Here is a 56,543-nt window from a genome sequence, read left to right on the forward strand (position 1 = left end):
CTGGTTCCCGGATACGCAGATACCGTACATGCCGGGACAAATCAACCAGCGGACATGGGCGACTTCAGCTCACGAGACGCACCAAAACGCCCTCTAAGGGCGTTGTCCAGCCTTGTCGACGAGGTGGGTCTCCAACTGGGCGCTGAGCACGAGAGGGGTGCCCGCCGGTACGAAGACCGGGCCCGAGTCCGTGTACCTGATCGTGTGGTCCGTGACAGTGACCCCGTACGTTCCCAGGTAGCGGAAATCGTCCGGGCTCAGGATGAGCTCGTAGCGTGTCCAGTCGTTGGTGTAGCTGAAAGCCACCCCATGCCGGCCCTCGGCGTCCACGGTATCCGGCCGCACGGCCACTCCCTCGATCAGGGGCAGCGCGCGGAACAGGGCGGCGCGTACCTCCGGGTTGAGCGCCTGCTCGCCCATGAGCTGGTAGATCGCCTGGAAGAGCCGTTGCTCCCTGGACTCCTCATGAGGGCTGCCGTCGCTGTTGAACCACCCGGCCATGGACTCCGTCGTGACCTTGTCGATCCGGCCGAGCAGCTCCTGCGGGGTGACGGGAGGCTCGGCCAGGTCGGCTGCGGAGATTCCGGGATGGGTGCCCTGAACGAGCAGTTCGCCGCTGGGCTGATACCAGGCAGTCTGCTTGCCGTCCACGCTGGTCCACTGCTCACTGGTGGTGCGTTCGTCGAGATTCACGCCGAACCCGTCGCCGGGAGCGGCCAGCTTCTCCCTCACGTACAGCCACTGGCCCGGCGAGGGCTTCATCCCCCCGCGAGCTTCGGCCGCCTCGGCCGCGCGCTCGCTGAGCTCTTGGACGCTCGCCACAGGCGCCATCGGAGGCGCCTGCAACCGGACCGCACCGACACCGATCACCACCGAGAACGCACCGACGAGCGCGACCCGCCAGGCCAGCCGGGGCAGGCGTCGCCGCGCGGGCGCGGGCGGGGTATGGATCTCGTGCAGGAGGCGGGCACGGGCCGACTCCTCTGCCTCGCGGGTGATCGCCGGAGTGGACGCGCGGAACTGCTTGATCTCCTTCACTGCTTCTCCTCTTGGGTCGGGTTGCCACCGAGGGTGGCCCTTGCCTTCTTGCGCGCGCGATGCAGCCGGGAGCGCACTGTCCCCACCGGGATGCCGAGCGCCTGCGCGACCTCCTCGTAGGACAGGTCACCCCATGCGACCAGCAGCAGCACGTCACGGTCACCACGCGACAGCCCCGCCAGCGCCTTCGCGATCCGCCGCTCCTCCTCCTGCGCGGCGACGCGGCTGATCACCGTGTCGGCCATCGGTTCCGGCGGCAGGTCCGCCCCCGTACGGCTCAGCGCCCGCAGGAGCCGCTCCTCGCCGCGTCGGTGTCTGGCGACCAGGGTGGTCGCGATGCCGTACAGCCAGGGCCTGGCCAACGTGCGGGCCAGGTCGTAGGAGTCGCGACGGCGGAAAGCCGTCAGGAACGTCTCCGCTGTGATGTCGTCGGCCACCTGGGGGCCCAGCCGCCGGGCGGCGTAGTGGTGGATCTGGTGGACGTAGCGGTCGAACAGCGCGGCGAACTGCTCAGGATCATCACGCGAGCGGCGGATCAGCTCGGCGTCATCCATCTCGACCGCCTCCACTGGCTGTGCGGTCATTTCGGTCCTCTTGATTCCATGCCTGCTGTCTCCCGAAGGGTCGGAACGGGTTCTCGCCCGAGGAAGACGGGATGCTCACCCGCGAATGCGGCGGCAACCCGCGCAGCGACCCCCGTCTCGTCCGTTTCGCTTTCCTTCTGGTGGGAGACCAGGAGACGGCTGAGGACGTCGTGCAGGACGCCTTCGCCGCCGTCCATCGTCGATGGCGGCGCTTGGCCGATCACGATGATCTGCTGCCCTATCTGCGTACGGCGGTGCTCAACGGCTGCCGCGCGGTTCACCGTCGCCGGGCGATCGCCCGGTGGACTCTGATCCGCTACGACGCCATGGGACGGCATCTCCTGATCATGGGCAATATGTACCCATTGAGCAGGTGGGAGGACGGTCAGGTGACCGTCCTCGTTCGCCCGGAGGCCGCCGGCGCGCATTCTCCGGCCCCCGACTCTCCCGACGCGTCGCCGCAGGAGATGCTCGCGGCCTGGTAGCCGAGGCCGGGAAATTGGGATGCCCACCTGTGAAACCGGCCGGTACCCTGCGCGAGAAGCGAGAGAGGGAAACGCCGTGGGACACGTCGAGATCGGGCATCTGACCTATGTGCTGCCCGACGGAAGGCCGTTGCTCGACGACGTGTCGTTCCGGATCGGAGAGGGCGCCAAGGCCGCGCTCGTCGGGCCCAACGGGGCGGGTAAGACGACGCTGATGCGGCTCATCTCCGGTGACCTCCAACCGGTCGAGGGCACCGTCGCCCATTCAGGCGGGCTCGGTGTGATGCGGCAGTTCATCGGCAGCATCCGTGACGGCCGGTCCGTCCACGACCTGCTGCTCAGCGTCGCGCCGACGCGGATCAGGGAGGCGGCGGCCCGGCTAAACGCCGCCGAGCTCGTGATGATGGAGCGTGACGACGAGAAGACCCAGATGCGCTACGCCCAGGCGATCACGGACTACACGGACGCCGGCGGCTACGACATCGAGGTCCTGTGGGACACCTGCACCATGGCCGCCCTCGGCACGCCGTACGACAGGTGCAAATACCGCGAGGTCAACACGCTGTCCGGCGGCGAGCAGAAGCGGCTCGTGCTGGAGGCGCTGCTTCGCGGCCCCGACCAGACCCTGCTGCTCGACGAGCCCGACAACTACCTCGACGTGCCGGGCAAGCTCTGGCTGGAACAGGCGCTGAGAGAGACGCAGAAGACGGTTCTCCTGGTGTCCCACGACCGGCAGTTGCTGGCCAACGCGGCGGACCGGATCGTCACGGTCGAATCCGGGAACATCTGGGTCCACGGCGGCGGTTTCGCCACGTACGCCGAGGCCCGAAGAGAGCGCAACGAGCGCCTGGACGAGCTCCGCCGCCGCTGGGACGAGGAGCACGCCAAGCTCAAGCGCCTGGTCAACATGTTGAAGAACAAGGCGACCTACAACGACGGCATGGCCAGCGCCTACCACGCGGCGCAGACCCGGCTGCGGAAGTTCGAGGAGGCCGGGCCGCCGGAGGTCGCCCCGAAGGACCAGCTCATCAACATGCGCCTGCGCGGCGGCCGCACCGGCAAGCGCGCCGTGATCTGCGAGACCCTCGAACTGACCGGCCTGATGAAGCCGTTCGACCTGGAGATCTGGTACGGCGAGCGCGTCGCGGTGCTCGGCTCGAACGGCTCGGGCAAGTCACACTTCCTGCGGCTGGTCGCCGGGGAGGCGGTCCGGCACACGGGGGTGGCGCGGCTCGGCGCGCGGGTCGTCCCCGGGCACTTCGCCCAGACGCACTCCAGGCCCGAGCTGATGAAGCGCACACCCTGCGAGATCGTCATGACCGAGCACGCCAGGCTCAAGAACGAGGCGATGAAGGTGCTCGCGCGTTACGAACTCGCCGGCGGCATCGCCGAGCAGCGCTTCGAGACGCTCTCCGGCGGGCAGCAGGCGCGGTTGCAGATCCTGCTGCTCGAACTGTCCGGCGCCACGCTGCTGCTGCTCGACGAGCCGACGGACAACCTCGACCTGGCCAGCGCCGAGGCGTTGCAGGACGGTCTGAACGCCTTCGACGGCACAGTGCTCGCGGTGACCCACGACCGGTGGTTCGCGGCGGACTTCGATCGCTTCCTGGTCTTCGGCTCGGACGGGCGGGTGTACGAGGCGCCCGAGCCCGTTTGGGACGAGACCCGGGTGGTCCGCCCGAGATAGGAGAAGATCCTAAAGAGTTCGTACGGCTCGCGCGTGTCCGTTGGGTGGCGTCCCATTCACCGGGTTATGACGGCTAAGTGACTCAGCGCAGCCGCATGGCAGCAGCATTGGCCCTCGTCGTCATGGTCGTGGCGGCGGGGTGCAGCACGAGCGAGGAGAAGACGAAGCAGCTCTCCCCGCTCGCGCTGAAGGAGCAGGCCTCCTCGATCGGGAAGTCGAACAACGGCTACGTCGTGAGCTGGGCGGGTGTGCTCGGCAACGCCAACCGGTGGCACTTCGGGGAGAACGCCGTCGCTCTGATCAGCGCGCGCGACGCCGCCGGCAAGGAGGTCGTGCGCATGGAGCAGCCGCTGGACGCGATCCCGCCGGGCGGCTCCCTGTCGTTCACGGGCGAGGCGGTGTCCAAGGTCAAACCCGAGCGGGTGAAGATCGAGTACCGCCCGGCCTCGTGGCGGCCGGTGGCGCGGATACCGTCGGCGTTCCGGCCGTTCCCGGTGTCCGACGTGGCGACGGAGAAGCTGGAGGCCGGGTCCTACCTCGTCACCGGGTACATCTCCGATCCCTTCCGCAAGGCCGCGAGCAGCCTGGTCGTCACCGCGCTGCTCCGTGACGACGCGGGCACCCTGCTCGGCGGCGGCACGACCTTCGTCGACGACGTCCGGGCCGAGCGCGACCGGCGGTTCGTCATCACCGCGAACGGTATCAAGGGGAAGGTCGCCGACACCGACGTGTCGGTCAGGACCTGGGGCGCCACGGCCAAGCCGTACGAGGAACTGGTGGCGGCCGGGACGGTCCCCGTCAACGCGACCAAGCCCACGACCAAGCCGTTCGCCAAGGATCGCGGCTATCCGCCGATCGGCGACCGACGGCCATGAACGGCATGGTGGCGGTCCCGGAGCCCAGAATAGGAGCGGACCCACTATGGATCTTGAATTCGGAGGCGGGTTACCGTAACGGCATGACCACCTCCCGGATCGTGCTGTTCGGGGCCACCGGATTCACCGGCAGGCTCACCGCGCAGGCACTGCTCATGATGGGCGCCCGGCCGCTCCTGGTGGGGCGTGACCAGTCCAGGCTGGACGCGTTCGCCGCGTCGCTGCCGGTGGCGCTCCCCACGGCGGTCGCCGACGCCGGCCGTTCCGAGACGCTGGAGCGGATGCTCAACGCCGGCGACGTCCTGATCTCCACGGTCGGACCCTTCACCCGGTGGGGCGAGGGGGCGGTCATCGCGGCGAGCGAGACGGGAGCGATCTACCTCGACTCCGCGGGCGAGCCGACGTTCATCAAGCGGATCTTCCAGCGGTACGGCCCGGCCGCCGCGACCAGGCAGGCCGCTCTGATCACGGCGTTCGGGTACGACTACGTGCCGGGCAACGTCGCCGCCGCTCTCGCGCTGCGCAAGGCCGGCGGCGAGGCGGTCCGGGTGGACGTCGGCTACTTCGTCCGGGGGAACATGGCCAAGCGCGCCAGCGCCGGCACCAGGGCCTCCGCGCTCGGCGTCGTCCTTGAGCCCATGTACGGCTTCCGCGAGGGGCGCATCGTCCGCGAGCACGGCCGTACCCGCCTGTTCAACGTGGGCGGGCGCCGCCGCCACGGCATCTCGATGGGTGCCTCCGAGCACTTCGCACTGCCCAGGGCGTTCCCGGGGCTCCGCGAGGTGAACGTGTACCTGGGCTGGCTCGGCGGCCTCACCCGGGCGGCGGGCGTGCTGGCCAGGGCGACCCCGGTGCTGGCGGCGCTGCCCGGTGCCAAGCGGGTGACCGAGGCGATGGCCGACCGGGTGATCCGCCTGGGCAATCGGGGGAAGGCGGCCGATCCCGACATCTCCTCGCAGACCGTGGCGGAGGCGTACGACAAGGAAGGCCGGTTGCTGGCTTCGGTCCAGCTCGACGGGGGTGACCCGTACGACTTCACCGCCCGGATCCTGGCATGGGCGGCGACCACCGCCCTGGCCGACGGCGTGAAGGGGGCGGGGGCGCTCGGTCCCGTGGAGGCGTTCGGGCTGGACGCGCTGCTCGACGGTTGCACCGGTGCGGGGCTGCACCTTTCTCCCGCCTAATCCCCCTTATCGAGACAAGTCACGAAATATCCAAAGCGTCAGATAAATCGGTTCCCGTCCGGCGCAAGTCGTACAAAACGCAAATCCCATTGTATAAGCCGGGCGCGTCAATATCATTTGCGTCCGTTCAGTGGAATCAGTAGAACTGCTAGTTATTAATCATTTACTCTCGGTCATATGAATGACCGCGTACTGGTCGAGGCGTTGCGGGCTCGGGACCCGGGCGCCCTGGCCGCGCTGTACGACTCGTATGCCCAAGCGATTTACCGATACTGCCTGGTCATGCTCGGCGGGCCGGACAGCGCGCAGGTCGCCCTGCGCGACACGCTGATCGCCGCCGAGGCGCTGGTCGGCTCGCTGGCGGATCCGGACCGGTTCCGCGTCTGGCTGTACACGCTGGCCAGAGGGGAGTGCCTGCGCCGCCGCATGCCGCAGGGCGCCGAGCAGCCGGACACCGACCTTTCCACCGTGCTCGTGCCCCAGCTGTCCGACCCCGCCGACGCGGAGTTGCGGGTCGTCGCCTGGCACGCCACGCGCGGCCTGAGCCCGGAGGACCGGGAGGTCCTCGAACTCGCCAGCAGGCACGGCCTTACCGGCCCCGATCTCGCGACGGTCCTCGGCACGGGCCAGCGTTACGCCGACGGCCTCCAGGAGGCCGCGACGGAACGCCTCAGCGACGCGGTCACCGTGGAGATCCTCGCGAGGAAAGGGCCCTACGACTGCCCTCGCAGGGCGAGGATCCTCGCCGGGTTCGACGGCGAACTGGACGCCGAGACCCGTGAGCGGATCGCCCGCCATCTCCCGCGCTGCGAGACGTGTTCGGCCCATCGCGTGCGACATGTCTCCCTGGCCAAGGTCTTCGGCCTGCTCCCCGAGGCGAGCCTGCCGGACACCGTACGCGTGCGGGTGATGAGTTGCTTCGCCGATCCCGAGCTGGTCGCCTACCGCAGGTACGTCGCCAAGCGGGTGGGACGGCTCACCTCCTCAGGGTTCCCCTCGGGAGGCGGCGGCCGCGGCTGGTCCCGCGCGCTGGGCGGCACGCTGGCCACGGTGGCGGCGGTCGGCCTCGTCCTCCTGTCGTTCAACCAGTTCGCCGACCGGCCGGAGGACCGGATCGTCGGCATCGCGTCGGACGCCTTCCCCGCCGCGGGCGACCCTCCCGGCCTCAAGGTGCCGTGGAAGGCCACGCCGCAGGACCGGCCGCTGATCCTCACCCCGATCCTCGACCGGGATTCGACGCGTCCGGCCGGGTCGCACGACGAGTCCGCGGGGCCGGGCGTACGCACGAGCCCGGATTCGGAGCCGGGCACGAGGGCCACCCCGTCTCCCTCAGCTTCCCCGGCCACGCCGACGCCCCGCCCGTCGAGAGTGGAGTCCTCTCCGACGGAGCCGGCGCCGAGCCCGTCCGGGGAGACGTCTCCGGTGCCGAGCCCCTCGGACTCCCCGAGCGGCAAGCCCGAACCCACCGATCCCACCGTCTCGCCGGTTCCGGGGGTTGACCACCAGCACCATCCCCGCCCGCAGCGGCGGCGCTGTCCACCCGAACGCTCGCCGTCGCCCACCCCCGGCAGTACCGCGACGGCGAGCCCCTCCCCTGTGACGGCGCCCCGCGCACGGCCTGCGCGGTCCGAGCGGCCGGCGAGACACCCGCGACCCGCCCGGTCCGATCGGCCCGCACGACCGGACCGGTCCGAGCGGCCGGGCCGGCCCGAGCGGCCGGAGCGCCGGGACCCGGCGGGGCCGTCCCCGGCGGCTACCGCGCCCGCCGCGCCGTCCCCGGCCGCGCCGCCCACGGTGGCCGCACCGTCTCCGCCGCCCGCGTCGCCTCCGCCGCCCGCACCGCCTGCGGCGGCGCCCTCACCGGCGGGTCCGCTCGTCGCCTGACCGGCCGGCGCTCGGCCCCTGGCGGGTGAGAATTTCCGCTCAATACGGATACGCGGACGGGTAATCCCGTCCGCGTTTGTTATCCCACTACGGAGACAAAGCGACCCTTATTCCGTACCGCACGGCCCTGGCCGGAATTGCCCGAGAATGGCGTTGGAAATTTCAGGTTCCCAAAGATTACGTTCGGTGAGCCTAGTGTGTACGCAGAGTTATTCTCGGGGAGTCTGGGAGTGGAGAAACGGAAGGGGGCAGCATGCCACTCCGCATGGCATCCGGGCATATCGCCGGGCTCGCTTGCGGGCTCATTCTCACCTTGGCCACCCCGGCGGGTGCCGATCCGGGGCAACCGGCGGGAAAAGTCGCCGACGCGCGTGAACAAGTGCGTGTCCGTGCCCAGGAACTCGGCCGGGTCCAGGCCCGGTTCGCCGCTGCCAAGGCACGGCTGAGCGAGCTCAACTCCGACGTCGAGCGCCTCGTCGAGGCGTACAACGGCCAGCTCGTCATGCTGCGGTCGGCCGAGGAGGCGTACGACCAGGTGTCGGAGCGGGTGGAGCGGGCGCGAACCGAGGTCGAGGAGGCGCGAAAACCGGTCGCCGCGGTGGCCGCGCAGCGCTACGCGAACCTGAGCATCGACCAGATGGGCCTCGCCATGGTCACCGGAGCCGAGGGCTTCGAGGGATTCATCCAGCAGGCCGGCATGCTGAACCAGCTCGGCAGCGAGCAGACGGCGAGCATGCAGAACCTGGAGGACACCCAGACCGTGCTCAAGATCGTGCGCGCCCAGGCCGAGCGGGCGTACACCGAGCAGGCCGCGAGCGCCGAGCAGGCGAGGCTGGCCAAGGAGGCCGCGGCGACGGCGGTGGCCGAGCAGGAACAGCAGATGGCGGAACTCAAGCAGGCGACGGAGGAGATCTCACAGCGCCTCGACGCCGCCCGCTCGCGGGTCGAGCGGCTACGGCAGGCCAGGCTGGCCCGTCAGGCGCGGCGAGAGTCCCAGTTACGGACCATGACCACGCGGGCCGCGCTCAAGGCCCCGGGATGGGCGGCCACCGAAGTGACCGGGCCGGGCGGTGTCGCGGCGACCTGGGCGCTCCAGCAGCTCGGAAAGCCGTACGTCTGGGCCGCGGCGGGTCCGGCGAGCTATGACTGCTCGGGGTTGACCATGCGGGCGTGGGAGCGCGCGGGGGTTGACCTCGACCACTGGACCGGCACGCAGTGGCAGTCGGGCCCGCACGTCCCCATCGACCAACTCCAGCCGGGTGACCTGGTCTTCTTCGGGCGGGTGACGCGAGACCCCGGCTCCATCCACCATGTGGGCCTCTACATCGGGCGGGGGCTGATGGTCCACGCCCCCCAGACGGGGGACGTGGTCCGCATCGCGCCCATCTGGCGTCCCGACCTCGTCGGGGCCACCCGGCCGGACTGATCAGGCGTGCTCGTGGCCCTGCTCCTGGAAGCGCTTCACGGAGTTGACGATCTCGGCCTCGGCCTCGGTCCGGCCCACCCAGTTGGCGCCCTCGACTGACTTGCCGGGCTCCAGGTCCTTGTAGACCTCGAAGAAGTGCTGGATCTCCAGCCGGTCGAACTCCGCGACGTGGTGGATGTCGCGGATGTGCTCCATGCGCGGGTCCGTGGCGGGCACGCACAGGACCTTGTCGTCGCCGCCCTTCTCGTCGGTCATGCGGAACATGCCGACGGCGCGGCACTTGATCAGGCAGCCGGGGAAGGTCGGCTCCTGGAGCAGCACGAGCGCGTCCAGCGGGTCGCCGTCCTCGCCCAGCGTGTTCTCGATGAACCCGTAGTCGGCGGGGTACTGAGTGGACGTGAAAAGCAGACGATCCAGTCGGATGCGGCCGGTCTCGTGGTCCACCTCGTACTTGTTCCGTTGCCCCTTGGGAATCTCAACGACAACGTCGAACTCCACTACGGTTCCTCCACTCAAGCTCTCCCGGCATCCCGGGGGGCGTTAATGTCTCGTAGGCGTACATCCATTTGGCGCGACAAGAGGTGACATGGTGCGACGCGAGCGATGGGTGCTGTTAGTCACCCTCGCCCTATTGCAGGTGTTCGCCGTCGCCGTAGGCGTCTATGTGATCACCCATGACATCCGCCGCCCGTCGGCTCCGATCGCCTCACCGGAACCGACCCCCACCCCCATCATCACCGCGGGTGCGGTTCTGGCCGCGGTTGGGGACGCGCCTCTCCCCGCTAAGGGTACTTTGACCACGCGGCTCGCCCACGCGCTGGGTGACCCCGCCCTCGGGCGCAGCTCGGGCGGGGTCGTACTGGACGCGGCGAGCGGCGCCACGCTCTTCAACGGCCGCGCGGAGATCGCGCTCACGCCCGCCTCGACCACCAAGGTCGTCACCGGCGTGGCCGCCCTCGCGTCGCTCGGCCCGGACGCCAAGATCGCGACCAGGGTCGTCACAGGAGCCGGCGCGAACACGATCGTCCTCGTCGGCGGTGGTGATCCCACCCTCACCGGGGCGAAGAAGCCGCGCGGCGTCTATCCCGAGCCCGCCTCCCTCGCCGTCCTGGCCTCCCGCACGGCCAAGGCGCTGAAAGCCGCCAAGATCACTTCGGTCACGCTCGGATACGACACCTCGCTCTTCACCGGACCGGTGACCGCGCCCGGATGGAAGCCCACCTACGTGCCCGAGGGCAGCGCCGCGCCGGTGACCGCGCTCACGATCGACGAGGGGCGGGTCGCGCCCGGCCAGGGGGCCCGCGTCCCGGACCCGCCGCGTACGGCCGCGGACGCCTTCGCCTCGCTCCTCGGCACGTACGGCGTCAAGGTCGGCAAGGACGTGAAGCCCGTCACCGCCGGGCAGACGGCCAAGGAACTCGCCCGCGTCGAGTCGCCTCCCGTCTACGCCCTGGTGGAGCGCATGCTGACGCAGAGCGACAACGACCTCGCCGAGGCACTGGCCCGCCAGGTCGCCATCGAGGAGGGACTGCCGCACACGTTCGCCGGGCAGGCGGCGGCCGTCCACCGCGTACTCGGACGGCTCGGTCTCGACAAGGAGATCAAGGTCACCGACGGCAGCGGCCTGTCCATCAGGAACCGCATCACCCCCACCGCGCTGGCCCGGCTGCTCGCCGCCGCGGTGTCACCGGCCAACCCCGACCTTCATTCACTGATCAGCGGGCTGCCCATCGCCGGATACACCGGCACCCTGCACAACCGGTACGACACATCGGGATCGGAGGCGGGCGCCGGGCTGGTCCGCGCCAAGACCGGCACGCTCAACGGTGTGAACACCCTCGCCGGAGTCGCGTACACCACCGACGGGCGGCTGCTCGCCTTCGCCTTCATGGCCGACGACGTGCCCGACCCCGGAGCGGCGGTCGCCGCGCTCGACCGCCTGGCCACGATCGTCTCCCAGAGTTGACCGGTTTCGCCGCGCCCGCGGCGCGACCGCCGCGCTCCCCGCTCACTCCTCCTCAGCACACCGCCGCGCCCCTCGCGCGCGCGGCGAGGGGGGAGAACGTACGGTGGTGAGTATGCAGGTGATCGACTGGGATCTGGCCGTCGCGACCGGAGTGCGCTTCGTGCGCCCGGGGCCACAGGTGAGCCGGGAAGAGGCCAGACAGGCGGTCGCCGAGCTGAGGCGGCTGTCCCGCGAGGCCGAAGGACACGTACGGGAGTTCACCCGCATCGACTCGGCGCCGCCGGAGGCCGCGACCGTCGTCGACCGGCCCGGGTGGATCCGCGCCAACGTCGACGGGTTCAGGGTGGTCTTCGAGCCGCTCACCCAGAAGATGTCGAGCGTGCCCGCGATCGTCGGCGCGGTCGGTTCCCGCATCACCGGAGTGGAAGTGGGCGCCGTGCTGGCGTTCCTCGCGTCCCGGGTGCTGGGGCAGTACGAGCTCTTCCTCCCGCCGGACCCCGAGGGCAACGCGCCCGCGGGGAGGCTGACCCTCGTGGCGCCCAACATCGTGCACACCGAGCGCGAGATGGGAGTCAACGCGCGTGACTTCCGTCTCTGGGTCTGCCTCCACGAGGAGACTCACCGCGTGCAGTTCACCGGCGTGCCCTGGCTCCGGGAATACGTGCGCACCCAGATGACCGACTTCCTGCTCGCCTCCGACATGGACCTGACGACCCTGCTCGAACGGTTGCGCGCCGCCTCCGACGCGGTCGCCGACGCCATCAGGGGAGGCGACGGCAACCTCATCGAGGCCATCCAGACCCCGGAGCAGAAGGCCGTGCTCGACCGGGTCACCGCGGTGATGACCCTGGTCGAGGGGCACGGCGACTACGTCATGGACGCCGTCGGCCCGTCCGTCGTGCCGTCGGTGGCTGAGATCAGGTCCAGGTTCCAGCGCCGCAGGGAGGGCGGGTCGCGCACCGACCAGCTCATCCGGCGCCTGCTCGGCATCGAGCTCAAGATGAAGCAGTACGCCGAGGGGTCCCACTTCGTGCGCACCGTCGTCGAGCAGGCCGGGATGGACGGCTTCAACCGGGTCTGGACGTCTCCCGACACGCTGCCGAGCCGGGAGGAGATCGCGGATCCCCAGGTGTGGATGGGCCGCGTCCTCGGCAACCGCTCGCTGGAGCAGGGAACGGCCGCGCCGGAGTCCTGACCGTCGCGCGTTCTCCGCGTCGGCCGATCCGGGCGGACACGGTTCCCACGTCCGGCCGGCCTGCGGACAGAATGGCCTCATGGGTCCCCATCCCGCTGTCGCCGACGTGCGCCGTGCCGTACGGCAGTCGCTCGCGGACCTGCCCCAGGGGGCGCTCGTCCTGGTCGCGTGCAGCGGCGGCGCCGACTCGCTCGCGCTCGCCGCGGCCCTCGGCTTCTCCGCCCCTCGCATGGGCCTGCGCGCCGGGCTGCTGACCGTCGACCACGGCCTGCAACAGGGCTCGGCGTCCCGCGCGCACGACCTCGTACGGCTCGCGCCCGCGCTCGGCCTCGACCCCGCGCTGGTCCTGCCCGTCACCGTGGGCACCGAGGGCGGGCCGGAGGCGGCCGCGCGCGACGCCCGCTACGCGGCGCTCTCGGAGGCGGCCCGGAGGCTGGAGGCCGCGGCCGTGCTGCTGGGGCACACGCTGAACGACCAGGCGGAGACCGTGTTGTTGCGGCTGGCGCGCGGCAGCGGCACCCGGTCGCTCGCCGGCATGCCGGGGATCTCCGGCGTCTATCGTCGGCCGTTGCTCGGCCTGAGCCGGGCGCGGACCGAGGAGGCGTGCGCGGCTCTGGGGCTCCAACCGTGGCACGACCCGCACAACATCGACCCCGCCTACACCAGGGTTCGGGTCCGCCATGACGTCGTGCCCGTCCTTACGGCCGCGCTCGGGCCGGGTGTGGCGGAGGCGCTCGCCCGTACCGCGCGCCTGTGCCGGGACGACGCCGACGCCCTGGACGAGTGGGCCGACGCCGTACTCGCCGAGTCGCGTACGGGATCCGGCGTCGAGCTGGCCGTCGCCGTACTGGAGAAGGTCCCCGGAGCCGTGCGGCGGCGGGTCATCCAGCGGGCGGCGGTGGAGGCGGGCGCGCCCGCGTCCGCGCTCGCGGCGGTGCACATCGACGAGGTGGAGCGGCTGATCAGCGCATGGCGGGGGCAGAGGCGGGTCGATCTACCCGGGGGGGTGGGAGCGGTCCGGCGCTGTGGCACCCTGATATTCGCTACAGCGAACAACCTCGCGTAAGGATTCCGCAGGTGGATGCAGCCGACATGGGCAAGGACCTCTTGAGCGTCCTCATTCCGGAACACGAGCTCCAAGACAAGATCAAGGAACTCTCCGGCCAGATCGATGCCGACTACGACGGTAAGGACCTGCTGATCGTCGGCGTCCTCAAGGGCGCGGTCATGGTCATGGCCGACCTGGCCCGGGCTTTGCACGTCCCGGTGCAGATGGACTGGATGGCGGTGTCCTCATACGGGGCGGGCACCAGATCGTCCGGGGTGGTGCGGGTGCTGAAGGACCTCGACACCGACATCGCGGACCGTCACGTGCTCGTGGTCGAGGACATCATCGACTCCGGTCTCACGCTCTCCTGGCTGATGAACAATTTGAAGTCGCGCAACCCGGCCTCGCTGGAGATCTGCGCGCTGCTCCGTAAGCCGGACGCGGTCAAGGTGCCAATTGATGTGAAGTATGTCGGGTTCGACATTCCGAACGAGTTCGTGATCGGTTACGGGCTCGACTATGCGGAGCGGTATCGCAACCTGCCGTTCATCGGCACGCTCGCTCCACATGTCTACGGCGGCGAGTAAGCCCTGAGCGAAGTCCTCTTGTGCGGGCCGCGGTCCGCTCCCTGGTAGGGAACACGGATTGCGTCACGTACGTTGGAAAGGTAAAGCCGGAGCCGCTCATGCAGTTACCGCATGCGGCGGCCCGGTGTACCTTCTGATATCTGCGGGTGCCATTCGGTTACCTGCGGGTAGTCAGTAGGAGCGGCGAGGGATGCCGCGACCCGGGTTCCGCCCGGGGCCAGGCCTTGGTCAGGAAGGGACGGGCCCGCCGGGGTTCCGCAACGGATGGATCTCAAGCGATTTACACGTGGGCCACTACTGTGGATCCTGGGCATCGTCGTGCTTCTCCTGCTCGTCACCACGATGTTCAACGGGGACGGCAACTACACCACCGCCGACACCTCTACCGTCGTCCAGCAGATCCAGCAGGGCAACGTGAAGAGCGCCAAAGTCGTCGACAAGGACCAGCGCGCCGAGCTGACGCTGCTGAAGCCGATCGACGTCGGTGGCAAGTCCGTGGACCGCATCCAGGCCCCCTGGGTGCAGGGCCAGGGCGTCCAGCTGACTGAGGCGCTGGCGAAGGCCAACCCCTCCAAGGGCTGGACCGTCGAGGTCCCCAGGGAGAACTTCCTGGTCAGCCTGCTGGTCAGCTTCCTGCCGATCATCATCATCGTCCTGATCTTCCTGTTCATCATGAACCAGATGCAGGGCGGCGGCTCCCGCGTCATGAACTTCGGGAAGTCGCGGGCGAAGCTGATCACCAAGGACACTCCCAAGACGACGTTCGCCGACGTCGCGGGTGCCGACGAGGCCATCGAGGAGCTCCAGGAGATCAAGGAGTTCCTGCAGGCCCCGGCCAAGTTCCAGGCGATCGGCGCCAAGATCCCCAAGGGCGTCCTGCTGTACGGCCCGCCCGGAACCGGCAAGACCCTGCTCGCCAGGGCGGTGGCCGGTGAGGCCGGCGTGCCGTTCTACTCGATCTCGGGTTCCGACTTCGTCGAGATGTTCGTGGGTGTCGGCGCCTCGCGTGTCCGCGACCTGTTCGAGCAGGCGAAGGCCAACGCTCCGGCGATCATCTTCATCGACGAGATCGACGCGGTGGGCCGTCACCGCGGCGCGGGTCTCGGCGGTGGCCACGACGAGCGCGAGCAGACGCTGAACCAGCTCCTCGTCGAGATGGACGGCTTCGACGTGAAGGGCGGCGTGATCCTCATCGCCGCCACCAACCGGCCCGACATCCTCGACCCGGCGCTGCTGCGCCCCGGCCGCTTCGACCGTCAGGTCGTCATCGACCGTCCGGACCTGGAGGGTCGCAAGGGCATCCTGCGCGTCCACGGCCGCGGCAAGCCGTTCGCCCAGGACGTCGACCTCGACGTCATCGCGCGGCGTACGCCCGGCTTCACCGGAGCCGACCTGGCCAACGTGATCAACGAGGCGGCGCTGCTGACCGCCCGGCAGGACCAGAAGCTCATCTCGATGAACACCCTCGAGGAGTCCATCGACCGCGTGATGGCCGGTCCTGAGCGCAAGTCCCGCGTGATGTCCGACGAGGAAAAGAAGATCATCGCGTACCACGAGGGTGGTCACGCCCTGGTCGCGCACGCGCTGCCCAACTCCGACCCGGTCCACAAGATCACGATCCTGTCCCGCGGCCGCGCCCTCGGTTACACGATGACGCTGCCGATGGAGGACAAGTTCCTCGCGACCAGGTCAGAGATGATGGACCAGCTCGCCATGCTGCTGGGTGGCCGCACCGCGGAGGAGCTCGTCTTCCACGAGCCCACCACGGGTGCCTCCAACGACATCGAGAAGGCCACCTCCATCGCCCGCCGCATGGTCACCGAGTACGGCATGAGCGAGAAGCTCGGCGCCCGCAAGTTCGGCAGCGGCAACGGCGAGGTCTTCCTCGGGCGTGAGATGGGCCACGAGCGCGACTACTCCGAGCAGATCGCCTCCACGATCGACGAGGAGGTCCGCCGGCTCATCGAGTCCGCGCACGACCAGGCGTGGGAGATCCTCGTCCAGTACCGCGACGTGCTCGACAACCTCGTGCTGGAGCTCATGGAGAAGGAGACCCTCTCCCGCGAGCAGGTGCTCCAGGTCTTCGCTCCGGTCGAGACGAAGGAAAAGCGTCCCTCGTACGCCGGGTACGGCAAGCGGCTCCCGTCCGACCGCCCGCCGGTGATCACTCCGAAGGAGCGGGCCAACGGCAACGGGCAGGCTCTGCCCGCCGGCAACCCGGCTCCGTGGATGAACGACCAGGCGCCGCAGAAGGACGAGGCCTGACCGTGACGGTCGAGCCGCATTACGTGGACCAGGGCCGGATCGAGAAGGCCGTCCGGGAGATCCTCTTCGCCATCGGCGAGGATCCCGACAGGGACGGCCTGCGCGACACCCCGGCCCGGGTCGCACGTGCCTACACGGAGCAGTTCGCGGGACTCGGTCAGCGGCCGGAGGACGCGCTGACCACGATGTTCGACGCCGACCACGACGAGATGGTGCTGGTGAAGGACATCGAGGTCATGTCGACCTGCGAGCATCACCTGCTGCCCTTCCACGGCGTGGCCCACGTCGGGTACACGCCGAACGCCAAGGGCCAGATCACCGGTCTGTCCAAGCTGGCCCGGCTGGTGGACGTCTACGCCCGCCGGCCGCAGGTTCAGGAGCGGATGACCTCGCAGATCGCCGACGGGCTGATGCGGGTGCTCGAACCACGCGGTGTGATCGTGGTCATCGAGGCCGAGCACATGTGCATGAGCATGCGCGGTGTGCGCAAGCCGGGCGCGAAGACCATCACCTCCGCGGTCAGGGGCGACTTCCGCACCTGCGAGAGCACGCGGGCCGAGGCGATGTCGCTCATCCTCGGGCGCAACTGATCCGGATACAGTTCCCGACCTCCGAGCGCCTAGGCTTGGCTGCGAGCGAGAAGCGAGCGAACCAGTAGACACAGTGACGAATGGTCATCGCCGGCTCGCGGACGAGGAGGCAGCATGACCACACACCACGTGCCCGGGATGCCCGATCCCGGGCGATGCCTGGTCATGGGCGTGGTCAACGTGACGCCCGACTCCTTTTCCGACGGCGGCCAGTGGTTCGACGCGGACGCCGCGATCGCCCACGGGCTGGAACTGGTCGCCCAGGGCGCGGACATCGTCGACGTCGGTGGCGAGTCCACCCGCCCCGGTTCCGCCCGGGTCTCCCTCGGAGAGGAACTGCGCAGGGTCGAGCCCGTGATCCGCGTCCTCCGCCAGGAGGGCGTGACGGTCAGCGTGGACACCATGCGCGCGGAGGTCGCCGAGGCGGCCGTGGAAGCCGGTGCCATGCTCGTCAACGACGTGAGCGGCGGGCTGGCCGATCCGGCGATGCCCAGGGTCGTCGCGGCGACCGGCGTGCCGTACGTCGTGATGCACTGGCGCGGCCACAGCCACGACATGGACAGCCGCGCGATGTACGGAGACGTCGTCACCGAGGTGACCGAGGAACTACGCAAGCGGGTCGACTCGGTGCTCGGCGAGGGCGTGCGCGAGGAGCAGATCGTCATCGACCCCGGGCTCGGGTTCTCCAAGCATCCCGAGCACAACTGGGCGCTGCTGGCCGGGACCCGCAAGCTGGTCGAGATGGGCCATCCCGTGCTGATCGGCGCGTCGAGGAAACGGTTCCTCGGGCGCCTGCTGCCGGACGCCGAGGGCAGGCCCCGCCCCTTCGACCGCAGTGACGACGCCACGCTGGCGGTCACCGCGCTCGCCGCGCGGGAGGGCGCCTGGTGCGTCCGGGTACACCAGGTCGGACCCAACGCGGACGCCGTACGCGTCGCGGCGGCGTGGAAGGCAGCCGATGAAGGACGTTGAGGAGCTCAACCAGGAGTTCTACGACGCGATCGAGAGCGCGGACCTGGATCGGATGTCCGAGATCTGGGCGGAGGACGCGGGCGACCGGGTGGCGATGTGCGTCCACCCCGGTTGGCCCATGCTCAGCGGCCGGTCCGAGGTGCTCCGCTCGTGGGCACTGATCATGGCCAACACCCCGTACATCCAGTTCGTGCTGACCGACGTGCGGACCATGGTGCTGGGCGACGTCGCCGTGCTCACCTGCGCGGAGAACATCCTGACCGCCGCGGACACCGACGAGGCGGGGTTCGCCGCGGGCCGGGTGGTCGCGACCAGCACGTACGTCCGCACCCCGGACGGCTGGCGCCTGTGGTTGTACCACGGGTCCCCCGTCCTGCAGAGCGAGGACGAGGAGGAGGAAGAGTGAGCGGCCGGAGTGACAGCGTTCGCCTGGTGGGGCTGCGCGCGCGGGGGCGGCACGGCTGCCTGCCCGCGGAGCGGGAGCTCGGCCAGGAGTTCGTGGTCGACGTGACGTTGTTCCTCGACACCGCGCCCGCCGCCGGGGGAGACGACCTGACCAAGACCGTCGACTACGGCGCGCTGGCCGTGCGCCTGGTGGAGACGGTCGGGGGCGAGCCGGTCAACCTCATCGAGACGCTCGCCGACCGGCTCGCCTCCGTCTGCCTGGCGTACGACCTGGTAGACGAGGTGGAGGTCAGCGTGCACAAGCCGGCCGCGCCCATTCCGCTGCCGTTCGACGACGTGGTGGTGACCATCAGAAGGGGTCGCGAATGAGGGTCGTGCTCGCGCTCGGCAGCAATCTCGGTCGCCGGATGGAGAATCTCCAGGGCGCGATCGACGCCCTCTTCGACGCTCCGGGACTGACGTTCGTCGCCGTCTCCCCCGTGTACGAGACCGACCCCGTGGGCGGGCCTGAGCAGGACCCCTACCTCAACGCCGTCGTCGTGGCCGAGTCCATGCTGGACGCGTGGGCGCTCCTCGAACGCGCCCAGAGCATCGAGAACGCCTTCGGCCGGGTGCGCGTGGAGCGCTGGGGGCCGCGGACTCTCGACGTGGATCTGATCATGGTGGACGACGTCGTGTCGGCCGATCCCGAGCTCACGCTCCCGCACCCCCGGGCGCATGAGCGGGCGTTCGTGCTGGTCCCGTGGCTGCGGGCCGATCCGGAGGCGACGCTCACCGGGCACGGCGCCGTGGCCGACCTGCTCGCCGGGCTGGACCAGGCCGGTGTACGGCTGCGCGACGACCTGTCCCTGGAGCCCCCCGCCTGATGTCGCAAGAGGAGCCTGCGTGAAGCCCAGCAACCCCGGCGTGCTGGTCGGCCTGGTGGTGGTGTTCGCGCTGCTCACCTGGGGCCTGCTGCAGAAGACCTATTCCCAGCTGCCGACCGTGCCGTGGAGCGCGATCCCGACCCTGCTGCTGCTGGCCATCGGTGAGGCGTACACCGGGTGGCTGACCCGGGCCAGGATCCGCCGCAAGCCGGGCACCAAGCCGGCCGAGCCGCTGGCGGTCGCCCGGCTCGCCGCCCTGGCGAAGGCCACGGCGCACGCGGGCGCGGTGTTCGGGGGCGTCTTCGCGGGTTTCGTGCTCCACGTGCTCAACCTGCTCGACCTGCCCCAGCCGCGGCAGGACGCGTTCGTCGCGGGCGGCTCGTTCGCCTCGTGCGTCGTGCTGATCTGCGCGGCGCTTTTCCTTGAGCACTGCTGCCGGGTGCCGGGCAAGCCGGAGGAGCGCAAGTAACCGCTATTTGTCGATGTCCCCGACGACGAAGAACATCGAACCGAGAATGGCGATCATGTCGGCGACCAGATGCCCCGGCAGGATCTCCCGTAGCACCTGGACGTTGTTGAACGACGCGCTGCGCAGCTTCAACCGCCAGGGGGTCTTCTCGCCCCGGGACACGAGGTAGTACCCGTTGATGCCGAGCGGGCTCTCCGTCCAGGCGTACGTGTGGCCCTCGGGGGCCTTGAGGATCTTCGGCAGTCGCTGGTTGATCGGTCCCGGGGGGAGCTCCCGCAGCCGGTCAAGGCAGGCGTCCGCCAGGTCGAGGGAGGCCTTGACCTGGTCGAGCAGCACCTCGAACCGGGCGTGGCAGTCGCCTTCTGTCCGGGTCACCACCCTCACCGGCAGCTCGCCGTATGCGAGGTAGGGCTCGTCCCTGCGCAGATCGAAGTCGACTCCGGAGGCGCGGGCGATCGGGCCGCTCACGCCGTACTGCATGATCGTCTCGCGGGGCAGCACCCCGACGCCCCTGGTCCGGGCGAGGAAGATCTCGTTGCCGGAGACAAGGTTCTCGATGTCGGGGAGGCGGCGCCGTACGTCGGCGACGGCCTGCCCCACGCGGTCGAGCCAGCCGAGCGGCAGATCCTCCTTGAGGCCGCCGACGCGGTTGAACATGTAGTGCATCCGGCCGCCGGAGATCTCCTCCATGACGTGCTGCAGGGTCTCCCGCTCGCGGAACGCGTAGAAGACCGGGGTGATCGCGCCCAGCTCCAGGGGGTAGGACCCGAGGAACATCAGATGGTTGAGCACCCGGTTGAGCTCGGCCAGCAGCGTGCGCGCCCACACCGCACGTCGCGGGACCTCCATGCCGAGCATCCGCTCGACCGCGATCACGACGCCCAGCTCGTTGGCGAAGGCCGACAGCCAGTCGTGCCGGTTCGCCAGGACGATGATCTGGCGGTAGTCGCGCACCTCGAACAGCTTCTCGGCGCCCCGGTGCATGTAGCCGATGATCGGCTCGGCGCTGACGATGCGCTCGGCGTCCAGGGTGAGTCGCAGCCGCAGCACGCCGTGCGTCGACGGGTGCTGCGGTCCGATGTTGAGGACCATGTCCTCGGTGGCCAGTTCCCGGGGCGCCACCGCTCCCGCGCCCGACCCGATGCCCACGACGCGTTCCCGGAACGCCCCCTCGGCCCGAGGCTCTCCTGTCATACGGCCATGCTCCCACGCCGGTGGGTGGTTCAGGACGAAATGCCCGCCCCGGTTGTGGCCAGGTCCCGCAGAGCGCCGATCAGCCGGTCCACGTGCTCCTCGGTCGTGCCGATCCCGATCGACGCGCGTACGGCGCTGGCCGTGCCGTCCTGGCAGCCGCCGTCGGACGTCCCGAGCAGGTGCCGTACGAACGGGTGCGCGCAGAACTTGCCGTCCCGGACGCCGATGCCGTGGTCCGCCGACAGGGATTCGGCGACCTCACGGGCCGTCAGGCCGTCCACGGTGAACGACACGATGCCGACCCTGGGGTGGTCCGGCCCCCAGAGGGACAGCTCGCGCACGCCCTCGATCCCGGCGATCCCCGCGCGCAGGCGGGCCACCAGCCGCTCCTCCTCGCGGACCAGGGCCGTCCAGCCGGTCGCGGCCAGCGCGTCGCAGGCCGCGGCGAGGGCGATCGCCCCCAGCACGTTCGGGGTCCCGGCCTCGTGGCGCACCTCGGGGTCGTCGCTCCACGACGTCTCCTCGCCGTCCGCGCCGACCGAGGTCACCGCGCCGCCGCCCAGCAGGTACGGCGCGGCCCCCGCGAGCCAGTCGGCCCGCCCGACGAGGGCTCCGGCGCCGAACGGCGCGTACAGCTTGTGCCCGGAGAACGCCACGTAGTCGAGGTCGAGCGCGGCCAGGTTGAGCCGCCGGTGCGGGACGAGCTGGGCGGCGTCCACGACGACGCGGGCGCCATGCCGGTGCGCCACGTGCGCGAGCCCCGCGATCGGCCACAGCTCGCCGGTCACGTTGGAGGCGGCCGTGACGACCAGGAGGGCCGGTCCCTCGATCCCGGCCAGCGTCTCGTCCACGGCCCTGATCGCCTCGCCGGGGAAGGCCGGGGGCGCGAGCCGTACGGCGTCGGGCCAGGGCAGCAGCGAGGCGTGGTGCTCGGTGTCGAACACGACGGTGGTGGTGCCCTCGGGCAGGCTGCGGGCCAGCAGGTTCATCGCGTCGGTCGTGTTGCGGGTGAAGACCACCGCGTCGTCCGTGCGGGCGCCCACGAACGCCCGGACGGTGTGCCTCGCCTGCTCGTACCGGGCCGTCGTGAGCTGGGAGGCGTATCCGGCGCCGCGGTGCACGCTGGAGTAGGCCGGCAGCGCCGCGGTGACGGCGGCGCTCACCGGCTCCAGACAGGGCGCGCTCGCCGCGTAGTCCAGGTTCGCGTACGGCACCAGCCGCCCGCCCTTGACCGGCACCTCGAGGTCGGCGCCCAGGACGGCGGGGATCGGCCGTTCGTGGGCGGCGGCGGGGGAGAGGGTGGACAGCGAGAGAACGGACACGACGGCCTCCTGAGGTCAGGGACCCCGGCCATGGCGTCATACCGGCGGAGCCCGCGCTTGCCCGGCGCGCCTCGCGCCGGACCTGGTCCTCACCCGGGGCACCCCGCCGCGGACGCGAGGGTTGCCGGCCAGCAAGCCGGGGCTGTGCGCTGGCACTCATGACCTGTGCGGCACTATAGCCCACTCCCTCCCCGGCGCCGCAAGCCGTCAGTTGCCCGAAATGTGATGTCCGTACTGGTGGTTCAGGTGATGCGACCAGGCAAAATGCTTCGTATGGTTGGTTTGTGAAGTTTGATCCTTGGAATCCCGAGTTCGTGGCCCACCCGTACGGCGTCTACGCCGATCTGCGGGAGAACGACCCGGTCAGTTTCTTCGAGCCGACCGGCCAGTGGCTGATCGCCCGTCACGCCGACGTGAACGCGCTGCTGCGCGATCGGCGGCTGGGCCGCTCCTACCTCCACACGGCCTCGCACGAGGCATTCGGCAGGGAACCCGAGCCGGAGTTCCAGGAACCCTTCTGGAGGGTGGTCAGGGCCGGCATGCTCGACGTCGAGCCGCCCGTCCACACCCGCCTGCGCCGCCTGGTGTCCAAGGCGTTCACGCCTCGGATGGTGGAGTCGCTCCGCCCCCGCGTGCGCAGGATCGCCAGGGAGCTGGCCGACGGGCTGGTCGAGCGCGGCGGCGGCGACCTGCTCGCCGAGGTGGCCGAGCCGCTCCCGGTGACCGTGATCGCCGAAATGTTGGGCGTGCCCGAGGCCGACCGGCACCTGCTGCGCCCGTGGTCCGCCGACATCTGCGGCATGTACGAGCTCAACCCCTCGCTCGATGCGCAGCACACGGCCGTGCGGGCGGCGGCGGAGTTCGCCGAATACCTACGCGAGCTGGCCAGATCTCGTAAGGACCAGCCGGGAGACGACCTCATCTCCGCCCTCGCGCAGGTCGTGGACGACGGTGACCGGCTGACCGAGGACGAGCTGATCGGCACCTGCGTGCTGCTGCTCAACGCCGGCCACGAGGCCACCGTGAACGTCACCGGCAACGGCTGGTGGTCGCTGTTCCGCAACCCGGCCGAGCTGGAGCGGCTCAGGAACGACCGCACGCTGATGCCCACGGCCATCGAGGAACTGCTGCGGTGGGACACCCCGCTGCAGATGTTCGAGCGCTGGGTCCTCGAGGACATCGAGGTCGGCGGGGTGACGATCCCCCGCGGTGTGGAGATCGGGCTGCTCTTCGGCTCGGCCAACCGCGATCCGGAGGTCTTCCCCGACCCGGACCGCCTGGACATCGGGCGTGTGGACAACCCGCACATCTCCTTCGGCGCGGGCATCCACTTCTGCCTCGGTGCCCCGCTCGCGCGGGTCGAGCTGGTGGAGTCCTTCACCGCGCTGCTCGACGCCGCCCCGAAGCTGGAACTCGTCGAGGAGCCCGTCTGGAAGCCGGGTTACATCATCCGCGGCCTGGAGTCGCTGCGGGTCACCGTGACTGGCTGAGCCAGCCGAACCTCCCGAGCCCGGCCGGATCGATCAGCTCGGCCTCCTCCGAGGCACGCCCCAGGGCCCTGAGGTAGCCGCGCGGGTCGGCGTGCGCGAGAGCGAGCGGCGGCCGGGCTCCGCCGACGCCCAGCCGCCGCAGAGCCTCCCGCTGCGTCGTCAGCGTCGTGTCCCGCGCGCCCGCCCGCTCGCCCGCCGCGGCGCAGGCGTCCAGGGCCACGTGCGCCGTGATGTCGCACGACCCGTCCGGCACGGGAGGTACGGCCGCGCCGTTCCGGTAGCCCACGAGGCTCCCGGCGCCCGGCCGGTCGTCCACAGGGTGTGCATAATCCACGGCGACCGCGGTGCCGCGCGCGAGCCGTACGATCAGCGACGCCCAGGCCTCGTCGCGGGGACGGCCGATCTCGGCGCGGTCGCCCACGGCCCGCAGCGGCCACCACCGCTCCAGCCAGGCGAGATCCCGCTCGTCCGGGGCCGGTCCCGGACGTTCCTCGCCGGTCGCGGGGTCCACCAGGAGCAGCCGCGGCCCGCTGGGAGTCCGCTCCACGACGTCCACCGGCACGTTGTCGAGCCACTCGTTGGCGAAGATCAGCCCATGGACCTCGTCCGGTACGGCCGGCACCCATGCCACGCGCTCGTCCACATCTTCCGGCCGCGACGACAGATCGACCGCGGTGACGCGCAGCCGGTCCGCGAGCTCGGGCGGGGCGAGTTCCAGCACGGACACGGCGAGCACGCCGTCCCCCGCGCCCATGTCGACCAGGTCGAGGACCGGAGGCCGCCCGAGCGCGGCGTCGACCTCGCCGAGGAGGCGCAGCACCGCCTCGGCGAAGGCCGGTGACGCGTGCACCGACGTGCGGAAGTGCCGGACCGGCCGTTCTCTCAGGTAGAAGCCGCCGTCGCCGTACAGTGCCCGCCGTGTCGCTTCCCGCCAGGTGACCCACACATCGACCGACGTTACCGAGGAACGGCGGCGGTATTAGACGGCCTCCGATCAGGGCAAGATCCCGCCTGTCGAGTAGCGGCGGCGGAGCGATGCCCGCCGCCGTTACGCTGGGCCGAAGGGAGGCGTCATGGATACAGGTGACCGCCCCGCGCGGCTAGCCGTGGGGGTGCTCGGCGCGGGTCGCGTCGGCTCGGTTCTCGGAGCGGCGCTCGCCCAGGCCGGCCACAGGGTGGTGGCCGCCAGCGGGGTCTCCGACTCGTCCAGGCGGCGGGCGATCGAGCGGCTCGGCGTCGAGCTGAGCCGGCCGGAAGACGTGATCGGGAAGTCCGACCTGGTGCTGCTCACCGTGCCGGACGACGTGCTGCCCGGCCTGGTCTCCGGCCTGGCCGCGACCGGGGCCGACCTGCGCGGCAAGCTCCTGGTCCACGCCAGCGGCGCGTACGGCCTCGCCGTGCTCGAACCGGCGGCGGAGGCCGGGGCGCTGCCTCTGGCGCTGCACCCGGTCATGACGTTCACCGGCAGGGAGGACGACCTGTCCCGGCTCACCGGCGCGTCGTTCGGCGTGACCGCCCCGGTGATGCTGCGCCCGGTCGCCGAGGCGCTCGTCATCGAGATGGGGGCGGAGCCGGTCTGGATCGCCGACCAGGACCGCGCGCTCTACCACGCCGCCATCGCCGGGGCCGCCAACCACATGGTCACCCTGATCGCCGAGTCGCAGGAGCTGCTGAGCAAGATCGGCGTCGAGCAGCCCGGCCGGATGCTGGGCCCGCTGCTCGGGGCCGCGCTGGACAACGTGCTGCGCCTCGGCATCTCCGGGTTGACCGGTCCTGTCGTCCGCGGCGACGCCGGCACCGTGCGCAAACACGTGGACGCCTTGATCCTCGCGGCACCCGAAGCGGCGGACGCCTACGTCGCCCTCGCTAGGCTCACCGCGGACCGGGCGCTCGCCGCCGGGCTGCTCAAGCCCGAGACCGCGGAGCGCCTCCTGGACGCGCTGGGAGGGAACATATGGACGTGATCGTCGCGGGTGACCGCACCGAGCTCGCCAAGGCGAGGGAAGCGATCGGCCCCGGCAGGCTCGCGCTGGTCCCCACGATGGGGGCCCTGCACCCCGGGCACCGCTCGTTGATCAGGCTGGCCCACGAGCACGCCGAGCACGTGGCGGTGAGCATCTTCGTCAACCCCCTGCAGTTCGGCCCGGCCGAGGACTTCTCGCGCTATCCGCGTACGCTCGACGCCGACCTCGAGGTGTGCGCGGAAGAGGGCGTCCGGGTCGTCTTCGCGCCGTCGGTCGAGGAGATGTACCCCGAAGGCCACCAGGTGGGGGTGTCCGCCGGGGCGATGGGCGCCACGGTCGAGGGCGCGTTCCGCCCCGGCCACTTCGACGGCATGCTGACCGTCGTGCTGAAGCTGTTCAACCTGGTCCAGCCCGATGTGGCGATCTTCGGGCAGAAGGACGCGCAGCAGCTCGCGCTCATCCGCCGCATGGCGCGCGACCTCAACGTGCCCGTCTCGATCGTCGGCGCGCCGACGGTCCGGGAAGCGGACGGGCTGGCCCTGTCCAGCCGCAACCGCTACCTCTCGCACGCCGACCGGGGCACCGCGCTCCACCTGTCCAGGGCGTTGCGCGCCGGCGCCGCCCAGACGACCCCGGCCCGGGTGTTGGACGCGGCGAGAGCCGTACTGGACGAAGCGGCGCGGTTGTCCCCGCCGCTGCTGCTGGACTACCTGGCTCTGGTGGACCCGGCCACGTTCGCCTCCGTGGGCGAGGAGCACCACGGCGACGCGATCCTGGCCGTGGCGGCCAAGGTGGGGAACACCCGGTTGATCGACAACATCGCCGTACAACTCCCATGATCTGGTAGATCATCCCCTCCGGGGGTTTTGTGGGGGGTCCGTGGGGCCGCGTATCCTTGGGGCCGTTATCGTCATCTTGACGAAAGGGGAACCCCCGATGGTGGCGATTCCGAGAAGGCTCACGGCGCCCGCCCCCGGCTGGACGGCCCACGCCGACGTCGTCGTGATCGGCTCCGGCATCGCCGGGCTGACCGTGGCGCTCCGCTACACAGAGCTCTCCCCCCAGGGGAAGGTGCTGGTCGTCACCAAGGACACCCTGTCGGCCGGGTCCACCCGCTGGGCCCAGGGCGGCATCGCGGCCGTGCTCGACCCCGAGGACACCCCCGGGGAGCACCTCAGGGACACGCTCATCGCCGGTGTCGGCCTGTGCGACGAGGAGGCCGTACGCGTCCTCGTCACCGAGGGGCCGGACGCGCTGCGACGGCTGATGGACCACGGCGCCCGCTTCGACCGTGACGCGGGCGGCGAGCTCCAGCTCACCCGCGAGGGCGGCCACCGCCGCAACCGCATCGTCCACGCGGGAGGTGACGCCACCGGCGCCGAGGTCCAGCGCGCCCTCGTCGCGGCCGCCGTGGCGGAACCCCGCATCGAGGTCATCGAGCACGCACTCGCGCTCGACCTGCTCAGGGACGGCGACGGCCGGGCCTGCGGCGTGACGCTGCACGTCATGGGCGAGGGAGCGCGGGACGGCGTCGGCGCCGCGCGGGCGAGCGCCGTCGTCCTGGCGAGCGGCGGCATGGGCCAGGTCTACGCCTCCACCACCAACCCGGTCGTGTCCACCGGCGACGGCGTCGCCCTCGCGCTGCGCGCCGGGGCCGTCGTCAGGGACATCGAGTTCGTCCAGTTCCACCCCACGGTCCTGTGGCTCGGCGAGGACTCGACCGGCCAGCAGCCGCTGGTCTCCGAGGCCGTACGCGGTGAGGGGGCCGTGCTGATCGACGCGGCCGGCGAGCGTTTCATGCGCGGCGTGCACGAGCTCGCCGACCTCGCGCCGCGGGACGTCGTGGCCAAGGCCATCACCGGGAAGATGCGGGAGACCGGCGCCGACCACGTCCACCTGGACGCCCGGCACTTCGGCGAGGAGAAGTGGCGGGCGCGGTTCCCGACGATCCTGGCCGTCTGCCGCGAGCACGGCATCGACCCGGTCACCGAGCCGATCCCGGTCGCACCCGCGGCCCACTACGCGAGCGGCGGCGTCCGCACCGACCTGCGCGGCCGTACCAGCGTCCCCGGCCTGTACGCCTGCGGAGAGGTCGCGTGCACCGGCGTCCACGGGGCCAACCGCCTCGCGTCCAACTCCCTCCTCGAAGGGCTGGTCTTCGCCGAGCGGATCGCGGCCGATCTGGTGTCGTCCCGGGCGGAACAGGGCGAGCCCGGCGAGCCGGTCGACGACGGACGGCCGGTGGGGCTGGTCGACCCGCGTACCCGGCCCAGGATCCAGAACCACATGAGCCGCGGCGCCGGCGTGCTGCGCAGCCGGCAGAGCCTGATCGACGTGTCGCGGGCGCTGTCGGGCGCCATGTGGACCCCGATCGCGGTGGAGCCGTGCACGGAGTCCTGGGAGGCCACGAACCTGCTGACCGTCGCGTGCGCCCTGACCGGCGCGGCCGCCGAGCGGCTGGAGACCCGGGGATCGCACTGGCGTGAGGACCATCCCGCCCGCGACGACCGGAACTGGCGGCTGCACATCGACATCACCCTGGAAGAGGAAGGACTGCTCATGGAGCACGCGGCCCACGAGGAGCGGCCGGGGCACCGGCCGACGGAGCTCCCGGAAGAGCTGTCCGCCGAGCTCGCCGGGCTCGGCATCGACCCGCCGCGCCTCCTCGCACTGGTGACCGAGGCGCTCGACGAGGACCTCGCCGGACTGCGGGACGTCACCTCCTCCGCCACCATCCCCGCCGACCAGACGGCCGTCGCCGACGTGGTCGCGCGCGCCGACGGCGTCGTGGCGGGCCTGGCCGTCGCCGAGGCGGTGTTCCGCCAGGCGCCCGGGATGGTCGCCGTCGAGCGGCGCGCCAAGGACGGCGACAGGGTCGCCCGCGGCGACGTCCTCATGACCGTGCGCGGCCTGACGACGGACCTGCTCACACTCGAACGCACCGCCCTCAACTTCCTCACCCACCTCTCCGGCGTCGCCACCCTGACCCGGCGGTGGGTGGACGCCGTCGCCGGGACGAAGGCGCGGATCCGCGACAGCCGCAAGACGCTCCCCGGGCTGCGCGCCCTGGAGAAGTACGCCGTGCGCTGCGGCGGCGGGGTCAACCACCGCATGGGCCTGCACGACGCCGCGCTGATCAAGGACAACCACGTCGTGGCCGCGGGCGGGGTCGCCGAAGCGTTCCGCGCCGTACGGCAGGCGCACCCCGACCTGCCCATCGAGGTCGAGGTGGACCGGATCGACCAGATCGAGCCCGTGCTGGCCGAGGGGGCCGAGGAGATCCTCCTCGACAACTTCACGGTCGAGCGGCTGGCCGAGGCCGTACGCCTGGTGGACGGCCGGGCCCGGCTGGAGTCCAGCGGCGGGCTGACCCTGGACACCGCCGCCGCGGTGGCGGAGACCGGTGTGGACTACCTCGCCGTGGGTGGCCTGACCCACTCCGCGCCCGCGTTGGACATCGCCCTGGACCTCCGCGAGGCGGACCGGGCCGGCGGCCTCTGACCGTGGCCATGATGAGGGATTGATCGACAGAGTGCATAATCAGGGCATGCTGCTCACCATCGATGTCAGCAACACCCACACGGTGCTTGGCCTGTTCGAGGGTGAAGAGGTCATCGAGCACTGGCGGATCGCCACCGACCCCCGGCGCACCGCGGACGAGATCGCCGTGATCCTTCAGGGACTCCTCGGCCAGTCGCCCCTGCTCAAGGACGCCGACATCAGCGGCATCGCCATCTGCTCGACCGTGCCGTCGGTGCTGAACGAGATGCGCGACATGTCCCGCCGCTACTACGGGGACGTCACCGCCGTGGTCGTCGAGCCGGGCGTGCGCACCGGCGTGCCGGTCCGGATGGACAACCCCAAGGAGGTCGGCAGCGACCGCATCGTCAACGCGCTCGCCGCCACCACCCTGTACGGCGGGCCGTGCGTGATCGTCGACTTCGGCACCGCGACGTCGTTCGACGCGGTGTCCGCCCGCGGAGAGTACATCGGCGCGGTGACCGCGCCCGGTGTGGAGATCTCCGTGGACGCCCTCGCGTCGGCGGGAGCCCAGCTGCACAAGGTCGAGCTGATCCGGCCCCGGTCCGTCATCGCCAAGAACGCGGTCGAGGCGCTCCAGTCCGGCATCGTGTACGGCTTCGCCGGGCTGGTCGACGGCATCGTGGAGCGGATGGCGGCGGAGCTCGCCGACGACCGGGAGGAGGTCACCGTCGTCGCCACCGGCACCGGTGCCCCGCTCGTCGTCAGTGAGGCGCGCACGATCGACGTGCACGAGCCGTGGCTCACGCTGATCGGCCTGCGGCTGATCTACGCGCGGAACACCGGCTGACGGACGAGGCTGGGATAGATCAGGCGCCGCAGGGCGTGATCGATGACCTCTTCGGTGGACATCTCAGGCAGTTGGCGCATGACGTCGGCGAGTAGCTCGTCGTCCACATCGATCGACATTCGTATCACCCGCCACACTTTAGAGGATTCGTTACTTTACGCGCATGTGTTTTCGCATGGCGTAGCCGTACCGGATGGGGCGGGACGCGGTCGCTAGCCTTTTCATTGTGAGCGACGACCTCCACGGGCTGCCCGAGCAGATGCGGGTCCGGCGGGACAAGCTCGACCGGCTCCGGGCCGAGGGCGTCGACCCCTATCCGGTGAGTTTCCCGCGCACCGCGACCGTCGCGGAGGTCCGGGAGAGGTACGCGGGTCTCGGGCCGGGCGCCGTGACCGGTGACCGGGTGGGCGTCGTGGGCCGGGTGATGCTGTCACGGAACAGCGGCAAGCTGTGCTTCGCCACGATCAGGGACGGCTCCGGCGACCTGCAGATCATGCTGTCGCTCGACCGGCTCGGCGAGGAGTCGCTGGCCGCCTGGAAGCGCGACGTCGATCTCGGCGACCACGTCGGGATCGAGGGTGAGGTCGTCACCTCGCGCAGGGGCGAGCTGTCCGTCATGGCGGAACGCTGGCAGATCACCTCCAAGTGCCTCCGCCCGCTGCCCGAGAAGCACGCCGGCCTCACCGACCCGGAGTCGCGGGTGAGGTTCCGCTACGTCGATCTGATCGTCAACGACGAGGCCAGGCGGATGGCGCGGGTCCGCAGCGCCACGGTGCGCGCCGTCCGCGACTTCTGGCACGACGAGGGCTACCTCGAAGTCGAGACGCCGATGTTGCAGCCGATCCACGGCGGCGCGGCGGCCCGGCCGTTCCGTACGCACATCAACGCCTACGACATGGACCTCTACCTGCGCATCGCGATCGAGCTCTATCTCAAGCGGCTCGTGGTCGGCGGCCTGGAGAAGGTCTTCGAGATCAACCGGAACTTCCGCAACGAGGGCGCGGACGCCACGCACAACCCCGAGTTCACCATGCTCGAGGCGTACGGGACGTATCTCGACTACAACGACATGGCGGATCTGACCCAGCGGATGTACCAGCAGGCGGTCGTGGCCGCCCTGGGCACGACGGTGGTGGTCCACGGGCACGAGGAGATCGACCTGGGCCTGGCCGAGTGGCCGCGGATCACGCTGTACGGCTCGGTGTCGGCCGCACTCGGCGAGGAGGTCACCACGGAGACGCCTCTCCAACAGGTCCGGAAATATGCGGATCAGCGGCAGATCAACTGGGATTCCGGATGGGGGCAGGGCAAGCTCGTCCAGGAGATCTTCGAGGCGCTGGTGGAGCGCACGCTGATCCAGCCGACGTTCGTCATGGACTACCCGCTGGAGACGTCGCCGCTCACCCGCCGGCACCGGGACAACCCGCAGCTGACGGAGAAGTGGGACCTCATCGGGTTCGGCACCGAGTTGGGCACGGCCTACTCGGAGCTCGTCGATCCGATCGAGCAGCGCCGCCGCCTCACCGAGCAGTCCGTCCTCGCCGCGCGCGGCGATCCCGAGGCCATGCGGCTCGACGAGGACTTCCTGCGCGCCCTCGAGTACGCCATGCCGCCGACGGGCGGGGTGGGCGTCGGGATCGACCGTATGATCATGGCGTTCACCGGGAGGAGCATCCGCGAGACGATCCTGTTCCCGCTGGTACGGCCGCACGCCTGACCCCTGGGCGGGTTGCGAACCTTTGAAAAGCTACTCTCTTCTGGTAAGAAACCCCCTGAAAGTATGAAATGCCCGTAGTGGAGTGCGGATGGCGACACATCAGTCTCAGATGATGGACTCTGGTGCGTACGCGATGAGCGGCCCTTCCCGGCAGCTCCTCGATCGGCTCAGCGACAAGTGGGTGAACCTGACGCTGAACGCGTTGGCCGACGGTCCCCGCCGCTACACCGACCTCGCGAAGAGCGTCACCGGGGTGAGCCAGAAGATGCTCACCCAGACGCTGCGCACGCTGGAACGCGACGGGCTGGTGTCCCGCAGGGTGACCGCGGCCGTGCCCGTCCGGGTCGACTACGACCTCACCCCGCTCGGATGGACCCTCATGCCGCTGATGTACGCCGTCAAGGAATGGGCGGAGGTTCACATCGGCGAGGTGGAGGCGGCCCGTGCCGCGTACGACGCGGCCCTTTGAGTCCCGACTTTCGGTCCGAGAGGCGCATGGCGTTTTCCATGCTTGCCGCGAAATTCGGGATAAAGGCGAGGACCTAAACCTCACGGATGCCCCGCTTTGCCGTACAGACTGTCAATGACCAATCAGGGTCCGAACTTGACGATTTTTGAACAAAGTGTTTACCTTCCCAGGGCGGACCGATAAATCATCCTGGTGGGGGAGGGCTGACGATGCCGCTTTCCGATGTGGTTTCCCGGGGCGAGAGCCCCGTGTCGGAATGCGACCGCGCCGGTCTCAGCGATGACGATCTGAGGTTGCTGGCCGAGCTGGCCAAGGGCGGCACCGTCGACAAGGTGGGCCGCCGCCTCGATGTGAGCGGTCGCACCGTACGGCGTCGGCTGCGGGTCATCTGCGACAGGATCGGGGTCGCGACCGCCATCGAGGCGGTCGCGTGGGCGGCCAGGCGCCGCCTGATCTGAGGCCGATCTGAGCCGATCTGGGCCGATCTGAGGCGACGCCCGGCCGGGGAGCGCGGAAAGCTAGTCCGCGATCCGTACGGCTCCCGCGAAGGGCCGGTTGGCCAGCGAGGCGATCCGGACGACGTCGCCCGTACGGGGCGCGTGGACCATGTAACCGCCGCCGATGTAGATGCCCACGTGGTGCAGGTCGTTGTAGAAGAAGACCAGGTCGCCGGGGCGCATGTCTTCGCGCGCGATGTGCGTGCCGGCCGACCACTGTGAGCCGGTGTAATGGGGCAGGCTGATCCCGACCCTCTGGTAGGCCGCCATGACGAGCCCCGAGCAGTCAAACGAGGTCGGGCCGTCGGCACCCCAGACATAGGGCTTGAGCTGCTGGGTGAGGGCCCAGCGCGCGGCCTCGGCCGCCTTGCCGTCACCGATGATCGGGAAGGCCAGCCGCCGGGCGGCGCTTCCCCTGGTGACGCTCCCCGCGACCTTGCTGTACAGGTTGCTCTCGGACTTCTTGACCAGCTTGCGGATCTTGTCGCGCTGCTCGTCGAGGCCGGAGAGCAGGTCCTTCACTTCCTTCTGCCGGGCCTTCGCGCTGGTCCTGGCCCGCTCGGCCGCCTCCATCGCCTTGGCCACCTGGGCGACCTCCTCGCCCTGCTGCATCTGGAGGGCGTAGGTCGTGGACGCCTGGTCGAGGTACGAATCCGGGTCGTCCGCGCTCAGCAGCGCGAAGGCGGAGCCGAAGCCGCCGGTCATGTAGGAGTTCTGCGCGAGGAGGCTCGCCGTCCTGCGCCGGGTCTCCAGCTCGGTCTCGCTCGTGGCGAGGGTCTTCTTCGCGAGATCGGCCGACCGCTGGGCCTCCTTGAGCCTGACCCGGGCACCGTTGTAATCCTCGGTGAGGGTCTCGATCTCGGTGTAGAGGCGCTCGACCTCGGCGGTCAGCTCCTTGAGGCTGGGCTGCGGTTCGGCGGTCGCGGCCATGACGGGGGCGCCGAAGGTCATCGCGATGAGAGCGACACCGAAGAATGCGAACCTGCGGATCGGGCCGCCGGTCGATGACCGGGCGCGGCGCCGTCGCCCGCGAGCGTGCCTGCCCGCGGATCGTCCTCCAGAGATGCGCAACAAAGCTCCTCTCCTACGCGTGCCCGGCAGGCGGATCCCCGCACCGCGCGAACGCCCGAGGGCGATGGCGGCAACTGCCGACACTTTGGCCGCCTACCGGGTTAGCTGACGGGTTCGGGCCGGAGTAGCCCTACCTTTCGGATTCACCCCTTGATGACCTGGGTTTGACCCCGGATCTCCACAGTTGGTTCCCCGGCTCCCTTCGGCACGGGCGCCTCGGGGACTCGGCGGTCCGGTCGTTCGCGCCTTTCGCGATGACCGGCATCGTCGCTGGACACTAGTGCACGCCGGGTTCCTGCTCAACCAGAACTCGTGATTCCGTCTAGCTTTCACAACTGAATGATCACGGTCCGGTCACATGTGATAGTGGGCCGGGACGTCCATTACCCTGCGTTTACCTGTTGCCCGGCCGTCTCCGTAGCAGGTCAGCGCAGGATCGAGAGGTCGCAAAATTGGATATTCCCGGAACGTAAGCCGAGGAGGCGCGGAACGTGCTCGAACGGATACGCACGGTGAGCTGATCCGAGGGTTGCTCGGGTTTCGGCATGACCGTTAATCCGTGTTCTCCTCCGCGCTCGCGTACGAGCCCTCGCGGCGCGCCCGCACGGGCCGGGCGGCGACTAGGCTGGCGATCCATGGAGCAGGTTGCGGGCCGGCCCTCGGAAGCCGAGAGCGGTGAGCGCGCGTCCCGGGTCGTGATCGTGCGCCGGGCGAGGACCCTCGACGTCCGCGCCATCCGCCGCCTCGTCGACGCGTACTCCGGCGTCGGGCCGCGGTTGCTGAAGAAGACCACCGTCACCCTGTACGAGGACGTCCAGGAGTTCTGGGTGGCGGAGGCCGACGGGACGGTCGTCGGCTGCGGGGCGCTGCACGTGCTCTGGGAGGATCTGGCGGAGATCCGCACGGTCGCCGTCGACCCCGCGGCCCGGGGGATGGGCGTCGGCCACCGGATCGTCGGCGCGCTCATCGACGCGGCCAGCGAGCTGGGCGTGCGCCGGGTCTTCTGTCTGACCTTCGAGGTCACGTTCTTCGGAAGGCACGGATTCGTGCCCATTCACGGGACCCCTGTCTCTCCGGAGGTGTACGCCGAGCTGCTCGCCTCCTACGACGAAGGCGTCGCGGAGTTCCTCGATCTCGAGCACGTCAAGCCCAATACGCTCGGCAACACCCGAATGCTGCTGCATCTCCAACCCCGAGTCTGACCATGGTGGTGACCGGCCGGAAAGGTGACTGTTGATACGCCTGTCGCTACTTTGGCCATATCGGCATGCGCATGACGATCGCCGCATGCGAACCCGAAACGAGGTGAAACGGTGAGCTCCGGACAGCCGCCGTACCCCCAGGACGCTCCGGACGGCACCCCACCGCCGCCTTCGGACCGTGAGCAGGGTACGAGCAATCCAGCCCAGCAGTACGACCCTGATGTCACGGTCGTCAGTTACCGCAACCCGTCGCAGTCGACGGGCCCCCAGCAGGCCTATGGATACGGCCAGCAGCACGACCAGCACGTCTACGGCCAGCAGCAGCCCGGCTACGGCCAGCAGCCCCAGCAGGGCTACGGGCAGCAGCAGTACGGCCAGCAGCAGCCCGGGACCGGGGCCTTCGGCCAGCCTCAAGGGTACGGCCAGCAGCAGCCCGGTTATGGCCAGTCGGCCCAGCAGCAGCCTCAGCAGCCGTACGGGCAGCAGGGGTACGGCCAGCAGGCCCAGCAGCCGCAGCAGCCGCAGCAGGGCTACGGGCAGCAGCAGTACGGCCAGCAGGACTACGGGCAGCAGCCCCAGCAGGGATATGGCCAGCAGCCCGGTACGGGCGCCTTCGGCCAGCCTCAGGGGTACGGCCAGCAGCAGCCCGGTTATGGCCAGCAGGCCCAGCCCGGTTATGGCCAGCAGGCCCAGCCCGGCTACGGCCAGGAGCAGCAGTACGGCCAGCAGGCCGGCTACGGCCAGCAGCCCCAGCAGGGGTACGCCCAACAGCCCGGCTACGGTCAGCAGGCCGACTACGGCCAGCAGGGCTACGGCCAGCAGGGCTACGGGCAGCAGCAATACGGCCAGCAGGGCTACGCCCAGCCGTACGGCGGGCAGGCGGCGGCGGTCCCGCCCGGCGCGCCCGCCCCGCTCGCCGAGTGGTGGCAGCGACTGGTGGCCCGTCTCATCGACGTCGTGATCGTCGGTATCCCCTACGCCATCGTCTCGACGGTGCTCACCATGATCATGGTCACCGAGGCCAGCTTCAACCCGGAGACGGGCGCCTTCACGGCTGGCGGCGGCGTGCTCCTCGCCAGTCTGCTCACCTCGGCCATCGCCGGCCTGATCATGACCGCGTACGAGTTCATGATGCTCAAGCAACGCGGGCAGACGGTCGGCAAGATCGTCATGGGCATCAAGGTCGTCCCCGTCGGCGATTCCCTCCCGACGGGCGGCCTCGCGACGGATGTCGCAGGAAAGCGGGCCGGAGTCTCGTTCGGGCCGCAGATCCTCGGTGGGATTCCCATCGTGGGCCTGCTGCTCAGCCTCTTCTCGCTGCTGAACGTGCTCTGGCTGCTCTGGGACCGGCCGTTGTGGCAGGCGCTGCACGACAAGGCCGCGGGTACCACCGTCGTCAAGATCAAATAGGTCGGGCGAGGTAGCACTGGACAAACGGGGCCGATGGAACGAGCCATCGGTCCCGTTTTCATGGGCGCGAGCGGGATTGGAACTGTGTCCCTATTGGGGAAGAAAAGCGGTAACAGTCGGGATCATCCGTGCGATGGTTGGGGAACGCATGTCCTCCACACGTGAGAGGTGACCCAATGACCGCGGAACCGCCCCCCGGCCAGAACCCCTATGGCTCGGCTCCGCCGCCCCCGCCGCCGGGCGCCTATCCGCCCCCGGGCGGTTATGGGGCTCCGCAGGGCGCCCCCCTTCCGCCGGGTGTTCCGGCCCCGCTCGCCGAATGGTGGGAGCGTCTGGTCGCGCGAATCATCGACAGCGTCATCTTCGGGGTCGTGTACCTGATTCTGAGCATCGCCCTCGGCGTGGCGAGCGGCAGCTTTCTTACCGGCTTCATCGCGTCCCTGATCGCCTATGGTGCGTACGCGGCCTACGATTACGTCCTGCACTCCAAGGATGGCCAGACCATCGGAAAGAAGATCATGAAGATCCAGCTGGTCGCTCTGGGCGGCGGACCGCTGGATTCCTCCGTCGTGATGCGGCGCTCGGCCGTGTATCCCGGCGTCTTCGTGCTCTACGGCATTCCGCTCGTCGGTCTCCTGGCCAGTCTTTTCGCCTTGGCGACGGGCGTGTTCATCCTCGTCGACAAGCCCCTGCAGCAGGGCCTGCACGACAAGGTCGCCGGAACCGTGGTGGTGAAGGCGCCGCGTTGATCGCGGGAAGAACAACTTGACCGGCGTCCGGTCAAAACAGTGGGGCGGCTCCGTCGCGGACCGCCCCACTTGTCATTCATGGGTACGATTTCTATGCATCCGGTAAGGCGGCTGGAGAGACATGGAATCGCCCCACCGCCACCGGCCGCCCCCGGAGGCACACCGGGTGTCACGTGGGGCTATCGTCAGGTCAGGGACTCCGCGAGGGCGACATGCGGTGCGCCACGCCCGGGCTCCGAAAATCCTGGGTGCCGAGAAAGACACCCCCGGCACGAGCGAGGACGAATGACAGAGGTATTGTCCGCCTTGATACCCGTCGTAGTTGTCGGCGGTGCGGTCGTCTACGGCGTGGTTAAGTTGGTCCGTTCCGAGGCGGCCGGCCTTCGGACCGCAACGGAACGACGTGACAAGGACAACACGAGTTCCTGAGGATGAGCTGAAAGTTGAATTGTCAGCCGCCCGAACCGGGTATATGTTTGGCTGACGAATCAAACAATGCTCCGAAAGGATTGCCGCATGGCCAAGCATACGCAGGTGATTCTCATCGACGATCTCGATGGCGGCGAGGCCAATGAGACGGTCACCTTCGCGCTTGATGGCAAGTCTTATGAGATTGATCTCAGCGATGGGAACGCAAAGAAGCTGCGCGAGGCACTGTCGCCTTTCGTCGGCGGTGCGCGGCACGCGGAAGCCGCTCCGGCGCGTGGACGTCGTCGTGGTGCCGCCGGTGGTGCTCAGCGGGCGATGACCCGCGAGAAGAGCGCCGAGATCCGTGCCTGGGCGAAGGCACACGGGCACCCGGTCAGCGAGCGTGGTCGCATTGCCGCCTCGATCGTGGAGGCGTACGACGCCGCCCACTAAGGGTGCTTTTGATCGTGCGGTCAAACCGGTCGTCGGATGTTACGACCTTCGGTGGGGCCGCACGATTCTGTTTGCACTTCCCTAAACCTCGTTCGCTTGCGGCGTATCGGGAACACCTCACCCCCGGCAGGTAGTTGGATGAAGGGTGAACGCCCTGCTCTCGGGGAACGTCCTCTCTGATAGGAACGGTTGCCGGGTCGGGGCTACCATGCGGAAGGACGGGCCGGACATCCCGGGTCCGCCTGACCGCTCTGTGAGGAGCGACGAGATGTTCGAGAGGTTCACCGACCGTGCGCGGCGGGTTGTCGTCCTGGCCCAGGAAGAGGCCCGGATGCTCAACCACAACTACATCGGTACTGAGCACATTCTTCTTGGCTTGATCCATGAGGGAGAAGGCGTTGCCGCCAAGGCTCTGGAGAGCCTGGGCATCAGTCTTGAAGGTGTGCGCCAGCAGGTCGAGGAGATCATCGGCCAGGGACAGTCGGCGCCTTCGGGGCACATTCCCTTCACCCCGCGCGCCAAGAAGGTCCTTGAGCTGTCGCTCCGCGAGGCCCTGCAACTCGGCCACAACTACATCGGCACCGAGCACATCCTGCTCGGCCTCATCCGTGAGGGCGAGGGCGTGGCGGCCCAGGTGCTGGTGAAGCTGGGGGCCGACCTCAACCGGGTGCGGCAGCAGGTCATCCAGTTGCTCCACGGCTACCAGGGCAAGGAGCCCGCGGCGGCCGGGGGCCCGCAGGAGGCGGCGCCGTCCACCTCCCTTGTGCTGGACCAGTTTGGCCGCAACCTCACCCAGGCCGCCCGTGAGGGCAAGCTCGACCCGGTCATCGGCCGTGAGAAGGAGATCGAGCGGGTCATGCAGGTCCTCTCCCGGAGGACCAAGAACAACCCGGTTCTCGTGGGTGAGCCCGGCGTCGGCAAGACCGCCGTCGTCGAGGGCCTGTCCCAGAAGATCGTCAAGGGCGAGGTTCCCGAGACGCTCAAGGACAAGCAGCTCTACACGCTGGACCTGGGCGCGCTGGTCGCGGGTTCGCGTTACCGCGGCGACTTCGAGGAGCGCCTGAAGAAGGTGCTCAAGGAGATCCGCACCCGCGGCGACATCATCCTGTTCATCGACGAGCTGCACACGCTGGTCGGTGCGGGCGCGGCCGAGGGCGCGATCGACGCCGCCAGCATCCTCAAGCCGATGCTGGCCCGTGGTGAGCTGCAGACCATCGGCGCCACCACGCTGGACGAGTACCGCAAGCACCTGGAGAAGGACGCCGCCCTGGAGCGGCGCTTCCAGCCGATCCAGGTGGCCGAGCCCAGCCTCAGCCACACCATCGAGATCCTCAAGGGTCTGCGGGACCGCTACGAGGCGCACCACCGGGTGTCCATCACCGACGGCGCGCTCGTGGCCGCGGCCCAGCTCGCCGACCGGTACATCAGCGACCGGTTCCTGCCGGACAAGGCGATCGACCTCATCGACGAGGCCGGTTCGCGGATGCGCATCCGCCGGATGACCGCTCCGCCGGACCTGCGCGAGTACGACGAGAAGATCGCCAACGTGCGGCGCGAGAAGGAGTCCGCGATCGACGCGCAGGACTTCGAGAAGGCCGCGGCACTGCGCGACCAGGAGAAGCAGCTCCAGCTCAAGCGCGAGCGCCGGGAGAAGGAGTGGAAGGCCGGCGACATGGACGTCGTGGCCGAGGTCACCGAGGAGCTCATCGCCGAGGTGCTCGCGACCGCCACCGGCATCCCGGTCTTCAAGCTGACCGAGGAGGAGTCGCAGCGACTGCTCCGCATGGAGGACGAGCTCCACAAGCGGATCATCGGCCAGGACGACGCGATCAAGGGTCTGTCCCGGTCCATCCGCCGCACGCGCGCCGGTCTGAAGGACCCGCGCCGTCCGGGTGGTTCGTTCATCTTCGCCGGCCCGTCCGGTGTCGGTAAGACCGAGCTGTCCAAGGCGCTGGCCGAGTTCCTGTTCGGGGACGAGGACGCGCTGATCATGCTCGACATGTCCGAGTTCATGGAGAAGCACACCGTCTCGCGGCTGTTCGGCTCCCCGCCCGGCTACGTCGGGTACGAGGAGGGCGGCCAGCTCACCGAGAAGGTGCGGCGCAAGCCGTTCTCCGTGGTCCTCTTCGACGAGATCGAGAAGGCCCACCCGGACATCTTCAACTCGCTGCTGCAGATCCTGGAGGACGGTCGCCTGACCGACGCCCAGGGCCGCGTGGTGGACTTCAAGAACACCGTCATCATCATGACGACCAACCTCGGCACCCGGGACATCTCCAAGGGCATCGGGGTGGGCTTCGCGAAGTCCAACGACGTCGAGAGCAACTACGACCGGATGAAGTCCAAGGTCCAGGAGGAGCTCAAGCAGCACTTCCGGCCCGAGTTCCTGAACCGCGTCGACGACATCGTGGTCTTCCACCAGCTCACGCCGAAGGAGATCATCCAGATCGTCGACCTGATGCTCGCCCAGGTGGACGAGCGGCTCAAGGACCGCGACATGGGCCTGGAGCTCAGCGCCACGGCCAAGCAGCTGCTCGCCGACCGCGGTTACGACCCGGTGATGGGCGCCCGTCCGCTGCGCCGTACGATCCAGCGCGAGCTGGAGGACGTTCTCTCCGAGAAGATCCTGTACGGCGAGCTGCGTCCGGGCCAGATCGTCAAGATCGACGTCGAGGGCGAGGGCGACGCGGCGAAGTTCACCTTCGTCGGCGCGGCCAAGAGCCCCGAGGTGCCGGACTCCGCGGCCTCGATCGTGGAGCCGATCCAGCACTGAGCCGATCCAGCACCCGGATGTGCTGACGGGAACCCCGCGTGAGAAAGCCCTCACGCGGGGTTCTTGTTTTCTGTGATACCGGGCTATGCCACCACTCGATGTAGTACTACACTGCGTAGAGCGCCCGCCGGAGACCCGACGGGCCCGAAATCACCCCTGCGGCGTACCGAGAAATCAGCTGCGGGACGGACGCGGTAACCGGAGGCACCGGGGCAAGCTCGGTGGCCCGGGCCGGATTCCCGGCAGGGAGGGGACTCCCGTCCCATGCGGTCAGGACAGACCGTGTGGACCAATGGGGTCGGGAAAGCGGACAAGCCTTGGAGGGACCTGATGCGCCTGTTGCACGACGACGGGACGCTCGTTCATCTGGCCTACAACACGGGAGTGCATCCCGCCGAGGACCTGGAGAACCTGATCGCGCACCTCACCCGCTACGCGGTGCCGGTGCGTAGGAAGCTGGGCGTGGCCCGGCTCGGCGTGTGCCTGTGGCTCGCCCCCGCGGTCGCCGACCACCTGGTCGCCGACCGCATCGAGCTGGTACGGCTGCGCAGGTCGCTCGAGGAGCGCGGCCTCGAGGTGGTGAGCCTCAACGGCACCGGTGGACGCCACCAGGAGGTTCCCGGGCCGGACTGGGCGAAGCCCGAGCGATACCGGTACACCATGGCGCTGGCCAAGATCCTCTCGTTCCTGCTTCCGGATGACGTCAGGTTCGGCAGCATCTCCACGATCCCGATCGGGTGGCGCCGTGACTGGCCCGCCGATCTGCACTCGATCGCCTCGCGGCGGCTGGAGCGGCTCTCGCGCGAGCTGCGCGGCCTCTACAGCGTGACGGGCAAGACGATCCGGGTCGGCTTCGAGCCGTGGCCCGGCTGCGTTCTGGAGACCACCGAGCAGGCCCTGCGCCGGGTCGGCGGCATCGACTCCGAGCACCTCGGTGTGTGCCTGGACGCCTGCCACCTGTCCTCCGGCGACGAGGCGACCGGCGACGCCCTGCGCGGCCTCGCGCAGACGGGCGCGCCCGTGGTGAAGCTCGGCCACGTGCACAATCACGGCCACGAGATCCCCAGCACTCAGCCGGTGATCGAGGGCACACTGAACGCGATCCTGTCCGGGGCGGTGAGCGGCAGCGCCCACGTCGAGGTCGAGGTGCACGACTGGAACTCGCCGAAGTCGAAGGGCCCGGCGGCGCTCGTCGCGCGGCTGGCCGACGAGCTCGACTGGACCCGCAGCAACCTGACCGCTCTCGGGCTCAAGCTCGCCGCCTGATCACCCGGGCAGCCGGTAGGTCCCGTCCGTGAGGACCTCGGCCAGCCCGTCGTCCAGGAGGCCGTCCAGAGCCCGCTCACGCTGGACGTGGTCCGCCCAGACCACGTCCAGCGCCTCTTTGGGCACCGGGCCGTGCGCGTCGCGCAGAACGGCCAGGAGCCGCCCCCTGCACTGCCGGTCGGTGCCCGCGTAGGTCTGGCCGCGCCGTACGGGGCCGTCATGGGCGGGCCGCCCGGCGAGGCGCCAGGCGCACTGCGACATGATCGGGCAGTCATCGCAGCGGGGAGCGCGCGCCGTGCAGACCAGCGCGCCGAGTTCCATCACCGCGACGCCCCAGCGCGGGGCGCCGACGGCGGGGAGCAGCGACTCGGCGAGCCTGCGCTCGCCCGACGTGGTGGCCTTCGGCGGGTACTCCTCGCCGCGTACGGCACGGCCGAGCACCCGCCGGACGTTCGTGTCCAGGATCGCGTGGCTGTGCCCGTACGCGAAGCTCGCCACCGCGGCGGCCGTGTAGTCGCCGATGCCGGGCAGCGTCCTCAACTCGTCGTACGAGGAGGGCACCCGGCCCCTGTGGTCCGCTGTGATGGCTCTGGCGCACGCGTGCAGGTTCAGCGCCCTGCGCGGGTATCCGAGCCGGCCCCAGTGGCGTACGGCCTCGCCGGGGGCCACCGCCGCGAGCGCCTCGGGGGTGGGCCAGCGCTCCATCCACTCGGTCCAGACCGGCAGCACCCTGACGACGGGGGTCTGCTGCAGCATGATCTCGCTGACGAGGATGCCCCAGGGGGTCGCCTCCGGACGCCGCCACGGCAGGTCCCGGTTGTGTTCGGCATACCAGTCGAGGATGGGCTCGCGCAGTGAGATGGCCACTCGCCGACCTTACCGGCGGTCCGGTGCCACCACCGTCGGCGAGCCGTTCCCCCTCGCGCCCAACGACTCACCATACTGAGCGTATGGATCCGGACACGTTCCGTAGCGACATCGGCATCGAGGGGACGGACGTCTACTGGCGCCGTCGTATGGCGGTGCTCACCGGCGTTCTCGTCGTGGTGGCGGTCGTGGCCTGGGCGTGCACGAGCGCTTCGGGAAGGCAGGGGACCACCGGAGCGGCCAAGAACGCCACGCCCGGTCCCGACACGCTTGTCGTCTCGCTCCCGTCCCCTCTCGCCTCGCCGTCGGCCTCGGGAAGCGCCGGGAACTCCGCTTCGCCCACCGCCTCGCCGTCCGGGGCGTCGAAGGAGGCGAAGGGCGGCAAGGACGCCAAGAATTCCAAGGACGCCAAGGAGGCGAAGGCGGCGGCGCCGCTCCGTCCGGGCGATCCCTGCGACCCCAAGGACCTCGTGCTCAGCCTGCGCGGGGGCCAGCAGACCTACGCGGGCACCGCCGAACCGACGTTCCTGCTGACCGTGGTGAGCACCGGCCGGGTGGACTGCACGGTCGACGTGGGCCCGCGGATGCTGGAGACGCGCATCGTCTCCGGCGACGACAGGGTGTGGTCCACGGCCGACTGCGTCAGCGGAGACGGCACGGACATCCAGATGCTCAAGCGCGGTGTGCCGTACGTCCGGACGATCCGGTGGGATCGGCACCGCTCCGGCGCCGACTGCACGGTGAAGCGGGCGGCGGCCCTGCCGGGCACCTACGTCGCCTGGACGCACGCGGACGGGCTGAAGAGCTCGAAGGCGATCTTCTACCTGCGGTGACACCGGCGCCCCGCGAGCTCAGATGTAGCGCTCCAACAGGGAGGACTCAGCGAGCCGGGACAACCCCTCACGGACGCTGCGGGCCCGGGTCTCGCCGACGCCGCCCACGGACTGGAGGTCGTCGACGCTGGCGGCGAGGAGCTTCTGGAGCCCGCCGAAGTGGTCGACGAGCCGGTCCACGATCGTGCCGGGCAGCCGCGGCACCTTGGTCAGCAGGCGGAACCCACGTGGGCTGACCGGCCCGTCCAGGGCGCCCGTGCCGGAGTAGCCGAGCACGTGGGCGACCTTCGACGGGTCGAGCAGATCGCCGGCCGAGAGCCCGTCGAGCTCGCTCAGATGCTCGACGAAGTCGCCTGACCGCTTCACGACCGAATCCGGCAGGTAGTCGCGCACGATCAGCTCGCGGTCGGTGTCCACGCCGGCGACGAGCTCGTCGAGCTGAAGGGAGAGGAGCCGGCCGTCGGTGCCGAGCTCCACGACATAGCCCTCGATCTCGCCCGCGATGCGCCGGACCATCTCGAGGCGCTGGACCACCGTCACCACCTCGCGGACGGTGACGAGATCCTCGATCTCCAGGGCGGACAGCGTGCCGGACACCTCGTCCAGCCGCATCTTGTAGCGCTCCAGCGTCGCCAGCGCCTGGTTGGCCTTGGAGAGGATCGCCGCGGACTCCTCCAGCACGTAGCGGATGCCGTCCAGATAGAGCGCGATCATCCGCATCGACTTGCTGATCGCGATGACGGGGAAGGACGTCTGCCGGGCCACCCGCTGGGCCGTACGGTGGCGGGTGCCGGACTCGTCGGTCGGGATGCTGGGGTCGGGCACGAGATGCACGGCCGCGCGGACGATCCGCAGGTCGCCGCTGTTCAGCACGATCGCGCCGTCCATCTTGGCCAGCTCACGCAACCGGGTGGCCGCGAACTCGACGTCGAGCTCGAAACCGCCGGTGCAGATCTCCTCGACGGTGCGGTCGTAGCCGAGAACGATGAGACCCCCGGTGTGGCCGCGGAGAACCCGCTCCAGCCCCTCGCGCAGCGCGGTGCCAGGGGCGACGGCGGCGAGTATCGCCCGGCGCCGCTCGTCAGATCCCTTGTCGTTGTGTGGCACGTGACCCCCGCGGTCGGACGCATTACCTCGCTCAGTTTACCGGCGGGTGCCCGCTGTCACCGGACATGCGAGAGAGCCTCCCAGACGAACTCCGCCTCGGTGACCTCGAAGCCGGGGGCGAAGCTCGTGGTGCGCAGCATGGGCTCGCGGACCGCGACCAGATGCCCCCGGGACGGCACGGGCTCCAGCTTGGGGGCTCCCTCCTCAAGAGATCCCTTGGGCACCAGCGCCCGGGTGAATCCCAGCCTGGCGGCCTCGGCGAGACGGCGTCGTACGTCGCGGACCGGGCGCAACTCGCCGGCGAGGCCGACCTCGCCCAGCACGACCAGGCCGGGCGGCAGCGCCTGGTCGGCGGCCGCGCTGACCACGGAGAGCATCAGGGCCAGGTCGACCGCGGGATCGGTGAGCCGGATGCCGCCCACGGTCGCGGTGAACACGTCACATTTGCCGATCTTGGCCTGCAGTCGCCGCTCCATCACCGCGAGCACCATGGCCACGCGATAGGAGTCGAGGCCGGAGGAGGTCCGCCTCGGCTGCGGCGCCTCGGTCGGCCCGACCAGGGCCTGCACCTCGGCGGGGATCGGGCGGGTGCCCTCGATGGTGACCGTGACGCAGGTGCCCGGCACCGGCTCGGTGTGCCGGGAGAGGAACAGCCCGCTGGGGTCGGTGATCCCGGTGATGCCGCGCTCGTTGAGGTCGAAGCAGCCGACCTCCTCGATGGGGCCGAATCTGTTCTTCACCGCGCGGACCATGCGGAGCCGGGAGTTGCGGTCGCCCTCGAAGTGGAGCACCACGTCGACGAGGTGTTCGAGGACGCGGGGTCCGGCGATCGTGCCGTCCTTGGTCACGTGGCCGACGAGCACCGTCGACATGCCGCGCTCCTTGGCCAGCCGGACGAGGTTGCCCGCGACCTCGCGCACCTGGGTGACGCCGCCGGGCACGCCGGTGGCCTCGGCGGAGCCGATGGTCTGCACCGAGTCCACGATGAGGAGCCGCGGCTGGACCTTCTCGACGTGCGCGACCAGGGCCGACAGGTCCGTCTCCGCGGCGAGGTAGAGCCGGGGCTCGATCGCGCCGATGCGGTCGGCGCGCATCCGCACCTGGGCGGCCGACTCCTCGCCGGTGACGTAGAGAACGGTCTCGTGGCCGGCGGTGCGGGCCGCGGCCTCGAGCAGGAGCGTGGACTTGCCGATGCCCGGCTCACCGGCGAGCAGGACGACCGCGCCGGGCACCAGACCACCGCCCAGAACCCGATCGAGCTCGCCGACGCCGGTGGGGCGGGCGTGCGCGACCTCGGCCTTGACCTCGCCGATCGGAACCGCCGGCGCGGACACGGCGCCCGGCTTGACCACGTTGACGCCCTGCCGGGCGCCGGCCTCCTCGACCGTGCCCCACGCCTGGCACTCGCCACAGCGCCCCACCCACTTGGCGGTGGTCCACCCGCACTCGCCGCACCGGTAGGACACCCTCTGCTTCGTCGCCACGGGGGCACGCTATCGGCACTCGCCGACAATCAGACACGGACGAGGGGACGCGGGAACGGTCAGATGTGCCCGGCGAGGTCGGCCAACAGCATGCGCTTGGGCTTCGCGCCGCGGATCTGCCGCACGATCTCGCCGTCGCGGTAGAGATTCAGCGTCGGGAAGCCGAGGATGCCGTACCGCTGGGCGATCTCGGGGTGGTCGTCGGCGTTGAGCTTGGCCACGGTGAGGCGGTCGCCGTACTCGGAGGCGATCTCCTCCAGGATCGGAGCGAGCATCCGGCACGGGGGGCACCACTCCGCCCAGAAGTCCACCAGGACGGGCTTGTCGCTCCGCAGCACCTGCTCGTCGAACGTCTCGGCAGTCAGGGTGATCATGGTTCTCCTCCCGTGGAAAGCACGCAGCCCGGGCAGGCCAGTGCGAGCTGGGCGGCCACCTCGGACCTGCGGGCGATCAGCGAGCGGATGTCCGCGTCGATCTCGGCCAGCTTGCGCCGGTAGACCGCGACGGAGTCCGCGCAGGCGTGCCCCGAAGGTTGTCCGGAGCGCAGGCAGTCCACGAACGGCCGGGCGTCCTCGAGGGTGAACCCCACCGCCATGAGCGAACGGATCTCCATGACCAGCCGCAGGTCGGCCTCGTCGTACTCCCGGTATCCGTTCGCGGAGCGGCGTGCCTCGATCAGTCCCTGTTGTTCGTAGTAGCGCAGGGCGCGGGTGCTCACCCCCGCGCGCCGAGCCAGCTCTCCGATCCGCATCGGCCCTCCCAGAACCCCGACGGTAAGCCTTGACGCCAACGTCAATGTCAAGGCGTCTCCGGCGCTAGAAATGCCGCCAGCGCAGGACGTTGGGGTAGTCGAGCTCCAGGCCCTCGGTCTCCTCGGCGGCCGCCTCGGCCACCGCGGGCGTGAACTCGATGCGGAGCACGCTCTCCAGATCGGCTCTGGAGGCGAAGACCATCCGCAGGTCGAGTTCGCGGCGCTGCCAGCCCTGCCGGGACCAGAACGCCTCGACGTCCTTCGCGGAGTATGACGGGATCGATCGGCTGAACCAGCGCCCGAACGCGCCCCTCGAGGCGTCCAGGTCCACGACGAAGGCCGCGCCGCCGCGGCGCATGACCCGCGACAGCTCCCGCAGCCCCGGCTCGCATCCGGGGCCGAAGAAGTACGCCCAGCGGGCGATGGCCACGTCCACCGACGAATCGGGCACCGGGAGCGCCTGGGCGGTGGCCGTACGGACCCGGACGTTGGGGAGGGAGGCGCAGCGGGAGGTGGCGCGGGACGCGAGGCCGGCGTGCGGCTCCACCCCGACCACGCGGGCCGCCGTCGCGGCGAGCGAGGGCAGGTGGAAACCGGTGCCGCAGCCGATGTCGAGCACGGTCGCGCCGTCCCACGGGCGGATCGCGCGCATGGCCGCGTCGGCGACGCCGTCGGGGTCGACCGCCCGGTTCTCCAGCTCGTATGTCTGCGGGGAGTTCCAGATGTTCGGGCTGGGAATGGCCCCGGTCAGGATGTGCGCCATGCGTCAACGATAGGTTGTGATCTTCGCTGCATCATTGTGGCGTCGCGGCACGCGGTCTCCGCCCGGCTTAGGCTGGATCCGTGAGTGCCATCCGTGTCCCCAACGCGAAGATCGCGTTGTCAACGGCGTCGGTGTACCCCGAGCGGACGCCAGACGCCTTCGAACTGGCGCAGCGCCTGGGATACGACGGTGTGGAGATCATGGTCGGGCAGGATCCGGTCAGCCAGGACGTCGAGGTCCTGGAGCGGCTGGTGGATCACTACCAGATGCCGATCCTGGCCGTGCACGCGCCGTGCCTGCTCGTCACCCAGCGGGTGTGGGGGCGCGACCCGTGGCTCAAGCTGCAGCGCGCGCGGCGCGCGGCCGAGCGCCTGGGAGCGCAGACCGTGGTGGTCCACCCGCCCTTCCGCTGGCAGCGAGACTACGCGCGGGACTTCGAGGTCGGTCTCGCCCGGATGCGCGACGAGACCGACGTCGTCTTCGCGGTGGAGAACATGTTCCCGCTGCGGGCCCGGGGCAGCGAGGTCGTGCCGTACGCGCCGGGGTGGAACCCGATCGACTACGACTTCCCGGATGTGACGCTGGATCTGTCGCACACGGCGGTGTCGGGATCGGACGCGATGGAGATGGCGGCCAAGCTCGGCGACCGGCTCGCCCACCTGCACCTGGCCGACGGCGTCGGCACCACCAACAAGGACGAGCACCTGGTGCCCGGACGGGGCAACCAGCCGTGCGCTCAGATGCTGGAGCGTCTGGCGGGCAACGGATACGGCGGCCTGGTCGTGCTGGAGATCAACACCCGCAGGGCGGCCAGCCGGAGCGAGCGGATCGACGATCTCGCCGAGGCGCTGGCCTTCGCGCGGCTGCATCTGGCCCCCTCGGGCCGGCGGTGACGGAGCGGGCGACGCCGAAGAGGCGGCCCGGCCGCAGGCCGGGGACGGCCGATACGCGCGGGGCGGTGCTCGCCGCCGCGCGGAAGATCTTCGCGGAGAAGGGGTACGACAAGGCGACCGTCCGCGGGATCGCGGCCGAGGCGGGGGTCGATCCGGCCCTCGTGCACCATTACTTCGCGTCGAAGGAGGGCGTCTTCGTCGCGGCGATGCAGTTCCCGGTCAATCCGGCGACCGTGCTGCCGACGATCCTCGGCGGTCCGCCCGAGCAGATCGGCGAGCGGCTGGTCCGCTTCCTGCTGACCATGACCTCGACGCCCGAGGCCCGTGAGCCCATCGTGGCGCTGATGCGCACCGCGATGGTGAACGAGCAGGCGGTCGGCATGTTGCGCGAGTTCATCACCGAGGCGATCCTCACCCGGGTGGCGGAGGCGCTGTGCATCCCACCCATCAGGATGGAGGTAGCCTTCGCCCAGATGTTCGGAGTATTGATGATGCGCTACATCGTCAAACTGGAACCGCTCGCCTCGGCGGACACGGAGGAACTCGTCGAGATCCTCGCCCCTACGCTGCAGCGTTATCTCTCCGCGTAGCCCGGCTGACACCGATCTAGAGCTTTCTTCTACTATCGAGGCTGGACGTGCCGGACTTTTGCCCGACAAGTTACCCGTGGGTAGGATTCGGTACGGCCTCGGCGTAATTGTGGATGACCTGCGGTCGTACGCTGGCAGCCAACTTTGCTAAGGGAGGACCCGTGCTCTGGGTTGCGATCATCGGGCTCGTCATGACGGGCGTCGCGCTCGCCTTCGCGGGCCGTCGCGTGGCGTTCCTCTACCGGCTCGCCACAAGCGGCCAGCCCGCGCCCGAACGGATCGAGTACGCCAAGGATAACGTCGGCACGGAGATCAAGGCCCAGCTGGTCGAGGTCTTCGGGCAGAAGAAGCTGCTCAAGTGGACGCCGTCGGGTACCGCGCACTTCTTCGTGATGTGGGCGTTCTTCATCCTGGCGACGGTCTACCTCGAGGCGTACGGCGCGCTCATCCAGGGGATGATCACTGGCACGCCGGACTTCCACATTCCGCTCATCGGGACGTGGGCGGTCCTCGGTTTCCTCCAGGACTTCATCGCGGTCGCCGCGCTCGTGGGACTGATCGCCTTCTCCGTGATCCGGATCAAGAACTCGCCCAAGAAGCTCGGGCGCGGCTCCCGGTTCTCCGGCTCGCACCTGGGCGGCGCCTGGCTCGTCCTTTTCATGATCTTCAACGTGATCTGGACGATGTTCCTCTTCCGTGGCGCGGCGATCAACACGGGGAACTTCCCGTACGCCTCAGGCGCGTTCGCCTCGGAGCTGGCCGCGAAGATCCTGCCGACCAGCGAGCTGCTGGAGGAGATCGGCCTCCTGCTGCACATCGGCGTCATGCTGGTGTTCCTGATCATCGTGGTGAACTCCAAGCACCTGCACATCTTCACCGCGCCGCTGAACGTGATGTTCTCCCGTCGCCCGGACGGCCTGGGCGCGGCGCAGGAGATGCGCAGCGGCGGCAAGGTGCTGGACTTCGAGGAGGCCGACCCCGAGGTCGACGTCTTCGGCCGCGGCAAGATCCAGGACACCTCCTGGAAGGGCTTCCTCGACTTCTACACCTGCACCGAGTGCGGCCGCTGCCAGTCGCAGTGCCCGGCCTGGAACACCGGCAAGCCGCTGTCGCCGAAGATGCTGATCATCGACCAGCGCGACTACGCCTTCCAGGTCGCTCCGTACCTCCTGGCGGGCGAGGAGCAGAAGGACGCGCACCCGCAGGACGTGCTGGCCCTGCTGGAGAAGCCCCTCGTGGGCGAGGACGGCGTCATCCACCCGGACGTGCTGTGGTCCTGCACCAACTGCGGCGCCTGCGTCGAGCAGTGCCCGGTCGACATCGAGCACATCGACCACATCCTCGACATGCGCCGCTACCAGGTCATGATCGAGTCCTCGTTCCCGTCCGAGGCGGGCGTCATGCTCAAGAACCTCGAGAACAAGGGCAACCCGTGGGGCATGTCCGAGATGAAGCGGGCCGAGTGGATCGAGGAGCTCGACTTCGAGGTCCCGATCATCGACGAGAAGATGCCCGAGGACGTCGAGTACCTCTTCTGGGTCGGCTGCGCCGGAGCCCTGGAGGACCGCGCCAAGAAGACCACCAAGGCGGTCGCCGAGCTGCTGCACATCGCGGGCGTGAAGTTCGGCGTGCTCGGCCCGATGGAGGCGTGTACGGGTGACCCGGCCCGCCGCCTGGGCATGGAGTTCCTGTTCAACATGCTCGCCCAGCAGAACATCGAGACGCTGAACGAGGCCGGGGTCAAGAAGATCGTCGCGACCTGCCCGCACTGCTTCAACACGCTCGCCAACGAGTACCCGCAGCTGGGTGGCACCTACGAGGTCGTCCACCACACCCAGCTCCTGGCACACCTCGTCGAGGAGGGCAGGCTCACCCCGATCACGCCGATCGAGGAGAAGATCACCTACCACGACCCGTGCTTCCTCGGCCGCCACAACAAGGTGTACGCGCAGCCCCGCGACATCATGGCGAAGGTGCCCGGCGTCCAGGCGCAGGAGATGCACCGCTGCAAGGACCGCGGCTTCTGCTGCGGCGCCGGAGGCGCCCGCATGTGGATGGAGGAGCGGATCGGCAAGCGCATCAACACCGAGCGGGTGGATGAGGCGCTGACCACCGATCCGGACACCGTCTCCACCGCGTGCCCGTTCTGCCTCGTCATGCTGGGCGACGCCATCAACGAGAAGAAGAACAGCGGCGAGGCCAAGGAGACGCTGGAAGTCGTCGACGTCGCGCAGCTGCTGATCAAGTCCGTCAAGGGCGAGCCGGTCGCCGGCTGACGGTACGCGTCGTAACGGACCGCCCTCCCAGGGAGGAAGGGGGAGGGCGGTCCGCGACTTGCCAATCTTATCCACAATTTGTGGAATTGATCGGTCAGATCTGCAGGAGTATCAGTAATCCGGGCGTTAACCCCAAATGTCTTTCTCTGCATATCCACATAACGGGAAAATCACGGTAACCTCAACGGTGGCTCAATCAACGGGGAGGGGGCTGAGCGGTGGGCGTGATCGTTACGGATGCCGAGGTCACCCTTGCCGACGTCCTCGCCGTGCGAATGGCGGTCGAGGAGCCGCTCTCCGGCGAAACCCGTCTGATCCTGCGGCATCGAGGCACCGGAGCCGAACGCCAGATCACCCTTGACGCCCTCGACGCACCAGAGGGCGACGTCGAGGAGGCCGCGCTCGCGGTCCCGCTCGCGCCGTTGTCGCTCACGCCGGGACGCTGGGACGCCTATCTCCAGCAGGACGGTCCCCGGGTGCGGATGCGCAGCATCGACCCCGGCTTCTCGCTCGACCGGCTGGACGCGTACGCGCTGGGACGGCGCACCCTGGCCTACCGCGCCTACCGGACCCGCAACGGCTTTCTCGCCGTCAAGATCGACGAAGCCGCGCCGGTCGCCGACGTCCGGGCGGTGTGGTTCCGCGAGGGACGCTTCGAGGTCACCGGCCTGCTGGCCTACACGGGGCTCGACGACGACGACCGGCACCGCGAGGCCACGCTCACGTTGCGCTGCGGCGACCCCGACGCGACCGTGACGGTCGCCGCCACGGTCCAGGGCGTGCGCTTCCACGCGGCGCTTTCGCTGTGCGACGTTCTCGCGGCCGCGCCCGACCAGGAGGGGGTCTGGCAGCCGGCCCTGGAGGTCGACGGCATCGACGGCTGGTTGCCGCTGGGCGCCAGGATCGACGACGTCGAGGGCAAACGCCGCAGGGTGCACTACCCCCGCGTGCTGGTCGACGGTGTCCCGGTCACCCCCACCTTCACCTCGGATGACGAGCTGCGCCTGGAGGTCGGCGCGTGAAGATCTCCTTCCTGCTTCCCTCGGCGTACGGGATGCGCGGTGACGTCCGGGCCACGCTGAACCTCGCGGCGGGGCTCGCCTCGCGCAACGAGGTCGAGATCGTGAGCGTCAAGCGGACCAGGGAGACGCCGTTCTTCCCCGTCGATCCGCGAATCTCCATGCGCTGGCTGGTGGACTCGCGTCCGGGTGTGCGCCACCTGCTGCCGTCGGGCCAGGTCCGCACGGAGGTCGCCCTCTGGCGCATGCTGCGCGGGCTGCGCACGGACGTGCTGATCACGGCCAGGCCGAGCCTCAGCGTCCAGTCGGCACGCTACGCGCCGCGCGAGGTGGTGCGGATCGCCAAGGAGTGGTCGCGTCCCGCGGTGCCCGGTCCCGTCCGCCGCTTCTATCCCCGCCTCGACGCGGTCGTGACGAGTACCGCGAGCGCGCGGGAGGACTGGGCACGCCTCCTCGACGACGAGCTCTCGGTGCACGCCATCCCGGACGCGTTGCCCGCCGGGCCGTGGCCCAGGTCCCGCATGGACAACCGCATCGTCAGCGCCGGGGGCCGGCTCGTGCCGGTCAAGGCGTACAACCGGTTGATCCGCGCCTTCGCCGTCGTCGCGGACAAGCGGCCCGACTGGCGGCTTCGCCTGTACGGCACGGGCCCGGAGGAGAAGCGGCTGCGCGCGCTGGTCCGCGAGCTCGACCTGCACAACCACGTCTACTTCATGGGCACGACGTCCGACCTTCCCGGGGAGTTCGCCAAGGCGTCCATCGTCGCGGTGCCGTCCCGGCACGAGGCGCCCGGCATGAGCGTGGTCGAGGCGCTGAGCTGCGGGGTCCCGATCGTCGGGTTCGACGGGGCGCGCGGTCCGGCGGAGTTCGTCCGTCCCGGCCACGACAGCGTGCTGGTGCCCGAGGGCGGGGACGAGGTCGAGGCGTACGCCACCGCCCTGCTCGGGCTGGTGGACGACGACCGCCGGCGTACGGCTCTGGCCGCCGGGGCGATCCAGTCCGCCGCGGGCCACGCCGCCGGCGTGGTGGCCGCCCGATGGCAGGAACTCATGTACGGCCTGCGATCACGGGAGTGACTGGCGTTCATACCCAAAACGGGTAACGTGAGGTCATGCATGGGTACAGCGGTGACAAGCAGGCGTATCTCAAGCGGCTGCGCCGGATCGAGGGGCAGATCCGGGGGCTGCATCGGATGGTCGACGAGGACGCGTACTGCATCGACGTTCTCACTCAGGTGTCGGCGGCGACCCGTGCGCTTCAGGCGGTGGCTCTCGGGCTGCTTGAGGACCACATCGCGCACTGCGTCGCCCACGCGGTGAGCGAGGGCGGTCCCGCGGCAGATGAGAAGATCAAGGAAGCGTCGGCGGCCATCGCCCGGCTCGTACGCTCCTGAGCGGTGGGGGCTGGTTGACTAGTCCCGGAAAAGCAATCCCGGACCCCGTTGCCGGAGTCCGGGACCGTTTCTCGTGAATGCCTTCAGCGACTCGCCGAAGTTCCCAATCCGAGCGCGTTGTCGAGTTCGTCCAAGGTCAGTCGGTCATCGCTGAAGTTGACGGCCTCCAGCACCTCCGCATAGAGCGCGATCTCGTCCAACGCGACACGGTCGTGGACCCGAGAGTCCAGGTCGTCGTGCCCCACCGCGTCGTCCTTCCTTCTGCAGCCCACACCCATCACGAGGTTACGTCTGGCCGCCTTTCCCCGACATGGCCCATCGGGACCATTCCTGAGGGCTGGCCCGCCCCCTACCACTAACCATTTCCCAGAATCTGAGATCACAATTCGGTTAATTTCGGGAAGGCGTCCGCACCCTTTGGTAAAAGCAGAGGTTATTGCGTCTTCCTGGGATTCAGGTGAAGAAAGCGTCACCTGTGAAAGAGCCACCCGGACGATGACTGATCGTCGAATTCATCGGTCACCGAGAGCTCGGGAACGGCGTCGTCCCGCTGGTGCATGAGGCACGCGACGACCGCCGAGGATACCGGGAATCCCCGCGGCGGCGGGGCCGTGCCCGTCAGCCGGCACCACGCCAGCCCGGTGGCGTACGCCGCTCCGAGCAGGGCGGCGGCCTCGTCCCTCCCGGAGGGCAGCAGGGCGGCGGGCAACTCGCCGGAGGCGGGCCAGCAGCCGCGCAGCGGATGGGCGGGATCGGTGAGCGCCACGTACAACGAGCGGCGCATCTCGTCGTCCAGCCACGGATAGAGCGCGGCCACCACGCCCGGGGACACGACCGCGACGTCGGCGGCGAGCAGAGAAGCGGCCACCGCCCTCGGGTCGGCCCCCGTCGCGGCCACATGGCCCAGCGCCTCGACCAGGTCGTAGAGCGTGTGCCGGAAATGCTCGCCCGGGGACGTCTCGGCCAGGGTCGCCATGACCAGATGCGGGGGGCACCGCGCCAGCCATGCCTGCCGTACGGCACCGGCCCGCGCTGCGGGCTCGTCCAGCCACGGCCGGGCGGCGGCAGGACCGGCCATGGCCAGGAGCGCGTCGGCTCTGGGCCGGAACCGGGGGTCGGCGCGGAGCGCCGTGGCGGTCTCGGTGACGAGCCCGGCCATCCGCCCCGCCAGCCGCGCTCCGGCCTCGCCTGGCCGGGCGAGCATCCGCTCCGTGTAGAGCGTCACGAGGGCGTCCAGGGGGACCGGCGGGAGCCATCGCACCCAGTCGTCTCCGGGCAGCGGCCGGGCCAGGAATTCGCCGAACAGCGACAGCAGCACCTCGTTGCCGTCGAAGGCGGGCGCGTACGCGCACCACATGATGGTGCCCCACACGGCGGCCACCGTGCCGGGCACGTCCGCCGCGAAGACGTCGCGGAAGCAGCTCTCGGGCAGCGGGAAGTCATCCCGGTGTCTCCGGCGGTGCGCCACCACCAGGGCCCTGATCCGCTCGGTGACGCCCTCGGGCACGTCCGGCCCGACGAACGCCTGTGTGGAGCCGCGCTCCACCGCGAAGTCGGGCCCGGCGGGGATGAGGAGATGGGGGATCCCCATCGCCGTGTGCGGCGGGCGGGCGGCCGAGCGAACCACCGGTGACCCCGGAGGCGCCGACAGATGCCACCGGCCGTCCACGCGGTCCAGCCGGTACCACCGGGCGTGCGCGCCGAACAACCAGCACGCGCCGTCCGGGGTCATCAGGGCCCGCCGCGCCATCGCCTGGGCGCGCGCGGGGACGGGCAGCGCCGCCCAGCGTGGATCGGCGACCATGGCGCGGACGTCCCGCTCGATCGCCGTGAAGCCGTCCCAGTGCACCCGGCAATGGTAGATCCCGCCGGTGACGGGACGACGTGAAAGTTTCAGCCCGGAAAACGGGATGACCTGGGTAAATGACCTTGGTTTCGAGGGGCTGCGTGGTTTCCGTCCGCCATTCCCTTTGCGCGGACGGTCCCGACGTACTTCCATTGGTCAACGTGACGGACATTCAGCAGGCGGAAGCCGTGCCGGAATCCGACCCGGTGCCGGGCGGGACGCGGTTCGGCGGGTTCCGCCGGTTCCTCGGCCGGCCCGCCGACCGGACGGCCCTGCTGATCTGGTTCTTCTGGCACGTCGCCACGTACATCTACATGGTGCTCGCGGCGCCGGGCCGTACGGAGGCGCCCCTGCTCGACCGGCTCACGCCCTGGGACGCGGACAACTTCATCGCCATCGCGCAGTACGGCTACGACGGCGCGCCGGAGATGACGGACGCGCCGAAGCTGGTGGCGTTCTTCCCGGGGCTGCCGTTGCTGCTGCGCGACCTGCACTGGCTGATCCCCGACTGGAGCCTGTCCATCGTCCTGGTCTCGCTCGTGGCGAGCGCGGTCGTCGCGGTGGCGCTGTCCCGGCTGAGCGACTCCTACCGGGAGGGCACGGGCACCTGGACGGTCCTGGCGTTCTTCCTCAGCCCGTTCGCGGTGTTCCTGCTGGCGGGATACTCCGAGGCGCCGTTCCTCGCGCTGGCGATCCCCGCGTGGCTGCTCGCGCGCCGGGGGCGCTGGGCCGCCGCCTCCGTCTGCGCGGCGCTGGCGTCCTCGATCCGGGTCTCCGGGCTCTTCCTCGCTCTCGGCCTGGCCGTCATGTTCCTGGTCGCGGAGAACGGCAGGCAGTGGCGCAAGGTGGCCTGGCTCGCGCTGCCCGGCCTGCCGGTGCT

General features: G+C 69.8%; 55 protein-coding genes and 2 riboswitches (1 of these 57 running past the window's edge). Of the genes, 39 read left to right on the forward strand and 16 right to left on the reverse strand.

Going from position 1 to position 56,543, the window contains the following annotated elements:
- Positions 1-93: 93 nt before the first annotated feature.
- Positions 94-1,038, reverse strand: coding sequence for a CU044_5270 family protein (locus AB0I59_RS39385; protein WP_358141620.1), 945 nt, complete (start codon positions 1,036-1,038; stop codon positions 94-96).
- Positions 1,035-1,622: an RNA polymerase sigma factor gene (locus tag AB0I59_RS39390; protein ID WP_358141623.1), complete on the reverse strand. Its 588-nt coding sequence runs from the start codon at positions 1,620-1,622 to the stop codon at positions 1,035-1,037. The genes AB0I59_RS39385 and AB0I59_RS39390 overlap by 4 nt, the downstream gene beginning before the upstream one ends.
- Positions 1,623-1,693: 71 nt before the next feature.
- On the opposite strand from AB0I59_RS39390, the gene AB0I59_RS39395 reads away from it, so the two are divergent.
- From AB0I59_RS39395 to AB0I59_RS39420, 6 genes are all read left to right on the forward strand, one after another.
- On the forward strand, positions 1,694-2,107 hold the full coding sequence (locus tag AB0I59_RS39395) for a sigma factor (RefSeq protein WP_358141626.1): 414 nt from the start codon (positions 1,694-1,696) through the stop codon (positions 2,105-2,107).
- Positions 2,108-2,183: 76 nt separating this feature from the next.
- Entirely contained in the window at positions 2,184-3,794 is a 1,611-nt protein-coding gene (locus AB0I59_RS39400) for an ABC-F family ATP-binding cassette domain-containing protein (RefSeq protein WP_358141629.1), read from the forward strand.
- Between the two features lie 95 nt (positions 3,795-3,889).
- Positions 3,890-4,669 carry a hypothetical protein gene (locus tag AB0I59_RS39405; protein WP_358141632.1) on the forward strand — a complete coding sequence of 260 codons (780 nt, stop codon included), beginning with the start codon at positions 3,890-3,892 and terminating at the stop codon, positions 4,667-4,669.
- 83 nt (positions 4,670-4,752) lie between these two features.
- Positions 4,753-5,853: a saccharopine dehydrogenase NADP-binding domain-containing protein gene (locus AB0I59_RS39410; RefSeq protein WP_061260423.1), complete on the forward strand. Its 1,101-nt coding sequence runs from the start codon at positions 4,753-4,755 to the stop codon at positions 5,851-5,853.
- Positions 5,854-6,030: 177 nt separating this feature from the next.
- Positions 6,031-7,737 carry a zf-HC2 domain-containing protein gene (locus AB0I59_RS39415; protein ID WP_358141635.1) on the forward strand — a complete coding sequence of 569 codons (1,707 nt, stop codon included), beginning with the start codon at positions 6,031-6,033 and terminating at the stop codon, positions 7,735-7,737.
- A gap of 379 nt (positions 7,738-8,116) precedes the next feature.
- Complete coding sequence (locus AB0I59_RS39420; RefSeq protein WP_358141638.1) at positions 8,117-9,163, forward strand: C40 family peptidase; 1,047 nt, start codon at positions 8,117-8,119, stop codon at positions 9,161-9,163.
- Here AB0I59_RS39420 and AB0I59_RS39425 read toward each other — a convergent pair whose 3' ends face one another.
- On the reverse strand, positions 9,164-9,661 hold the full coding sequence (locus AB0I59_RS39425) for an inorganic diphosphatase (protein WP_061261408.1): 498 nt from the start codon (positions 9,659-9,661) through the stop codon (positions 9,164-9,166). It lies immediately after the preceding gene.
- Between the two features lie 88 nt (positions 9,662-9,749).
- Between AB0I59_RS39425 and dacB the strand changes: the two genes are divergently transcribed.
- The 11 genes from dacB (at position 9,750) to AB0I59_RS39480 (ending at position 19,526) form a co-directional block, all read left to right on the forward strand.
- Entirely contained in the window at positions 9,750-11,129 is a 1,380-nt protein-coding gene (gene dacB / locus AB0I59_RS39430; RefSeq protein ID WP_061261407.1) for a D-alanyl-D-alanine carboxypeptidase/D-alanyl-D-alanine endopeptidase, read from the forward strand.
- A gap of 112 nt (positions 11,130-11,241) precedes the next feature.
- Positions 11,242-12,324: a zinc-dependent metalloprotease gene (locus AB0I59_RS39435; RefSeq protein WP_358141642.1), complete on the forward strand. Its 1,083-nt coding sequence runs from the start codon at positions 11,242-11,244 to the stop codon at positions 12,322-12,324.
- 79 nt (positions 12,325-12,403) lie between these two features.
- Positions 12,404-13,390 (forward strand): tRNA lysidine(34) synthetase TilS, encoded by a 987-nt coding sequence (tilS, locus tag AB0I59_RS39440; RefSeq protein WP_358141646.1) that lies wholly within the window; start codon positions 12,404-12,406, stop codon positions 13,388-13,390.
- An 11-nt stretch (positions 13,391-13,401) separates the two neighbouring features.
- Positions 13,402-13,959 (forward strand): hypoxanthine phosphoribosyltransferase, encoded by a 558-nt coding sequence (gene hpt / locus AB0I59_RS39445; protein WP_358141649.1) that lies wholly within the window; start codon positions 13,402-13,404, stop codon positions 13,957-13,959.
- 264 nt (positions 13,960-14,223) lie between these two features.
- A complete protein-coding gene (gene ftsH / locus AB0I59_RS39450; protein WP_061261404.1) occupies positions 14,224-16,224 on the forward strand; it encodes an ATP-dependent zinc metalloprotease FtsH in 2,001 nt (666 codons plus the stop codon).
- A 2-nt stretch (positions 16,225-16,226) separates the two neighbouring features.
- On the forward strand, positions 16,227-16,814 hold the full coding sequence (gene folE, locus AB0I59_RS39455; RefSeq protein ID WP_061261403.1) for a GTP cyclohydrolase I FolE: 588 nt from the start codon (positions 16,227-16,229) through the stop codon (positions 16,812-16,814).
- 114 nt (positions 16,815-16,928) lie between these two features.
- Entirely contained in the window at positions 16,929-17,786 is an 858-nt protein-coding gene (folP, locus tag AB0I59_RS39460; protein ID WP_061261402.1) for a dihydropteroate synthase, read from the forward strand.
- Complete coding sequence (locus AB0I59_RS39465; protein WP_061261401.1) at positions 17,773-18,192, forward strand: nuclear transport factor 2 family protein; 420 nt, start codon at positions 17,773-17,775, stop codon at positions 18,190-18,192. The genes folP and AB0I59_RS39465 overlap by 14 nt, the downstream gene beginning before the upstream one ends.
- Entirely contained in the window at positions 18,189-18,560 is a 372-nt protein-coding gene (folB, locus tag AB0I59_RS39470) for a dihydroneopterin aldolase (protein ID WP_061261400.1), read from the forward strand. Before AB0I59_RS39465 ends, folB begins: the two co-directional genes overlap by 4 nt.
- Complete coding sequence (gene folK / locus AB0I59_RS39475) at positions 18,557-19,057, forward strand: 2-amino-4-hydroxy-6-hydroxymethyldihydropteridine diphosphokinase (protein ID WP_061261399.1); 501 nt, start codon at positions 18,557-18,559, stop codon at positions 19,055-19,057. The genes folB and folK overlap by 4 nt, the downstream gene beginning before the upstream one ends.
- 19 nt (positions 19,058-19,076) lie before the next feature.
- On the forward strand, positions 19,077-19,526 hold the full coding sequence (locus AB0I59_RS39480) for a DUF3180 domain-containing protein (protein WP_061261398.1): 450 nt from the start codon (positions 19,077-19,079) through the stop codon (positions 19,524-19,526).
- Positions 19,527-19,529: 3 nt separating this feature from the next.
- On the opposite strand, the gene AB0I59_RS39485 is transcribed toward AB0I59_RS39480, so the two are convergent.
- Together AB0I59_RS39485 and AB0I59_RS39490 are read right to left on the reverse strand one after the other, a co-directional pair.
- Complete coding sequence (locus AB0I59_RS39485) at positions 19,530-20,720, reverse strand: NADH-quinone oxidoreductase subunit D (protein WP_358141656.1); 1,191 nt, start codon at positions 20,718-20,720, stop codon at positions 19,530-19,532.
- Between the two features lie 29 nt (positions 20,721-20,749).
- Positions 20,750-22,042 (reverse strand): aminotransferase class V-fold PLP-dependent enzyme, encoded by a 1,293-nt coding sequence (locus AB0I59_RS39490; protein ID WP_082777643.1) that lies wholly within the window; start codon positions 22,040-22,042, stop codon positions 20,750-20,752.
- A gap of 48 nt (positions 22,043-22,090) precedes the next feature.
- Positions 22,091-22,206, reverse strand: a riboswitch (SAM riboswitch).
- Between the two features lie 120 nt (positions 22,207-22,326).
- Here AB0I59_RS39490 and AB0I59_RS39495 point away from each other — a divergent pair.
- On the forward strand, positions 22,327-23,532 hold the full coding sequence (locus AB0I59_RS39495) for a cytochrome P450 (RefSeq protein ID WP_061261396.1): 1,206 nt from the start codon (positions 22,327-22,329) through the stop codon (positions 23,530-23,532).
- Here the strand turns inward: AB0I59_RS39495 and AB0I59_RS39500 are convergent.
- Positions 23,516-24,478 (reverse strand): SAM-dependent methyltransferase, encoded by a 963-nt coding sequence (locus AB0I59_RS39500; protein WP_358141660.1) that lies wholly within the window; start codon positions 24,476-24,478, stop codon positions 23,516-23,518. The genes AB0I59_RS39495 and AB0I59_RS39500 overlap by 17 nt on opposite strands.
- 127 nt (positions 24,479-24,605) lie before the next feature.
- On the opposite strand from AB0I59_RS39500, the gene AB0I59_RS39505 reads away from it, so the two are divergent.
- The 4 genes from AB0I59_RS39505 (at position 24,606) to AB0I59_RS39520 (ending at position 29,826) form a co-directional block, all read left to right on the forward strand.
- A complete protein-coding gene (locus AB0I59_RS39505) occupies positions 24,606-25,496 on the forward strand; it encodes a Rossmann-like and DUF2520 domain-containing protein (RefSeq protein WP_061261394.1) in 891 nt (296 codons plus the stop codon).
- Complete coding sequence (gene panC / locus AB0I59_RS39510) at positions 25,487-26,335, forward strand: pantoate--beta-alanine ligase (protein ID WP_061261393.1); 849 nt, start codon at positions 25,487-25,489, stop codon at positions 26,333-26,335. The genes AB0I59_RS39505 and panC overlap by 10 nt, the downstream gene beginning before the upstream one ends.
- A gap of 97 nt (positions 26,336-26,432) precedes the next feature.
- Positions 26,433-28,997 carry an L-aspartate oxidase gene (locus tag AB0I59_RS39515; protein ID WP_358141663.1) on the forward strand — a complete coding sequence of 855 codons (2,565 nt, stop codon included), beginning with the start codon at positions 26,433-26,435 and terminating at the stop codon, positions 28,995-28,997.
- A gap of 46 nt (positions 28,998-29,043) precedes the next feature.
- Positions 29,044-29,826: a type III pantothenate kinase gene (locus AB0I59_RS39520; protein ID WP_061261391.1), complete on the forward strand. Its 783-nt coding sequence runs from the start codon at positions 29,044-29,046 to the stop codon at positions 29,824-29,826.
- On the opposite strand, the gene AB0I59_RS39525 is transcribed toward AB0I59_RS39520, so the two are convergent.
- Positions 29,805-29,945, reverse strand: coding sequence for a type II toxin-antitoxin system VapB family antitoxin (locus AB0I59_RS39525; RefSeq protein ID WP_169808745.1), 141 nt, complete (start codon positions 29,943-29,945; stop codon positions 29,805-29,807). The genes AB0I59_RS39520 and AB0I59_RS39525 overlap by 22 nt on opposite strands.
- A gap of 74 nt (positions 29,946-30,019) precedes the next feature.
- On the opposite strand from AB0I59_RS39525, the gene lysX reads away from it, so the two are divergent.
- The 3 genes from lysX to AB0I59_RS39540 all read left to right on the forward strand — a co-directional run bounded on the left by lysX (position 30,020) and on the right by AB0I59_RS39540 (position 32,470).
- On the forward strand, positions 30,020-31,543 hold the full coding sequence (gene lysX, locus AB0I59_RS39530) for a bifunctional lysylphosphatidylglycerol synthetase/lysine--tRNA ligase LysX (RefSeq protein ID WP_358141668.1): 1,524 nt from the start codon (positions 30,020-30,022) through the stop codon (positions 31,541-31,543).
- A 133-nt stretch (positions 31,544-31,676) separates the two neighbouring features.
- Positions 31,677-32,012: a winged helix-turn-helix transcriptional regulator gene (locus AB0I59_RS39535; RefSeq protein WP_358141671.1), complete on the forward strand. Its 336-nt coding sequence runs from the start codon at positions 31,677-31,679 to the stop codon at positions 32,010-32,012.
- 209 nt (positions 32,013-32,221) lie between these two features.
- A complete protein-coding gene (locus AB0I59_RS39540) occupies positions 32,222-32,470 on the forward strand; it encodes a helix-turn-helix domain-containing protein (RefSeq protein WP_228644495.1) in 249 nt (82 codons plus the stop codon).
- Between the two features lie 60 nt (positions 32,471-32,530).
- Here the strand turns inward: AB0I59_RS39540 and AB0I59_RS39545 are convergent, their stop codons facing one another.
- Positions 32,531-33,460 carry a C40 family peptidase gene (locus AB0I59_RS39545; RefSeq protein ID WP_082777642.1) on the reverse strand — a complete coding sequence of 310 codons (930 nt, stop codon included), beginning with the start codon at positions 33,458-33,460 and terminating at the stop codon, positions 32,531-32,533.
- Between the two features lie 194 nt (positions 33,461-33,654).
- Positions 33,655-33,820: riboswitch (cyclic di-AMP (ydaO/yuaA leader) on the reverse strand.
- Positions 33,821-34,215: 395 nt separating this feature from the next.
- Here AB0I59_RS39545 and AB0I59_RS39550 point away from each other — a divergent pair.
- The 6 genes from AB0I59_RS39550 (at position 34,216) to AB0I59_RS39575 (ending at position 41,841) form a co-directional block, all read left to right on the forward strand.
- Complete coding sequence (locus AB0I59_RS39550) at positions 34,216-34,782, forward strand: amino-acid N-acetyltransferase (protein ID WP_358141676.1); 567 nt, start codon at positions 34,216-34,218, stop codon at positions 34,780-34,782.
- 111 nt (positions 34,783-34,893) lie between these two features.
- Positions 34,894-36,192 (forward strand): RDD family protein, encoded by a 1,299-nt coding sequence (locus AB0I59_RS39555; protein ID WP_358141679.1) that lies wholly within the window; start codon positions 34,894-34,896, stop codon positions 36,190-36,192.
- Positions 36,193-36,368: 176 nt separating this feature from the next.
- Positions 36,369-36,941 carry an RDD family protein gene (locus AB0I59_RS39560; RefSeq protein ID WP_061261386.1) on the forward strand — a complete coding sequence of 191 codons (573 nt, stop codon included), beginning with the start codon at positions 36,369-36,371 and terminating at the stop codon, positions 36,939-36,941.
- 516 nt (positions 36,942-37,457) lie between these two features.
- Positions 37,458-37,802, forward strand: a complete 345-nt coding sequence (locus AB0I59_RS39565; RefSeq protein WP_061261385.1) for a histone-like nucleoid-structuring protein Lsr2 — start codon at positions 37,458-37,460, stop codon at positions 37,800-37,802.
- A 268-nt stretch (positions 37,803-38,070) separates the two neighbouring features.
- Positions 38,071-40,575 (forward strand): ATP-dependent Clp protease ATP-binding subunit, encoded by a 2,505-nt coding sequence (locus tag AB0I59_RS39570; RefSeq protein ID WP_061261384.1) that lies wholly within the window; start codon positions 38,071-38,073, stop codon positions 40,573-40,575.
- Between the two features lie 330 nt (positions 40,576-40,905).
- The gene (locus AB0I59_RS39575) at positions 40,906-41,841 is read left to right on the forward strand and encodes a sugar phosphate isomerase/epimerase family protein (RefSeq protein WP_061261383.1); all 936 of its coding nucleotides are present in this window, start codon (positions 40,906-40,908) and stop codon (positions 41,839-41,841) included.
- On the opposite strand, the gene AB0I59_RS39580 is transcribed toward AB0I59_RS39575, so the two are convergent.
- Complete coding sequence (locus AB0I59_RS39580; protein WP_061261382.1) at positions 41,842-42,708, reverse strand: HhH-GPD family protein; 867 nt, start codon at positions 42,706-42,708, stop codon at positions 41,842-41,844. It abuts the gene before it with no gap.
- Between the two features lie 83 nt (positions 42,709-42,791).
- Here AB0I59_RS39580 and AB0I59_RS39585 point away from each other — a divergent pair, with 83 nt between their 5' ends.
- Positions 42,792-43,541, forward strand: a complete 750-nt coding sequence (locus tag AB0I59_RS39585; protein WP_061261381.1) for a hypothetical protein — start codon at positions 42,792-42,794, stop codon at positions 43,539-43,541.
- An 18-nt stretch (positions 43,542-43,559) separates the two neighbouring features.
- Here AB0I59_RS39585 and disA read toward each other — a convergent pair whose 3' ends face one another.
- The 5 genes from disA to AB0I59_RS39610 form a co-directional block, all read right to left on the reverse strand.
- Positions 43,560-44,648, reverse strand: a complete 1,089-nt coding sequence (disA, locus tag AB0I59_RS39590) for a DNA integrity scanning diadenylate cyclase DisA (protein WP_061261380.1) — start codon at positions 44,646-44,648, stop codon at positions 43,560-43,562.
- Positions 44,649-44,704: 56 nt separating this feature from the next.
- Positions 44,705-46,132, reverse strand: a complete 1,428-nt coding sequence (gene radA / locus AB0I59_RS39595; RefSeq protein WP_061261379.1) for a DNA repair protein RadA — start codon at positions 46,130-46,132, stop codon at positions 44,705-44,707.
- 59 nt (positions 46,133-46,191) lie between these two features.
- Entirely contained in the window at positions 46,192-46,506 is a 315-nt protein-coding gene (gene trxA, locus AB0I59_RS39600; protein WP_061261378.1) for a thioredoxin, read from the reverse strand.
- Positions 46,503-46,883, reverse strand: coding sequence for a MerR family transcriptional regulator (locus AB0I59_RS39605; RefSeq protein ID WP_061261377.1), 381 nt, complete (start codon positions 46,881-46,883; stop codon positions 46,503-46,505). Before AB0I59_RS39605 ends, trxA begins: the two co-directional genes overlap by 4 nt.
- 64 nt (positions 46,884-46,947) lie before the next feature.
- Positions 46,948-47,646 (reverse strand): class I SAM-dependent methyltransferase, encoded by a 699-nt coding sequence (locus AB0I59_RS39610; protein WP_061261376.1) that lies wholly within the window; start codon positions 47,644-47,646, stop codon positions 46,948-46,950.
- Positions 47,647-47,726: 80 nt separating this feature from the next.
- On the opposite strand from AB0I59_RS39610, the gene AB0I59_RS39615 reads away from it, so the two are divergent.
- From AB0I59_RS39615 to AB0I59_RS39640, 6 genes are all read left to right on the forward strand, one after another.
- Positions 47,727-48,539, forward strand: coding sequence for a sugar phosphate isomerase/epimerase family protein (locus tag AB0I59_RS39615; RefSeq protein ID WP_061261375.1), 813 nt, complete (start codon positions 47,727-47,729; stop codon positions 48,537-48,539).
- Between the two features lie 65 nt (positions 48,540-48,604).
- Positions 48,605-49,129: a TetR/AcrR family transcriptional regulator gene (locus tag AB0I59_RS39620; RefSeq protein ID WP_358141688.1), complete on the forward strand. Its 525-nt coding sequence runs from the start codon at positions 48,605-48,607 to the stop codon at positions 49,127-49,129.
- Between the two features lie 161 nt (positions 49,130-49,290).
- On the forward strand, positions 49,291-51,405 hold the full coding sequence (locus tag AB0I59_RS39625) for a (Fe-S)-binding protein (protein WP_061261373.1): 2,115 nt from the start codon (positions 49,291-49,293) through the stop codon (positions 51,403-51,405).
- A gap of 224 nt (positions 51,406-51,629) precedes the next feature.
- Positions 51,630-52,427 carry a hypothetical protein gene (locus tag AB0I59_RS39630; protein WP_358141692.1) on the forward strand — a complete coding sequence of 266 codons (798 nt, stop codon included), beginning with the start codon at positions 51,630-51,632 and terminating at the stop codon, positions 52,425-52,427.
- Positions 52,424-53,500 (forward strand): glycosyltransferase, encoded by a 1,077-nt coding sequence (locus tag AB0I59_RS39635; RefSeq protein ID WP_061261371.1) that lies wholly within the window; start codon positions 52,424-52,426, stop codon positions 53,498-53,500. The genes AB0I59_RS39630 and AB0I59_RS39635 overlap by 4 nt, the downstream gene beginning before the upstream one ends.
- Before the next feature lie 35 nt (positions 53,501-53,535).
- Positions 53,536-53,817, forward strand: a complete 282-nt coding sequence (locus AB0I59_RS39640) for a metal-sensitive transcriptional regulator (protein WP_061261370.1) — start codon at positions 53,536-53,538, stop codon at positions 53,815-53,817.
- An 83-nt stretch (positions 53,818-53,900) separates the two neighbouring features.
- On the opposite strand, the gene AB0I59_RS39645 is transcribed toward AB0I59_RS39640, so the two are convergent.
- Entirely contained in the window at positions 53,901-54,089 is a 189-nt protein-coding gene (locus AB0I59_RS39645; protein ID WP_358141695.1) for a hypothetical protein, read from the reverse strand.
- 197 nt (positions 54,090-54,286) lie between these two features.
- Positions 54,287-55,666 (reverse strand): hypothetical protein, encoded by a 1,380-nt coding sequence (locus tag AB0I59_RS39650; RefSeq protein ID WP_358141698.1) that lies wholly within the window; start codon positions 55,664-55,666, stop codon positions 54,287-54,289.
- Positions 55,667-55,824: 158 nt separating this feature from the next.
- On the opposite strand from AB0I59_RS39650, the gene AB0I59_RS39655 reads away from it, so the two are divergent.
- On the forward strand, positions 55,825-56,543 hold the 5' portion of the coding sequence (locus tag AB0I59_RS39655; RefSeq protein WP_358141701.1) for a mannosyltransferase family protein. The gene runs 448 nt beyond the window's last position; only the first 719 of its 1,167 coding nucleotides appear in the window; the start codon lies at positions 55,825-55,827; its stop codon lies off the right edge, out of view.

Source organism: Microtetraspora glauca, assembly GCF_040656155.1.
Lineage (GTDB): Bacteria > Actinomycetota > Actinomycetes > Streptosporangiales > Streptosporangiaceae > Microtetraspora > Microtetraspora glauca.

Excerpts from the sequence above, each read along its gene's own strand:
- dacB (WP_061261407.1), top strand. The coding sequence starts at position 9,750 with ATGGTGCGACGCGAGCGATGGGTGCTGTTAGTCACCCTCGCCCTATTG.
- AB0I59_RS39550 (WP_358141676.1), top strand. The coding sequence starts at position 34,216 with ATGGAGCAGGTTGCGGGCCGGCCCTCGGAAGCCGAGAGCGGTGAGCGC.
- AB0I59_RS39520 (WP_061261391.1), top strand. The coding sequence starts at position 29,044 with ATGCTGCTCACCATCGATGTCAGCAACACCCACACGGTGCTTGGCCTG.
- folK (WP_061261399.1), top strand. The coding sequence starts at position 18,557 with ATGAGGGTCGTGCTCGCGCTCGGCAGCAATCTCGGTCGCCGGATGGAG.
- AB0I59_RS39605 (WP_061261377.1), bottom strand. The coding sequence starts at position 46,883 with ATGCGGATCGGAGAGCTGGCTCGGCGCGCGGGGGTGAGCACCCGCGCC.
- AB0I59_RS39410 (WP_061260423.1), top strand. The coding sequence starts at position 4,753 with ATGACCACCTCCCGGATCGTGCTGTTCGGGGCCACCGGATTCACCGGC.
- AB0I59_RS39515 (WP_358141663.1), top strand. The coding sequence starts at position 26,433 with ATGGTGGCGATTCCGAGAAGGCTCACGGCGCCCGCCCCCGGCTGGACG.
- AB0I59_RS39535 (WP_358141671.1), top strand. The coding sequence starts at position 31,677 with ATGAGCGGCCCTTCCCGGCAGCTCCTCGATCGGCTCAGCGACAAGTGG.
- AB0I59_RS39465 (WP_061261401.1), top strand. The coding sequence starts at position 17,773 with ATGAAGGACGTTGAGGAGCTCAACCAGGAGTTCTACGACGCGATCGAG.
- AB0I59_RS39415 (WP_358141635.1), top strand. The coding sequence starts at position 6,031 with ATGAATGACCGCGTACTGGTCGAGGCGTTGCGGGCTCGGGACCCGGGC.
- ftsH (WP_061261404.1), top strand. The coding sequence starts at position 14,224 with ATGGATCTCAAGCGATTTACACGTGGGCCACTACTGTGGATCCTGGGC.
- AB0I59_RS39545 (WP_082777642.1), bottom strand. The coding sequence starts at position 33,460 with ATGACCTTCGGCGCCCCCGTCATGGCCGCGACCGCCGAACCGCAGCCC.
- AB0I59_RS39405 (WP_358141632.1), top strand. The coding sequence starts at position 3,890 with ATGGCAGCAGCATTGGCCCTCGTCGTCATGGTCGTGGCGGCGGGGTGC.
- AB0I59_RS39610 (WP_061261376.1), bottom strand. The coding sequence starts at position 47,646 with ATGGCGCACATCCTGACCGGGGCCATTCCCAGCCCGAACATCTGGAAC.
- AB0I59_RS39435 (WP_358141642.1), top strand. The coding sequence starts at position 11,242 with ATGCAGGTGATCGACTGGGATCTGGCCGTCGCGACCGGAGTGCGCTTC.
- AB0I59_RS39395 (WP_358141626.1), top strand. The coding sequence starts at position 1,694 with ATGCTCACCCGCGAATGCGGCGGCAACCCGCGCAGCGACCCCCGTCTC.
- AB0I59_RS39525 (WP_169808745.1), bottom strand. The coding sequence starts at position 29,945 with ATGTCGATCGATGTGGACGACGAGCTACTCGCCGACGTCATGCGCCAA.
- AB0I59_RS39560 (WP_061261386.1), top strand. The coding sequence starts at position 36,369 with ATGACCGCGGAACCGCCCCCCGGCCAGAACCCCTATGGCTCGGCTCCG.
- AB0I59_RS39575 (WP_061261383.1), top strand. The coding sequence starts at position 40,906 with ATGCGCCTGTTGCACGACGACGGGACGCTCGTTCATCTGGCCTACAAC.
- AB0I59_RS39640 (WP_061261370.1), top strand. The coding sequence starts at position 53,536 with ATGCATGGGTACAGCGGTGACAAGCAGGCGTATCTCAAGCGGCTGCGC.
- AB0I59_RS39565 (WP_061261385.1), top strand. The coding sequence starts at position 37,458 with ATGGCCAAGCATACGCAGGTGATTCTCATCGACGATCTCGATGGCGGC.
- folP (WP_061261402.1), top strand. The coding sequence starts at position 16,929 with ATGACCACACACCACGTGCCCGGGATGCCCGATCCCGGGCGATGCCTG.
- panC (WP_061261393.1), top strand. The coding sequence starts at position 25,487 with ATGGACGTGATCGTCGCGGGTGACCGCACCGAGCTCGCCAAGGCGAGG.
- trxA (WP_061261378.1), bottom strand. The coding sequence starts at position 46,506 with ATGATCACCCTGACTGCCGAGACGTTCGACGAGCAGGTGCTGCGGAGC.
- AB0I59_RS39540 (WP_228644495.1), top strand. The coding sequence starts at position 32,222 with ATGCCGCTTTCCGATGTGGTTTCCCGGGGCGAGAGCCCCGTGTCGGAA.
- AB0I59_RS39585 (WP_061261381.1), top strand. The coding sequence starts at position 42,792 with ATGGATCCGGACACGTTCCGTAGCGACATCGGCATCGAGGGGACGGAC.
- AB0I59_RS39390 (WP_358141623.1), bottom strand. The coding sequence starts at position 1,622 with ATGACCGCACAGCCAGTGGAGGCGGTCGAGATGGATGACGCCGAGCTG.
- AB0I59_RS39505 (WP_061261394.1), top strand. The coding sequence starts at position 24,606 with ATGGATACAGGTGACCGCCCCGCGCGGCTAGCCGTGGGGGTGCTCGGC.
- AB0I59_RS39570 (WP_061261384.1), top strand. The coding sequence starts at position 38,071 with ATGTTCGAGAGGTTCACCGACCGTGCGCGGCGGGTTGTCGTCCTGGCC.
- tilS (WP_358141646.1), top strand. The coding sequence starts at position 12,404 with ATGGGTCCCCATCCCGCTGTCGCCGACGTGCGCCGTGCCGTACGGCAG.
- lysX (WP_358141668.1), top strand. The coding sequence starts at position 30,020 with ATGGGGCGGGACGCGGTCGCTAGCCTTTTCATTGTGAGCGACGACCTC.
- AB0I59_RS39485 (WP_358141656.1), bottom strand. The coding sequence starts at position 20,720 with ATGACAGGAGAGCCTCGGGCCGAGGGGGCGTTCCGGGAACGCGTCGTG.